The following is a 57,273-nucleotide window of genomic DNA, read 5'->3' as shown; positions in this document are numbered from 1 at the left end:
CCGGGCTCGACCCGTCGGGTGTGCAGTTGTTCGCCCGGCTGCCCGCGCTGTACATCCCGGTCAGCGGCTTCGTGGTGACGCCGGTGCTCGGCTGGTGGCGGCGCGAGTCGCCGGTCGCGGTGGTGGACCCGGCGGAGACCGGCGCGGTGTTCCGGGTGCCGCTGGCGGAGCTGACCGAACCGGCGAACCGGGCCCGGCTGCGCCACCCGTCAGGTTTCACCGGCCCGGCGTTCCAGGTGGCCGGCCGCCTGGTGTGGGGCTTCACGGCGGGAGTGATCGACCGGGTGCTGCACTTCAGCGGCCTGGAGCGGCCCTGGGACGACAGGCGCACCGTCGAACTCTCCGAGGAGGCCGTGGCCCTGTCGCTGCGGCCCCGCTCCTGACCGCCCCTCAGCGTCCGACGCGCAGCGGGGCGAGCGTCGAGATCACGTCTCCGGTGTCGGGGTTCTTGTCCCCGGTGTGCCACTCGTCGGTCGCCGAGCCGACCGCCCACGAGGCCGCCCCGAGCACCAGGTAGATCACCAGCAGCGCCTTCGCGGCCCCGGTCAGCACCAGCGGCCGGGTCGCGGAGTGCTGCGGCTCGGTGTTCGGCGGGTCGCCGAACACGTCCTTGGGGTAGGCGGAGGTGAGCATCATCAGGTAGGCCTGGAACCGCATCCGGTAGCGCAGCACGGCGGCGGTGGCCTCGAACAGCGCCTGTGGCATCCGGCCCATGATCAGCACGATCAGCCAGTGGACGACGGACAGCGTCCACCAGCCGGCCTGCAGCAGGCCCTGGATGATCGCGGCCGGGATGGCCAGCAGCAGCCGGAAGAACACCGCGAGCCGGTTCAGCTCCTCGCCGGGCCGCACCTCGATCCGCACCGGATGCTCGGACGCGTCGAAGCTGAACGGCGGGTAGCGGTCGACCAGCAGCAGCATCGAGGCGTAGACCCTGGTGTCGTACGCCAGGAACCCCGACAGCCACTCCGCGGCGAACCGGGGGAGCCGCCCGGTGAACAGCGCGCCGAACCAGCCGATCACCGCGACCACGAAGGCCACGATCGACAGCAGCCACAGCACGATGAACTGCGGGATCAGCAGCAACAGACGCAGCAGTACGGTGAACCGGTTCTGGCGGGCGGACGGTGGGAGGTCGAGGGCCGGCTGGAATTCGGCGCGGTCCACGACGGGTACGTCCCACCTGGGCTGTTCCATGGCACGACTCCCTGGTCCCTCGTCAGCTGTCCGGATGATCAGACAGTCGCAACCAATCCGGGCGCGTTGCCCGCCGGGCTGACCCGATCGGGCGACCACCGGTGGCCGGTGTCCCCCGCCCGGTGGGACGTGGGAGGGTATCCGGGTGAACGTCCTGGATCTGCTGCTGATCGCCGCCGCACTGGGCTTCGCCGTCTCCGGCTATCGGCAGGGCTTCGTGGTCGGCGTGCTCTCGGTGCTCGGCTTCCTCGGCGGCGGCCTGATCGCAGTCCAGCTGCTCCCGCTGGTACTGCGCCACCTCTCCCCGGGCACCACCGCCTCGGTGGTGGCGGTCGTGGTGGTGATCGTGCTCGCCGCGATCGGCCAGGCGATCACCACCCACTTCGGCTGGAAGCTGCGCGGACGGCTCGGCCGCGGCAAGGTCAAGGCCCTGGACGCGGTCGGCGGCTCCCTGGTGAACGTGCTGTCGATGCTGCTGGTGGCCTGGCTGATCGGCTCGGCGCTGGCGGGCACCTCGCTGCCGACGGTCTCCAAGCAGGTGCGCACCTCCAAGGTGCTCGGCTCGGTGCAGTCGGCGCTGCCGTCCGACGCCCCGAACTGGTTCTCCGACTTCAGCAAGGAACTCGCCCGCAACGGCTTCCCGCAGGTGTTCAACCCGTTCGAACAGGAGCCGATCACCGAGGTGGAGCCGCCCGACCCGGCGCTGGCCGGCAGCGCCGGCGTGCAGAAGGCCAAGGGCTCACTGGTGAAGGTGCTGGGCACCGCCCCCTCCTGCGGCAAGACCTTGGAAGGCTCCGGCTTCGTGTTCGCCCCGCACCGGGTGATGACCAACGCGCACGTGGTCGGCGGCGTCGACGAGCCGACCGTGCAGATCGGCGGCACCGGCCAGCTCTACGACGCCACCGTGGTCCGCTACGACTGGCAGCGCGACATCGCCGTACTGGACGTCCCCCGGCTGAACGCCCCGCCGCTGACCTTCGCCGGCGAGGCGCGGACCAACGACTCGGCGATCGTCGCGGGCTTCCCCGAGAACGGCGCCTTCAACGTCCAGCCCGCCCGCATCCGCGGCCGCATCCAGGCCAACGGCCCGGACATCTACCACCGCGGCCAGGTGGTCCGCGACGTCTACTCGGTCCGCTCGCTGGTCCGCCAGGGCAACAGCGGCGGCCCGCTGCTCACCCCGGACGGCCAGGTGTACGGCGTGGTGTTCGCCAAGTCCCTGGACAGCTCCGACACCGGCTACGTGCTGACCGCCGCCGAGGTGAAGGAGGACGTCATCCAGGGCGCCACTGCCACCGGCAAGGTCGGCACCGAGGGCTGCGCGCTCTGACCGCGCGCCCGCCGCTCGTTCCCTGACGACCCGTCGGCCTGCCTGGTAGCGTCGGCCGAGCTCACCCGAACGGCCCAGCCGGGCCGCCCCGGCGGAGCCCGACGGGAGGTTCGACAGACGTCATGATGGGTCATTCGCACGCGGTCAGCGGCGCCCTGCTGTTCGCGGCCACCGCGCCGTTCGTCCCCCCGCTGATGGGCATGCACCTGACGCCGGCGGACGTGTTGATGGGCACCGTGCTGTGCGCCGGTGCGGCGCTGCTGCCGGACCTCGACCACCACGACGGGACGATCGCCAACTTCCTCGGCCCGGTCTCCAAGGCGCTGTGCCGCTTCGTCGCCTGGGCCTCCGGCGGCCACCGGCACGCCACCCACTCGCTGCTGTTCGTCGCGCTGATGGGCGGCGGAAGCTGGGCCGGCATCACCTTCCTGGGCCGCTGGTTCACCATCGGCCTGACCTTCTTCCTGCTCGCCATGGCGATCAAGGCGCTGCGCCTGCACCCGCCGGGCCACGGGCACGCGCCCTGGATCATCGTGGTCGGCCTGGCCGCGCTCGGTACCTTCGGCATGCTCACCTGGCTGCCCAACGCCCCGGGCTGGCTGCCGTACGCGGTGGCCCTGGGCACCCTGGCGCACCTGCTCGGCGACTGCCTGACCAAGCAGGGCTCGCCGCTGCTGTGGCCGCACAAGGAGCGCTACGAGGTGGTGCTGATCAAGCGCACCGGCAATGACATGGAGACCAAGATCCTGGTCCCGGTGATGTCGGTGGCGACCTTCGGGCTGCTGCTCTGGTCCACCGCGATCTCGCCGAGCGTGCTGGGCTGAGACTCTTCGCAGGCGCGAAACGCAGGCGCCCCTGATTTCGCGCCGCCTGCGTTTCGCGCCTGCCGGCCCTCAGCCCTCCCGGCGCAGCCTCGCGCCGACCCAGCGGGCGCGCCGTCCGATGATCTTCGGAATGCCGAGCCGGTATCCCGCGCTGCGTGGCGTCCGCTCGGTCGGCTCGTAGGGCCAGTCCGGCTGCGGAACGTGCTGCTGCGAGCTGCTGCTGCCACGGCGGCTTCGGCGCGGCTGGGCTTCTCGATCGGGCATCCAGGTCATACCGGAGGGATTCCCTGGGGCCGCCCGGAGTAACCGCTCCGATGCCATGCGGCTGGCGTATGCGTTTGTCATATGAACGCCGTCAACTCCGTGGCAGCGCGCCGGGGTTGGCGCCGGACGCTCAGCCGTCCTTGTGCTGCCGGACCCACCCGATCAGCTCCGCCGTGAACTCCTCCGGCACCTCCTCGTGCGGGAAGTGCCCGACCCCCGGCAGTAGCCGCCACCGGTACGGCGCGGAGACGAACTCGCCCGCCCCCAGCGCGGTGCGCGACAGCAGCACCGGGTCGGCGGCACCCTGCACGTGCAGCACCGGCGCGGTGACCTGCTTCTTCATCCGGCGCGCGAACTGGATGCCGTCCGGCCGGGCCATCGAGCGCATCAGCCAGCGGTACGGCTCGATCGAGCAGTGCGCGGTGCTGGGCACCTGGATCGCCTCGCGGTACGACGTCACCGCCTCCTCGGGCAGCGTGTTCGGCCCCGTCCAGGCCCGCAGGTAGTCGCCGACCAGCGCCCCGTCGTCCGCGACCAGCCGGCGTTCCGGGATCCACGGCCGCTGGAAGCCCAGCACGTGCTCGAACGCGGCGATCTGCCGACGGTCGGTGAGCAGCGCCCGCCGCAGGTGCCGCGGGTGCGCGGCCGACACCACCGTCAGGCTGCGGATCACCGAGGGACGCATCACCGCGGCCACCCAGGCCAGCGTGCCACCGGTGCCGTGGCCCACCAGGTGCGCCTGCCGCTCGCCGAGCGAACGGATCACGCCGGTGACGTCCAGCGCCAGGTTGCCGGGGTCGTAGCCGCGCGGGGTGCGGTCCGAACCGCCCATCCCGCGCAGGTCCAGCGCCACTGCCCGGAAGCCCGCCTCGGCGAGCGCCGTCAACTGGTGCCGCCACGCCCACCAGTACTCGGGCCAGCCGTGCACCAGCAGCACCAGCGGGCCCTCGCCGAGCTCGGCGATGTGGAAACGCGCGCCGTTCGCGGCCAGATCGCGGTGCGTCCACGGCCCCGCCGAGCGCACGCTCCACGGCTCCCCGGCACCCGGCCGGACGGGAACGGAGGCGGGCTCATCCACGGGCTTCTGGTCCAACGACATACCCGCAGCCTGTCATACCCGGGCCCTCCGTACCTGCCCGGCACTCACAGCCGGGCGCAAACCGTTACCGGCCGTCGGTCACTGGATCCGGCCCAGCGCCCGGTCGATCTCCTCCTTGGTGGCCGGCCGCGGCCGGGCGTTCTTCAGCACCTCCGCGGTGGCCTGCGCCCCGGCGATGGTGCGCTCCGGCTTCCGGACCTTCTTGAAGTACCGGATCATCATGAACGCCAGCAGCAGCGCGATCACCACGTACGCGCCACCGACGATGGCGAACGACCAGCCGGTGGTGATGCCCAGCGCCTGCAGGCCCCAGGCGAAGGCGAAGGAGAACATCGGGATCGACGCCAGTGCCACCACACCGGCCACCACCCCGGCCGCGGTGCCGATGCCGCCCCGCACCACGTCCGCCTTGATCTCGGCCTTGGCCAGCGCGATCTCGTCGTGCACCAGGCTGGAGAGCTCGGCGGAGGCGGCGGCGAACAGCTCGCCGACGGTACGCTCACCCTCGTGCGGGATGCGGCCGTTGCCGTTCGGGTTGGTGGCTCCTGCGGCCATCGGCGGTCTCCACTTCGCGGGCTGGGTGCGGCGCGCTGAGGGTGCGTCACGCACGGGTGTCAGCTCAGCATCATGCCCCTACCGGCGAGTCGGGCACCACTCCGGGTCCCCGCCGGACGGCGTGTCACCCCCGCTGTTGGTACACATCGGGGATGCCGTCGCCGTCCGAATCGCGCTCCTCGTCCTCGACCAACTGCCGGTAGTACCGGTTGCGGCGCTTGAGCAGCAGGGTGCCGACCACCGCGCAGGTCAGCGAGCCGACCAGGACGGCCTCCTTGCACAGCTCGGCCAGGTGCGGGTCGTCCACGAACGCCAGGTCGCTGATCAGCAGCGACACCGTGAAACCGATGCCCGCCACGGTGGCCAGCGCGAACATGTCGGACCAGGTCAGCTGCGGGTTCAGGGTGGCCCTGGTGTAGCGGGCGGCCAGCCAGGTGCCGCCGAAGATACCCACCGACTTGCCGACCAGCAGACCGATCACGATGCCCAGCGGCGCCGCCTCGGTGAACACCTCGCCCAGCACCTTCGCGGACACCGGCACCCCCGCCGCGAACAGCGCGAACATCGGCACCGCGAACCCCGCCGACAGCGGACGCACCAGGTGCTCGACGTGTTCGCCGGGGGAGTGCTCCTCGCCCTCCTCGCGGTGGCAGCGCAGGATCAGGCCCATCGCCACACCGGCCACCGTCGCGTGGATGCCGCTCTCGTGCATCAGCGCCCAGATCACCAGGCCCAGCGGCACCATCACCCACCAGCGGCCCAGCCCGTGCCGGTGCAGGAACCAGAACAGCACCAGCCCCGCCAGTGCCGCGCCCAGCGCCCAGAAGGTGATCCCGGCCGAGTAGAAGACCGCGATGATCAGGATCGCGATCAGGTCGTCCACCACCGCCAGGGTCAGCAGGAACGCCCGCAGCGCCGACGGCAGGTGGCTGCCCACCACGGCCAGCACGCCCAGCGCGAACGCGATGTCGGTGGCGGTCGGGATCGCCCAGCCCGCCGGGTGGCCGTCGCCGACCACGTTCACCACCGTGTACAGCACCGCGGGCAGCGCCACACCGCACACCGCCGCCACCACCGGCAGCAGCGCCGCGCTCGGCGTGCGCAGCTCCCCGGCCACGAACTCGCGTTTCAGCTCGATGCCCGCGACGAAGAAGAAGATCGTCAGCAGTCCGTCCTGCACCCAGGCCTCCAGCGGGAGGTTCAGATGCAGCGGCGCGGACGGGCCGAAGGTCAGTTCGCGGACCGTCTCGTAGGCGTGCGGCCAGACGTTCGCCCAGACCAGTGCGACCAGGGCGGCGCCCAGCAGCAGGATCCCGCCGACCGTCTCGGTGCGCAGCGCGTCGGCGAGAAATCGGCGTTCGGGCAGCGGGAGCAGACCGAGGAACTGGCGGCGCTCGTTGGACGGGCTGGCCAAGGGGGGACCTCCTGAGGCGGGCGGCATGCGGACACACGGGTGGTGCAGTGCCGACCAGACTTCCCGGCGCGCCTCAGAACTTTGATGATTCCTTGACATCCTACGGGGCGCGGCAAGGGGTATGTCGTTCTGTCTTACTTTATGAGTATTTGGTCCTCCAGGAACGACAACGGGCCGGGCCCGCCCCGAGATCTCACGGAGCGGGCCCGGCCCAGTGGCTGACGGTGGATCAGACCTGGGTGCCGCCCGGCAGCTGGGACTGGATCAGGTTCATCACCGCGGAGTCGGCCAGCGTGGTGGTGTCGCCCACCTCGCGGCCCTCGGCGATGTCGCGCAGCAGGCGGCGCATGATCTTGCCGGAGCGGGTCTTCGGCAGCTCGGAGACCACCTTGATCTGCTTCGGCTTGGCGATCGGGCCGAGCGTCCTGCCCACGTGGTTGCGCAGCTCCGCGATCAGGTCGGCGCTGTCGCTGGCGCTGCCGCGCAGGATCACGAACGCCACGATCGCCTGGCCGGTGGTGGGGTCGCTGGCGCCGACCACCGCGGACTCGGCCACCGCCGGGTGGCCGACCAGCGCCGACTCGACCTCGGTGGTCGAGATGTTGTGGCCGGACACCAGCATCACGTCGTCCACCCGGCCGAGCAGCCAGATGTCGCCGTCCTCGTCCTTCTTCGCACCGTCACCGGCGAAGTAGCGGCCCTCGAACCGCGACCAGTAGGTGTCGATGTAGCGCTGGTCGTCGCCCCAGATGGTGCGCAGCATGGACGGCCACGGCTCGGTCAGCACCAGGTAGCCGCCGGAGCCGTTGGGCACCTCGCGGGCCTCGTCGTCCACCACGGTGGCGGCGATGCCCGGCAGGGCGCGCTGGGCCGAGCCCGGCTTGGTCTCGGTGACACCCGGCAGCGGGCTGATCATGATCGCGCCGGTCTCGGTCTGCCACCAGGTGTCGACGATGGGGGTCTTGCCCGCGCCGATGTGCTCCCGGTACCAGACCCACGCCTCCGGGTTGATCGGCTCGCCGACCGAACCCAGCACCCGCAGGCTCGACAGGTCGAAGCGGGCCGGGATGTCGTCGCCCCACTTCATGAAGGTGCGGATCGCGGTGGGCGCGGTGTAGAGGATGGTGACGCCGTACTTCTGCACGATCTCCCAGAACCGGCCCTGGTGCGGGGTGTCCGGGGTGCCCTCGTAGATCACCTGGGTGGCGCCGTTGGAGAGCGGGCCGTAGACGATGTACGAGTGGCCGGTGACCCAGCCGATGTCGGCGGTGCACCAGTAGACGTCGGTCTCCGGCTTCAGGTCGAACACCGCGTGGTGGGTGTAGCTCGCCTGGGTCAGGTAGCCGCCGGAGGTGTGCAGGATGCCCTTGGGCTTACCGGTGGTGCCCGAGGTGTACAGGATGAACAGCGGCTGCTCGGCGTCGTGCGCCTCGGGGGTGTGCTCCGCGGACTGGCCGTCGACCAGCTCGTGCCACCAGACGTCGCGGCCCTCGGTCCAGGCCACCTCCTCGCCGGTGCGGCGCACGACCAGGACCTTCTCCACGCCGTCGACCTTGGTCAGCGCCTCATCGATGGCCGGCTTCAGCGCGGACGGCTTGCCGCGGCGGTAGCCGCCGTCGGCGGTGATCACCACCTTGGCGTCGGCGTCCTGGATGCGGGAGGCGACCGCGTCGGCCGAGAAGCCGCCGAAGACCACCGAGTGGGCGGCGCCGATGCGGGCGCAGGCGAGCATCGAGACCACCGCCTCGGGGATCATCGGCAGGTAGACGGCGACCCGGTCGCCCTTGGCCACGCCCAGCTCCAGCAGGGCGTTGGCGGCCTTGGAGACCTCGTCCTTCAGCTGCGCGTAGGTGATGGCCCGGCTGTCGCCCGGCTCACCCTCGAAGTGGATCGCGACCCGGTCGCCGTTGCCGGCCTCCACGTGCCGGTCGACGCAGTTGTACGCCACGTTGAGCTTGCCGTCCGCGAACCACTTGGCGAACGGCGGGTTCGACCAGTCCAGGGTCTCGGTGGGCTCGACCGCCCAGCTCAGCCGGCGGGCCTGCTCGGCCCAGAAGGCCAGCCGGTCCTCGGAGGCCTGGGCGTAGGCGTCGGCGGTGACGTTGGCGGAGGCGGCGAGCTCCGCGGGCGGGGCGAAGCGCCGCTCCTCCTTGAGCAGGTTGGCCAGGCTCTCGTTGCTCAACGCGCACTCCTCATCGAGTCTCAAATACCGGGAACCCCGTGCGGAGGATGGTCCCGTGTGTCCCAGCGCACAGCTCACCAGGCCAAGTGCCGTGTTGACAAGAGGCTCCCGAAAATTGGTGTAGACCTTTGATCGACTGCAGGCCGCGCCCCTGATGGACACCTCCGACAACGCTCGGCCGGTCCTCCCGACGACTTCCCGCCCCCAGGGTCGATCAATCCCGCGCAGCACCTTGACGACCCCCGGCCCCGGTACTCCACTGTCAGTACGCAACCCATCACCGTACGCGACAGTGACGGGGGTTCTGCATGACCGACACCTCACCCCGGCCCGGCGACTTCGCGGTCGTCCGCATGGTCGGCCGCACCGGCCGCCTGATCCGGATCGGACAGTTCCTCAACGGCGACGGATTCTCCGACTACGAGCACGCCTTCGTCTTTGTCGGCGACGGCCTCGTGGTCGAAGCCCAACCCGGCGGAGCGGCGCTCGATCCGCTCAGCGACTACGACGGACAGCCCGTGCTCTGGTCCACCGGCCGCATACCGCTCACCGACGACCAGCGCACCGCCATCACCACCGCTGCCCGCTCCTACCTGGGCACCCCCTACTCCTTCGCCGACTACCTCGCCCTCGCCGCCGCCCGCCTGCACCTTCCCGCGGGCCCGCCGCTGCGCAAGTACGTGGCCTCCACCAAGCACATGATCTGCTCGCAACTCGTCGACCAGTGCTACCAGGACGCCGGCATCCACCTCTTCGACGACCACCGCTGGCCCGGCTACGTCACCCCCGCGGACCTGGCCAACCTGATCAAGCACCGCACCGGCGGTTGACGCACAATCAGGGGCGCTGGAGAAGTCTCCACGCGCCCCTGTCTTCTTCTGTGCGACCGGCAGTTGGCGGCCTGCGGCTGGTGGCCGGGTGGCCTGAATCCAGGTGCCTGCGTCCGGTGGCCGGTGGCCGGTGGCTGCGGGTCTGCGTCCGGCGGCCGGTGGCTGCGGGCCGGGGTTTGCTACGCGGCCAGCTCCGGTTCCGATGTGCGGTCGGCTGCCTGTTCGGTCTCCGCGTGCACCGGCGCGAAGCGGCCGGACTGACTGTCCATCACATAGGCCTGGGCGGTGGCGAGGTCGAAGAACATTCCGACCAGGCGCAGCGACCCGTTCGACACCCGGCGCTCAACGGCCGGGTTGGCCATCAACTGCTCGAGCTGCTGCACCACGTTGGTGATGCACAGCTGCTCGACCACATCCACCGCCGCGCGGCCCTCGAACTCCGCGGGGGCCCGCCGCAGTCGGGCCAGCGATCCGCGGCCGTTGCGCAGCCACCGGGCCAAGGCCGTGGGTGGCCCCGCCTGCTCCGTCACCCCGTCCAGCAGGGCCTTCATCGCGCCGCAGCCGGAGTGCCCGCAGACCGTGATCGAGGCGACCTCCAGCACCTCCACGGCGTACTGGACGGCCGCGGCCACCGAATCGTCGGCCGCGCCCGGCTCGTACGGGGCGGGCACCAGGTTGCCGACATTGCGGACGGTGAAGAGATCGCCCGGGCCGGAGCTGGTGATCATGCTGGTGACCATCCGGGAGTCCGCGCAGGTGAGGAAGAGCTGCGAGGGAGCCTGGCCGTCGCGGGCCAGCCGGGCCAGCTCCTGGCGGACCAGCGGGGCGGTGTGCTGCTGGAAGCCGCGTACGCCGTGCAGCAGCCGGACGTGCGGATCGTCCTCGTTCTGCTCGATGCAGTGATGGCCCACCCAGGGCGTCCAGGCGCTGCAGCGGTGCCCGCCCGGGGCGTCGTCGACCAGGACGGTGCCGTCGGGGTCGAGCACCTCCTGTGCCTGACGGTCGGTCAGCATCGAGACCTGGGCCCCCGTGGCCTGGTGGCCGACGCGCCAGGCGTGCAGTGCCTCGAACGCGGCGTGGTCGAGGAAGGAGCCGTCGTGCCGGACCGTCACCCAGGCGCCGGCAGGGACCCGGGCGAACGCCCGGCTCAGCCTGGGCACGGCCACGAACGTCAGCGGACCGTGGGTGCGGACGGTGCAGGAGCCGTCCGGTTCGGTGATCACCTCGACGTGCGCCCGCGTCAGCCGGTAGAGGGCGAGCAGCACGGCGACCGAGCCGCCGAGGACCACCCCGAGCGGGACGCCGAGCAGCACCACGCCGAGCACGGTGGCCAGGTAGACCGGGAACTCGCGGTGCCGGTGCACCCGGCGGATGTGCGCGAAACTCACCATCTGCACGCCGACCACCAGCACCAGCGCGGCGAGTGCGGCCAGCGGGATCCTGCGCAGCCCGGCGGTCAGTGCCAACGCGGCGACCAGCACCCAGCAGCCGTGCAGCACCGCCGACATCCGGGTAGCCGCCCCGGCCTGCACATTGGCGGTGGAGCGCACCGCGCCGCCGGCCACCGGGAGGCCGCCGAGCAGCCCGGAGAGCAGGTTGGACACGCCCTGGGCGCGCAGTTCGCGGTCCAGGTCGCCGGATCGGCGGGTCATCCGGTCTACGGCGACGGAGGACAGCAGGGACTCGACACCGGCCACGGCGGCGACCGTGAGCACCAGGCCGAGCAGGGCCGCCCAGTGGCCGACCAGCATTCCTGGCGATGGTGGCGCGAAGAACTGGTGGTGCTCCCAGACCGGGAGCTCGACCCGGGCCAGGCGCAGTTCGGCGATCAGCGAGAGCGTGGTGGCGGCGGCGACCGCGACCAGGGCGGCGGGCAGCCGGGCCAGTCCGGTGCCGATCCGGCCGGCCGCGCCCGGCAGCCGGCCGAGCCTCGGCCAGCCGTAGAGCACCGTGAGGGCGAGCAGGCCGACCACCAGCGCGGGTGGGTGCGCGCCGGCCAGCTCGCCGGGCAGCGAGCGCAGGTCGGCGAGGGCCGAACTCTGTGGCGAACCACCGAGGATGACGTGCAGTTGGGCGATCGCGATGGTGAGGCCCACTCCGGCCAGCAGGCCGTGCACCACGGCGGGGGAGACCGCGAGCGCGGCGCGGGCCACCCGCAGCGAGCCGAGCAGCAGTTGCAGCAGACCGGCGGAGACCGTCACCAGGCAGGCGATCTGCCAGCCGTACTGGGCGATCACCCCGGCGGTGACCACGGTGAGTGCGGCCGAGGGCCCGCTGACCTGCAGATGGGTGCCGCCGAGCAGGCCGGCCACCAGCCCGCCGACGGCGGCCGCGACCAGACCCGACGTCAGCGGCGCGCCGGTGGCCAGCGCGATACCGAGCGAGAACGGCACCGCGATCAGGAACACCGCGAGCGAGGCCGGCAGATCGTGCGCCAGCAGCGCGCGCACCCGCTGCCCGGCGGAGGTGCCCCCGGCCGAGGCGGCAGGGGTGCCCGGCGGGGCGTGGTCGGTGGTGTCGGAGGCGATGGGGGCGCTGGAAATGTCGAGGGTCATGTCTCTTCCCGTCTTCTTCCGGGGGAACGAACGCAGTCAGGTCCGGCGGTGGGGTCTCGGTCGGATCGGCTGTCGTGGGTCGCAGCGGGTGTGGCGGGGCGGCCGGGCGATGGGTGGCCGCGCGGGGCCCGGGGCGCGCGGCGAGGCCAGTGGCGACCCGGGTTCAAGACTTGGTAAACCGAGAGTAATGAGACCTTTGCACAGCGTGCGCGTTCGGTGGAAGCGCAAAAAGGGCTTTTCACCACATCGTGTGGTACCCGAACCAAGTGGGAATTCGTCGGAAACGCCCAGGGGCCGGTCCGTCCAGCAGGACGGACCGGCCCCTGGGCGGGTGGTTCAGACCCCGGCGGTCCGGGCCTGTTCGGCGCCCAGCACGTAGCCGGGGTCCACCTGGGTGGCCAGGTCCGCGCCGATCTTGGCGTTGCCCCAGCTCTCCGCGTTGCGCAGGTGGAAGCGGACTGCCTGGGCGCTGTAGCGGCCGCGGTCGCGCAGCTGGTGGGAGGCGTCCGCGGCGGTCCGGAGCCGGCCCAGCACCTCGCGGTTGGCCGGCTCCAGCTCGCGCAGCGGCGGCTCGTCCCCGCGCTCCAGCCGCCGCACCCAGTCGGAGTGCCCGAACGAGGCGTACAGGTCGTCGCCGACCTCGCGGCGCAGGAACTCGAGGTCGTCCGCGCTCTGCACCTTGTTGCCGATGACTCGCAGGTGCACGTCGAAGTCCTGGGCGTACTCCTTGTACTGGCGGTACACCGAGACGCCCTTGCGGGTGGGTTCGGCAACCAGGAAAGTCAGGTCGAAGCGGGTGAACAGGCCGGAGGCGAACGAGTCGGAGCCTGCCGTCATGTCGGTGACCAGATACTCGTCCGGGCCGTCCAGCAGGTGGTTGAGCAGCAGTTCCACCGCGCCGACCTTGGAGTGGTAGCAGGCCACTCCGAGGTCCTCCTCGGTGAATGCGCCGGTCGCCAGCAGCCGCACCGAGCCCTCGTCCAGGGCGACCGGCCGGGCGCAGGCCGCGTACACCGGGTTCTCCTCGACGATCCGCAGCAGCCGGGAGCCGGGGCCCGGCGGGGTGGTCTTGATCATCTCCTCGGCGGAGCGAATCAACGGGTTGGTGCCGCGCAGGTACTCCTTGATCTCCGGCAGGTGCGCGCCGAGCGAGGGCAGTGAGGCGGTCTGAGCATCCGTCAGGCCGAGGGCCTGGCCCAGATGTTGGTTGATGTCGGCATCGACGGCGACCACCGGGCAGCCGGCGGCGGCCAGGTGGCGGATGAACAGTGCGGACAGGGTGGTCTTGCCGCTGCCGCCCTTGCCGACGAAGGCGATCTTCATCTGAGTCTCCGGCTCTGTGGCTCTGTAGTGCTGTAGCTCTGGGGTGCTGTGGCGCTGTGTGCCACGGGCTGTCGTCGGGGTGCGATGGCATCGGGGTGCGATGGCACTGCCGCCACGACGGGCGCTTGTTGGAAATCGTTATCGTCACCGATTGCGGTCATGCTAGCGGTGGTTTGGGGTGTCGCACATGGGGGAAGGGCGGATTGCCACGAAAGGGTGACCCGGGGGTTGCTGCCCAGGAGTTCCGGCGATTCATTACTCTCGGGTAGGTGACCACAGGAACAGACCCGCTCGCCCCGCTGGCCCAGCTGGCCGGGGTCCCCGAGGCCGTCGCCGAGGTGCGCAAGAACGTCGACCGTCTCTACGGACACCGCGTGATGCGGCGCCGGGCGGGCGAGGTGACGTCCGAGTCGGCACTGCGCGGCGCCCGCGCCTCTGCCGCCCTGGAGGGCGCCGACTGGCCGCTGGAGGAGGTCCGCCGCCGCACCGACTTCGGCGCCGACCCCGAGGCCCGGACGGTCGGCGCGGCCCTGCGCCTCTCCGCCGAGACCGGCCAGCTGCTCAGCATCTGGCGCACCTCCCCGCTCCAAGTGCTGGCCCGCCTCCACCTGCTTGCCGTCGGCGACGCCGACCCGTCCGCCGGCCGCCCGCGCCGGGCCGGCGAGAGTGCCGCGCCGCTGTTCCCGCGCGAACTCGCCGCCACCGAAGGCGCCGCACTCGACGGACCGGTCGGCGAACTCCCGCCGCCGCCCCCGGCCGACGAGGCGGCCGCCCGCCTCGACCAGCTCGCCGGGTTGCTGGCCGCCCGCGCCGAACGCCCCACCGGCGGCGCGCCCGCCCTGGTGGTCGCCGCCGTCGTCCACGGTGAACTGCTCGCGCTGCGTCCCTTCGGCAGCTACAACGGCCTGGTCGCCCGGGCCGCCCAGCGGATCGTGCTGACCGCCGAGGGGCTCGACCCGAAGGCGATCTGCCCCGCCGAGGTCGGCCTCGCCGAACTCGGCACCGCCGCCTACCGGCAGGCCCTGCTGGGCTACCTGGAGGGCACCCCCGAGGGCATGGCCCGCTGGCTCACCCACTGCGCCGCCGGGCTCGGCCTCGGTGTCCGCGAGAGTACCGCGGTGTGCGAGGCGATGCAGCGCGGAATGGTCTGACTTTCTGATCAACTGGGCCGAGCGGAGCGGTGCGGCTCGAACGGGAAGGCCCAGCAGCGCAGTTGCGGCGACGTCCGAGACTTCCGGGCGTCGCCGCTGGCACGGAGACCGGGTTACCAGTGCATGCACCGTGCAATGCCCATCAGGCGGGGTCCTGTTGCCCTTCGCCTGGTGCGGCGGCCCGACAGCGGGTCGGCTGCATGTGGGTGCCCAGTTGTCCGTACGTGGGTCCGTGGGGCCTGAACTGCGTTGTCGGAACGACCCCTTTGGGGTCCTGACCGGGTCTCGCGGGCCTAACCCATTTCTACCGCAGATCGGACAAAAGGGGAACCCGAAAAGGGCTACTTTGACGGGTTCCCGTGCGGTTTGTCCGATATGGCGAACCGTCGCCCGACGCAAGGCCGTTCCTCCTCGCGTCGGGTCGTTCCACCTCGCGCAGGATCGTTCCGCCGGTGCGCGGCCGGTGGCGCGGCCTCAGGCCACTGGACGCCGGCGCCGGGCGCCGTACCAGAGCACCCCGGCCGTCAGCGCCGCCGCGCCGACCGCCACCGCGGCCAGCACCGAACGGCTGGGCGCGTGGAACTCCGGGAGTCTGCGCGTCAGTTCGACCGGTCGGCTGAACGCCAGCACCGGCCACTCGCGGGCCACCGCCTCCTTGCGCAGCGCCCGGTCCGGGTTCACCGCTGCCGGGTGGCCGACCGCCTCCAGCATCGGCAGATCGGTCGAGGAGTCGCTGTACGCATAGCAGTTGGCGAGGTCGTAGCCCTCCCGCTCGGCCAGCTCGCGGATCGCGATGGCCTTGTTGTCGGCGTACGCGTAGTACTCGATCTCGCCGGTGTAGCGGCCGTCCTCGACGTGCAGGCGGGTGGCGATCACGTGGTCGGCGCCCAGCAGTTGGCCGATCGGCTCGACCACCTCGGAGCCCGAACTGCTGACGATCACCACGTCCCGACCGGCCGCGTGGTGCTGCTCGATCAGCGAGGCCGCCTCGTCGTAGATGATCGGGTCGATCATGCCGTGCAGCGTCTCCGCGACGATCTCCCGCACCTGCTGGACGTTCCAGCCTCGGGTGAGCGCCGACAGGTAGGCCCGCATTTTCTCCATCTGGTCGTGGTCCGCGCCGCCGACCAGGAAGACGAACTGGGCATAGGCGCTCTTCACCACGGAGCGACGGTTGATCAGGCCGCCCTGGTAGAACGGCCGGCTGAAGGCGAGCGCACTGGACTTGGCGATGATCGTCTTGTCGAGGTCGAAGAAGGCGGCGGTCCGCGGCACGCCGTACCCGGGTCGGGTGGGCGCTGTGGTGTCCGTCACGGGCTCGGTGGAGTCCGGTGCGTCGGAGTCGGCACCGCGGTCGGCGAAGTCGGCGTTCTCGGTGGTGTCCACGGGAACCGAGGATAGAGGGATCGGCAAAACAGGCGGCCATTCGGTGGACCCACGGGCGTGCGGGTTTGTGTTTCTGGGCGGTCGGGTACACCATGGAAGTCACGGATCGTTCGCGCGACCGTGCTAACCCGGTCCGGCTCCTCCCCCCCGAGTCGGGCCGTGGATAGACGACCCCCGCTCTCCCCCCCGGCGGGGGTCGTCGCATGTCCGGGGCCATTTTCCTAGGCAATTGAGCCTCCAGGGAGTGGCGTGACGTGCGGTTCGGAGGGGGTGTTCCGGCGGTTTCCGAGCCGCTGTCGAGGGTTCTTCAGGTTCGCCCATTTGTCACTCTCCGTAGTGGATTGAGCGTCATATTGGTATCCCTGATGCGTCAATTCCGAACTGTTTAGGCCCCCGTCCGAGTGAGCTCGGTTATCCACAGGGGCGGGTTATCCACAGGCATTGCGAACTCGGCTGACGCATTCCGGGCCGTGCCTCACCGTGGTGTCCGCGCCGCCGCGCCGACCCGTCCGGGCCGCCGCGTCCGACGCGCCGTCAGACGATCCCGCACCACGCGGAGGCCCGCCTTGTCCGCATTTCTCACCGATCCGCACGCCACCGGCCCCGAGCCCCCGCCCGGGCCACTGATCATCACCGGCGACGAGACCCTCGCCGAACAGCTCACCCGCCTGTGCGCCGCCGCCGGAGCCGAACCGCGGCTGCTCAGCGGCGCCCCACCGCCCGCCCGGCTGTGGGAGAACGCCCCACTGGTGCTGGTCGGCGACGACCTCGCCGAGCAGTGCGCCGGCCTGCCCCGCCGACCCGGCGTGCTGCTGCTCGGGCTCGACCTCGACGACGGCGAGATCTGGGTCCGCGCCGTCCGGCTCGGCGCGGAGCACGTGCTGTTCCTGCCAGACGCACAGCCCTGGCTGCTCGACCGGATCGCCGACGCCACCGAAGGCGTCGGGCCACCCGCGCTCACGGTCGCCGTGCTCGGTGGACGCGGCGGCGCCGGGGCCTCCACGCTGGCCTGCGCGCTCGCGGTCCGCGCTGCCCGGGCTGGACACCGCACGATACTGATCGACGGAGACCCACTCGGCGGCGGACTCGATGTCCTGCTCGGCGCCGAACAGGCCGGCGGCCTGCGCTGGCCGGACTTGGCCGCCTCGCGCGGCCGGATCAGCGGCGCCGAGCTGGCCAGGGCGCTGCCCGAGCCGCACCGGCTCAGCGCCCTGTCCTGGGACCGCTCCGACACCCTGAGCATCCCCGCCGAAGCCATGTGCAGCGTCCTGGCCGCCGCCCGCAGACGCGGCGGGCTGGTCGTCCTCGACCTGCCCAGACACCTCGACGCGGCGGCCGCCCAGGCGCTCGAACAGTCCGACACCGGGCTGCTCGTGGTCCCCGCCGAACTGCGCGCGCTGGCTGCCGCCGACCGGGTCGCCGCGGCCGTCCGGATACGGCTCGCCGACCTGCGAGCCGTCGTCCGCACCCCCGGGCCGTCCGGCCTCACGGCCGCCGATGTCGCTCGCGGCCTGCACCTGCGCCTGGCCGGGGAACTCGCTCCCGAACCCGGCCTCGCCCTGGACGCCGAACGGGGCGCCCCGCCCGGCCTGCGGGACGGCGGGCCGCTGGCCCGGTTCTGCGGGCAATTCCTGACCGAAGCGATGCCGCCCGTCGTGGCGGCCTGAGGAGAACCCATGGCCAACCGCCTGCACGCCGTCAACACCCACCCCGAGCCCACCGACGGGCACACCAGGGAACCGAGGCCCGCCCGGCAGCCGATCACCCGCACCCACCGGCGCATCCCCGTACCCCGCGCCCGGGCCCTGCACGGTGCCCCGCCGGGGCCCGCCGAGGACGTCGCCCCGGCCGAGGCCGGCCCGCGCACCGGCCCGCCGGTTCGCTATCTGGTCCGCCGACAGCCGCCGGCCGCGCCCGAACGGGACGGGCCGCCGCCCGGCGGCCTGCCCGCGGACGGGGCCGCCGAACTCGTCGATGTCGTCCGGCTCCGGCTCGCCGAGGCGGGCGCCGCACCCACCACGGGCTCGGTCGCCGCCGCCCTGCGCGCCGCCCGGCCGCCGCTCGGCGGGGCCGACGTGCTCAACACCGTCCGCAGCCTGCGCGCCGAGATCGTCGGCGCCGGGCCGCTCGATCCGCTGCTGGCCGAACCCGGCGTCACTGACGTTCTGGTCAACGGACCCGACCAGATCTGGATCGACCGCGGCAAGGGTCTGGAGCGCGCGCCCCAGGTGCGTTTCCCGAACACCGACGCAGTCCGCCGGCTCGCCCACCGGCTGGCCACCGCCGCCGGGCGCCGCCTGGACGACGCCCGGCCCTGGGTGGACGCCCGGCTGTCCGACGGCACCAGGTTGCACGCCGTCCTCCCGCCGATCGCCGCCGACTGCACCCACATTTCGCTGCGCACCTGCCGCAGCACACCCTTCACGCTTGCCGAACTGGTGGCCGCCGGGGCCCTGCCCCCGTCCGGCGCCGACCTGTTGGCCGCCGTGCTCCGGGCCCGGCTGTCGCTGCTGATCTCCGGTGGCACCGGCAGCGGCAAGACCACCCTGCTCGCCGCACTGCTCGGGCTCGTCCCGGTCAACGAACGCATCGTGCTGGCCGAGGACTCCGCCGAACTCCGGCCGGACCATCCGCACGTCGTCCGGCTCCAGTCCCGACCGCCCAACCAGGAGTCGCTGGGTGAACTGACCCTGCGCGACCTGGTCCGACAGGCCCTCCGGATGCGACCCGACCGGCTGGTGGTCGGCGAGGTCCGCGGCGCCGAAGTGGTCGACCTGCTGGCCGCCCTCAACACCGGCCACGAAGGCGGCTGCGGCACCGTCCACGCCAACACGGCGGCCGACGTGCCCGCCCGGCTGGAAGCCCTCGGCTCTCTCGCCGGACTCGACCGGCAGTCGTTGCACAGCCAGCTCCGGGCCGGACTCGACGCCGTCGTCCACCTCGGTCGCGACCGTGCCGACGGCCGCCGCCGGGTCACCGGCCTGCACCTGCTGGTCGCCGACCCGGACGGTTTGACCGGCACCACCGCCGCCGTCCATTTCGATCGCGACGGACGCAGCCGCCCCGGCCCCGGCTGGACCAGGCTGCGGGACCTCTGCGCCGAACGCGGCGTCGAGCTGCCCCCGCACCCCGAGGCGGTCTCCGCACCCGATTCGGCCGAGCAGGACGCCGGTTCGGTTGACGCACCCTCTTGCGAAACCCCGGTGGAGGTGACATGACGCTGCGTCAGATCGAGCTGATGTGGGTGATCGGGCTCTGCGTGATCGGGGTGGCCGCGTGGCGGCTGCTGCGCTCAGAGGTCAGGAGGTCGTGATGGCAGGGGAGTTCGGAGCCCTGGCGGCGATGCCGCCGGCCGACGGCATCGCCGGCGCGGCAGCCGTGCTCGGTGCGGTCGCCGGGCTCGGCGCGGCGCTGTTCGGGGCGGTCTGGCTGACGGCGGCCCGGCACCGGCAGCGCGGTGACGGGCGGCTGCGGCGGATACTGAACGGACATCGGGTACCGGACGGCCGGCTCGCCCGGATCCGGTCCGGGTGGCGGCGACGGCGGCCGCGCTGGCTGGTGCCCGAACTGCTGCTGCTCCCGGCCGGAGCGGCGGTCGGGCAGAACACCGCCTCGGTGCTTCCGTTGATCGGGGCGGCCTGTGCGGTGATTCCGATCCGCAAATGGCGTGCCCGGTACACCGCGGGTCGCGCGGCGCGGCGAAGGGCCGCGGCGGTGATCGACCTGTGTGCCGGCCTGGCGGCCGAACTGCGCAGCGGCGCGACACCTGAGCAGGCCATGCACTCCGTGCTCTCCCGGGCCGTCCCCGACTGGGCCCGTCGGCTCGGCCCCGAGCCGACGGCCCGGCTGGCGGCGGGCCGCTACGGGGCCGACCTGGCCGCAGCCCTCCGGCTGGTGGCCGAACTGCCCGGTGGGGAGGGCGCGGCGGCGGTCGCGGCCTGCTGGCGGGTCAGCACCGAGAGCGGCACGGGGCTGGCGTTCGGCCTGGAGCAGGTCGCGGACGCGCTGCGCGCCGAACGGGCGCTCGCCGAGGAGATCGCGGGCGAACTCGCGGGTCCACGCACCACTGTGATCGTGCTGGCCGCCCTGCCTGTCGTGGGCATGGGACTGGGCGGCGCGCTCGGCGCCCACCCGGCGCAGGTCCTGCTGCACACCCCGGCGGGCCTGCTCAGCCTGCTTGCCGGGGCCGCCCTGGAGGCCGCCGGCATCGTCTGGACCGCCCGGATCGTCCGGGCGGCCGAGGATGCCCCGGCCCAGTCCCGTCCGATCCGAGCCGAAGCCCAGCCCGAGGTTCTGCGCAAGGTTCGGCCCGACCCGGTCCGGGCGGTGGCCTCCGGTTGCGGGATCTCCCGCTCCCGGCAGGACCGGTGGCTTGCCGCCGCACCCTCCCTGGCGGGGGATCAACTGGCGGTCAGGGCGGACCGGTGGGAGTGAACGGATGTGGCGGCCCCCCGGGCCCGGGGCGACCCATCCGGCGGCGTGGGGAAACCGCTCCAACCGCAGGGCGAATGATCCGAGTTCGAGTCGGCGGAGGCATCGATGGAGGTTTCGGTGGAGGTGTTGATGGAGGTCTTGGTGGAGGTGCGGTGGGTGCCATGGTGATCCTGGTGCCGGTGGCCGCCGTGGGCCTGGCCGGCGAGGCGCTGGCAGCGGTGCGTGGGCGGGCGACCCGGCGCAGGGCCGGGCGCTGCGTCCCGGCGCTGGCGTCCGTTCCCGCGAGGGCCGGCCGGGGCGGGGCGGCCGCACGGCGGGCGATCCGCTGGGTGGCGGACGACCGGCCGCTGGCCGTGCTGCTCGGGGTGTCCGCCGCCGTTCTGGTCGGCGGCTGGGCCGGCCCGGCGGTCGGGTTGGTGGCGGGCTGGGCGGGGTGGCGGTTGCTGCCCCGGGTCAGGTCGCCCGGCGAGCGGCGACGGACCGCCGAGCGGGACTGGTTGGTTCGTCAACTGCCGCTGACCGCCGAGCTGCTGGCGGCTTGTCTCGGTTCGAGCGGCTCCCCGGCCGGAGCGGCCTTCGCGGTCGCGGACAGCGTCCCGTCCCCGATGCGGGACCGCCTGTCCGGCGTCGCGGCCCAGCTGGCCCTCGGCGCCTCCCCGGAGCGTTGCTGGGAGCAACTGGCCGCCGACTGCCCGCCGATGGCCCCACTCGCCCGCTGCCTGGCCCGCACCACACTCAGCGGCGCACCACCGGCCACCGCGCTCGCCGGCCTCGCCCAGTCCCAGCGGGCGGCGGCGGCACGAGCGGCGCACGCGAGGGTCCGCCGGGCCGGCGTCCTGGCGACCGCACCGCTCGGGCTCTGCTTCCTGCCCGCATTCGTGCTGATCGGCGTGGTGCCGGTGGTGATGGGCCTGACCAGCATCTTTTCCCAGCGGCTCTGAGTCACGAGCCGCTCGAATTTCCACGCCTACGAAGGGATTTCACCGATGACGACACTGTCCCTGCCGGTCCGACCGGCGCTCGCAGTACGCGTCACCCGCCGGATCGGCGGCTGGCTGCGCCACCGGTACCGAACGATGGCGGAGGGGCCGCCGGACGCCGGGATGAGCACCGCCGAGTACGCGATCGGCACGGTGGCGGCCTGTGCCTTCGCGGCGGTGCTCTACAAGGTGGTGACCAGCGACACGGTCTCCGGCGCGCTGTCGGAGATCCTCGGCCGGGCTCTGCATGCGGCGTGAGCGCCGGGCCGGCCGCACCGGGGCGCCGGACTCGGGGATGGTCACCGCCGAGACGGCGGTGGCCCTGCCTGCCCTGGTGCTGCTCGCGGCGATGCTGATCTGGGGAGTGGCTGCCGCCGGTGCCCAGATCCGCTGTGTGGACGCGGCCCGGGCCGGTGCCCGGGCCGCCGCCCGAGGGGACGGCGATGCGGCAGCGGTTGCCGCGGCAGCCGCTCCGGAGGGTGCGAAGGTTGCCGTCGCGCTGGACGCCACCACCGCCCGGGTCACCGTCGAGGCCCCCTGCCCTGGGCCTGGTCGCCTCGCCGTTCTCCTGTCGGTCCGCCTCACCGCCACCGCGGTGAGCGCCCGCGAGGACGTGCTGACCAACGAAAGCTGAGATTCCGAGAGGAGGTGACCGCCGTGCGAGAGCGACACCGGCGGCCCATTCGGGCCGCCGAGTCCGACTGCGGGTCGGCGACGGTATGGCTGGTCGCGCTGGGCCTGCTGGGCGTGGTGGTGTTCTCGGCCTGCCTGATGGTCGGCCAGGTGGTGGTCGCGCGCCATCGCGCCGAGTCGGCGGCCGATCTGGCCGCGCTGGCCGCAGCCGACCGACTGCTGCTCGACCCGGACGGCGGCTGCGGCCGGGCAGCCGAGCTGACTCGGGCTCAGGAGCGCGCCGAACTCGTCTCCTGCCACGCCCTGCCGGACCAGGACGCGGTGGAGGTGGTCGTCCAGGTCCCGATTCGCGGCCTGCCCGTCCCGCTCGGCCCGGCGCGAGCCCGCTCCCGGGCCGGCCCGCTGTGGGCCCTGGGGCGACAACGCCGGTGAAGCGGACGGACCGTCAATCAGCCGAGCCGGCCCCGTCGTCACCGGAAGCGCCGGGGGCATCGGATGCGTCGGACGCGTCGGAGGTGTCGGTGCTGCCCGGCCGGCTGGGGGCATGGGCGAGAAGGATGGTGAGCAGGCGGATGGCGGCGGCCTTGTCGAGGGGATCGTTGCCGTTTCCGCACTTGGGGGACTGGACGCAGGACGGACACCCGCGATCGCACTCGCACGCGGCGATGGCGTCCCGGGTCGCGGTCAGCCACTCCACGGCGCGGCGGAAGCCGCGTTCGGCGAAGCCCGCGCCGCCGGAGTGGCCGTCGTAGACGAAGACGGTGGGGAGGCCGGTGTCGGGGTGCAGTGGCACGGAGACACCGCCGATGTCCCAGCGGTCGCAGGTGGCGAACAGCGGAAGGAGCCCGATCGAGGCGTGTTCGGCGGCGTGGGCCGCGCCGGGAAGCTGGTCGAACGGGATGGTCGCGTCGAGGAGTTGGTCCTCGGTGACGGACCACCAGACGGCCCGGGTGCGCAGGGTGCGGGGCGGCAGGTCGAGCTTGCTCTCGCCGAGGATCTCGCCGGTGGAGATCTGCTTGCGCAGGTAGCCGACGACCTGGTTGACCACTTCCACCGAGCCGAAGCTGAGCTGGGCCTCGCCCCACTCCTCGGTGGTGTCGGTGGAGAGGATCGAGATCGAGGTGACGTCCCGCGCGGAGGTGGTGTACGGCGGATTCGCGGGGGAGACCAGTGCGACCGAGGACTCCAGGTCGAACTCCCGGACCAGGTAGGTGCGTCCCTGGTGCAGGTGGACGGCGCCGGTGTGCACGGTGGTGTGCGCGGCCTCGGCGTCCACGGTGCCGAGCAGCCGCCCGGTGTCCGCCTCGACGATCTGCACAGGGCTGCCGCCGCTGCCGCGCAGGTCGACGCCGTCCACGGCGCGTTCCCGGCGGGTCCAGTACCAGGAGCCGTCGCTCCGGCGGCGCAGCAGTCCGCGCCGCTCCAGCACCGGGAGCAGCGGCTCGCTGGACGGGCCGAAGAGCTCCAGGTCGGCGTCGGTGAGCGGCAGTTCCGCGGCGGCCGCGCACAGGTGCGGGGCGAGCACGTGCGGGTTGTCGGGGTCGAGGACGGTCGCCTCCACCGGGGTGGCGAACAGTGCGTCGGGGTGGTGGACGAGATAGGTGTCCAGCGGGTCGTCGCGGGCGATCAGCACCGCCAGTGCGCCCTGGCCCTCGCGTCCGGCGCGTCCGGCCTGCTGCCAGAGCGAGGCCCGGGTGCCGGGGTAGCCGGCCAGCAGGACGGCGTCCAGGCCGGAGACGTCCACGCCGAGTTCCAGCGCGGAGGTGGAGGCCAGGCCGAGCAGCCGGCCGGTGTGCAGGTCGCGCTCCAGGGCGCGTCGCTCCTCGGCCAGGTAGCCGCCGCGGTAGGCGGCCACCCGGGCGGCGAGCGGTTGGCCGAGCTGTTCCTGGGCCTGCAGGGCGACCAGTTCGGCGGCCCGGCGGGAGCGGACGAAGACCACCGTCCGGGTGCCGCCGTGGACGAGGTCGGTGAGCAGGTGGCCGGCCTCGGCGGTGGCGGAGCGACGGACGGGCGCGCCGTGCTCGCCGACGTTCTCGGTCAGTGGCGGTTCCCACAGCGCGAACACCAGCGGGCCGCGTGGCGAGCAGTCCTCGGTGACGGCGGTCGCGGGCAGGCCGGTGAGTCGCTGCGCGGTGACGGCCGGCTCGGCGGTGGTGGCGGAGGCCAGCAGGAAGGTCGGCGACGCGCCGTAACGGGCGCACAGCCGTCGCAGCCGGCGCAGTACCTGGGCGACGTGCGAGCCGAACACGCCGCGGTAGGTGTGGCACTCGTCGATCACCACGTACTTCAGCGCCTTCAGGAAGGACGACCAGCGCGGGTGGGCGGGGAGTATGCCCCGGTGCAGCATGTCGGGGTTGGTCAGCACGTACGACGCGTACTGGCGGACCCACTCGCGCTCCTGCGGCGGCGTGTCGCCGTCGTAGAGCGCCACCCGGACCCGGTCGGGGACAAGTTCGGCGGCGCGCCGGCGCTGGTCGGCGGCCAGCGCCTTGGTCGGGGCGAGGTACAACGCGGTGGCGCCGCGTCCGTTGCGGGCCTCGGTGCCGGTCAGCAGGTCGCTCAGCACGGGGGCCAGATAGCCCAGCGACTTGCCCGAGGCAGTACCGGTCGCGATCACCGTGGTCCGCCCGGCCGCGGCCAGGTCCATGGCCTCGGCCTGGTGCGCCCAGGGCAGCAGCACGCCCAGCCGGGCGGCGGACGCGACCACCTCCTGACGAATTCCTTCCGGCCAAGGGGCGTAGCGCGCCTCCCGTGCGGGCAATTGCTCCGTATGGGTGAGGCGATCCGACCTGCCGCGTTCGGTGGAAAGCGTCGCGAGCAGGGCCTCGGGCTGGTGGTGACGGGGCGGCATGAAGACCCAGTGTGTCACCGGCGTGACGGAGAATCGCTGTTAACCATCGTGCGCCCATGGTCGCAAGTGGTTGAATGAAGCCCGTGACGGCCGCATGGCCGAGGGCCGCAGAAACCGAGGCTCCGACCTGCCGGTCTGCCGCGCCCTGGGCCTGCGACCACGTGGTCGCAGCCACGGGGCTGAAGATCGCAATGACGTAGCAAGGCAAGGTGCTGGAGGTTCCGTGGACCTGTCCCTGTCGACCCGTACTGTCGGCGATCGCACGGTCGTCGAGGTTGGCGGCGAGATCGATGTGTACACCGCCCCCAAGCTGCGTGAGCAGCTTGTCGAGCTCGTCAACGACGGCAACTACCACTTGGTCGTGGACATGGAGGGCGTGGACTTCCTCGACTCCACCGGCCTCGGTGTGCTGGTCGGTGGCCTGAAGCGGGTGCGCGCGCACGAGGGCTCGCTGCGCCTGGTGTGCAACCAGGAGCGCATCCTGAAGATCTTCCGGATCACCGGTCTGACCAAGGTGTTCCCGATCCACAACTCGGTGGACGACGCCGTCGCGGCGACCGACTGATCCTTCCGTCGGTCCGCCGTTCCAACCGAATCTTCTCGATCGACCGCCGCCGGTCGGCCGGGCGCTGAGCCCTGCCCGGCCGGCGTGGTCGGTGTTCCCGCCGCCGCCGCGAGGGCCGGAGTGCCCTGCGGCGGGGAGCAACCCCGGAGGGGAGACATGGCAACCGTCGAACTTCGATTCAGCGCACTGCCCGAGCACGTGCGGACCGCCAGGCTGGTGGCCGCCGCGGTGGCCAGACGCGCCGGGGTGGACGAGTCGGTGCTCGACGAGTTGCGGCTCGCGGTGGGCGAGGCCTGCTCCCGCGCGGTGGCGCTGCACCAGCGCAACGGCGTGGACGGCGCGGTCCGGGTCGCGCTGATCGAGCAGGAGAAGCGTTTTCTCATCGAGGTCGCCGACGAGGCCGGCCCGGCGCAGGCCGCCGGTGCTGAAGGCGGCGGCTCGGAGGACGAGGACGCGCTCGGCCTGGCGGTCATCACCGGCCTGGTCGAGGACGTCGAGGTCGGCAACGGCGCCGACGGCGGGGTGATCCGGATGAGCTGGTCGGTCTCCCCGACCGACGCCGACGTGTGAGGCCCCCCTGCTCCCCGCGCACCGGTGGACCGGAGCCGGGCCCAGGCCGCTGAGCTGCCCGGATGCCTCTGGCTGAGGCCTTCCGCGCAGGCCGGGGCGGGCGGCCGTGTAGGTTCGCTGGTCGATGCCCGGGACCGGGTGTCAGCGACCGAAAGGGCCCCGGTGAAGAAGCGACTGGTCACCGTCTCCGCGCTCGGCGCGCTGCTCGCGCTCGCCGCTGTCGGCTGTTCCGCCGACGACTCGGCGAAGAAGCTCGACGGCTGGGCGAAGAACGTCTGTGATGCCGCGAGGGACCCGATCTCGCAGTCCCGGGCGGCGCTTGCCGACACCGGGAACGTCAAGGACGGCGAGTCCCCCGTCGACCTGCAGAAGCGGCTGTCCACCGACCTGGCCGCGCTGGCCACCACCAACCAGCAGCTGGCGGACGCCGTGCAGAAGGCCGGCGCGCCGAAGATCGACAACGGGGCGAAGGTCCAGCAGGACGCCGTCAACGAGCTGAAGCAGGTCGCCCAGGGCTATCTGGACGCGCAGAAGAAGCTGGACGGGCTGACCAACGCCGATCAGGCCAAGTTCGCGGACGGCCTGCGCAGCGTCGGCGACCAGGTGCAGCGCCTGTCCCAGGTCTCCACCGGCGCGCTCGCCACGCTGCAGAGCGGCGACCTCGGCGCCGCGCTCAAGAAGCAGCCCGGCTGCAAGGCGGCCTCCACCGGCGCACCCGCCGCCGATCCGTCCGGCGGCGCCAACCCGTCCGGGGGCGCGTCCCCGGACGCGTCCGCGTCGCCCGGCGGCAACGGGGCCCCGTCCTCCGGGGCACCCGGCCAGGGCTCCGGCTCGCCGTCGCCGAGCAAGAGCTGAGGTCCCGTCGGTCCGTCGCCGGGTGCGGTGGACGGGCCGGGCCGGTGGACGGGGGAGAATGGCGGGGTGACGAACAGCCCCGTTCTTGATACCGGCCGGACGGCGGAACTGCGGGAGGCGCTGCTGAAGGCCTCCTTCACCGCCGATGGATTGCTCGACCTGCTCGGCCCGGCCGCGTACGCGGCGCTGGCCCGCAGCGAGGCCGTCCCGGCGCTGCGGGCGACCCGTGGCGGCTCGCCGCTGGAGACCCTGGTGCGGCTGTTCCTGCTGCAACAGCCGGTGCCGGAGGCCGCCGCCGCGGCCGCCCTGCCCGTCGAGGGCCTACTGGCGGACGGCTGGCTGGTGCGCGACGGCGCAGAGCTGCGCGCCACCGTCGACGTGCGGCCGTACGCCGACGAGGTGGCCGGCCTGCCCAGCGCGGCCGCCTGGGTGGTGTCCGACCTCGGCTGCGCCGTCGGCGGCGCGGGCGGCATCGGCTCCGGGCGGACGGCGGCCGGCATCGAGCGCCGCGACCTGGTGCTCGGGGTGGGCGGCGCGTCCACCACGCTGGCCAACCTGACGGTGCGTCGCCCGGTCCGCGAGGTGCTGGACCTGGGCTCCGGTTCCGGCGTGCAGGCGCTGCACGCGGTCCGGCACGCCCAGCGGGTCACCGCCACCGACCTCAACCCGCGTGCCCTGCACTTCACCCGGCTGACCGCCGCGCTGTCCGGCTTCGACAACGTCACCACCGCCGAGGGCAGCCTGTACGAGCCGATCGGCGAGCGGCGCTTCGACCTGATCGTCTCCAACCCGCCGTTCGTGATCTCCCCGGCGGGCCGGTTCACCTACCGGGACGGCGGGATGGCCGGCGACGAGCTGTGCCGCAGCGTGGTGCGCGGCGCCGCCGACCACCTGGAGCCCGGCGGCTACTGCCAGCTGCTGGCGAACTGGCAGCACGTCAAGAGCGAGGACTGGCGCGACCGGCTGGCCGGCTGGGTGGCCGGCACCGGCCTGGACGCCTGGGTGGTGCAGCGCGAGGTGCAGGACATCGCCCAGTACGCCGAGCTGTGGCTGCGCGACGGTGGCGACCACCGCGGCGACGAGTACCGGGCCCGGTACGAGGAGTGGCTGGACAGCTTCGAGGCGGCCGGCGTGGAGGGCATCGGCTTCGGCTGGATCACCCTGCGGGCGTCCGGCGCGGCCGACCCGGTGGTCCGGATCGAGGAGTGGCCGCACCCGGTGGAGCAGCCGCTCGGCCCGCACATCGAGGAGTGGTTCGCCCGCCAGGACTTCCTGCGCGGCCACGACGACGCCGGGCTGCTGGCCGCCCGCTACCTGCTCGCCGACGAGGTGGTGCAGGAGCAGATCGGCGCGCCCGGCTCCGAGGACCCCGAGCACGTGGTGCTCCGGCACAACCGGGGCATGCGGCGCGCCACCAAGGTGGACACCGTCGGCGCGGGTTTCGTCGGCGTCTGCGACGGCACGCTGGCCGCCGGGGAGATCATCGACGCGATCGCCCAACTGCTCGGCGAGGACGCGGCGCAGTTGCGGGCCCGGGTACCCGAGTCGCTGCGGCTGCTCACCGAGCAGGGGTTCATCGAGCCGGTCCGCTGAGCCGGCCGGAGCCCGGGCCGGGCGGGCTGAGCCGACCGGAGCCGGGCGGGCAGAGCCGGCCGGTGCGCAGGCGGTGACATTGGTCACCCGGAGCCTCGACAGGGCGCGTTCCCGTGGTCGAAGCTCCGGGTGACCTGTGCGGCCCGGCCGCGTTGGACACCATCGGCCCCGGGCGGCCGCCGTGTTCACCCTGGCGTTTCCCGGGTGTGGTCCGTCGGACGCCGAGTGTCCGCCGCCGGTTGTCCACCGGGTGCCAGGGTGCTGTCCACAGGCTGTGGGCAGTGCGGGGGAGGACCGGGTGGAGACGCCGACGACGCTGGTGGGCGGGGCGGTCCTGGCGGTCTTCGGGAGCGCGCTGCTGCTGTGGTGCGCCGTGGAACTGCGCCTTCGCCACCACCTGCGCCGGTACGGCGTGCCCGCCACCGCCCAGGTGGTCGCCGACCCGGACCGGACCGAGGCGATGGACAGCAGCCCGCTGCTCTCCTACCCCGTGGACACCGCCGGCGGGCCCGCCGACGCCGGCCTCGGCACCGTCCACGAGCTGCGCCCCGACCCGCGGGGCCGCCTGGTGCTGGCCCGCCCGCGCGGGCACACCCCGCTGCGCCGCCCGCCGCAGCTGGCAGCCGGCGCGGCCGTTCAGGTCGCATACGACCCGAGGCGGCCGGACCGGGTGGTGCTGGCCGCGCACCAGGAACTGCCCTCGCTGCCCGCCGACCTGTTCTGGGCGCTGCTCGGCACCTCGGCGCTGGCGGGCGGCCTGTCCCTGCTCGCGCTCGCCCTGCGCTGAGCGAACCGGCCCCGCAGGCCCCGCGCCGAGCGAGCCGTCCCCGCAGGCCCCGCGCCGAGCGAACCGCCCGCCGACGCACGGTTGCCCGGAGCGAACCGGCCCCGCCAGGCTCCGCGCCGAGCGAACCGCCCGCCGACGCACGGTTGCCCGTTCCCGTTCGGGACGGCCCGGCCCGATTACGGAGCGCACTGTTCCGCTCTCCTTCCCCCGCCGTCCGGGATGCCGATAAACCCGCCCGGACCGCCCGTGGACGCGCCGGTCCGGGCCCGGTGGAAGGCCTGCTTGCCCCGGAAAGACATGCCCGAAGAGCGGCCATCGGGTTACCGTTCGAGTGGCGTCGGTCGGCCTTGCCGGTGAAAAAGCGGTATCCGTCCGTTTGACAAGGGTGGCCAGGGTACGGTCACACTCCGCTGGTGGGACCGTCGCTGGTGCGACAGCCCAGGAGCTTTGGTTACGACCGGGAGAGAAGAGCGAAGGTGTCCCCGAGCAGCGAGACCGCGCACGGCAAGCGACTCGTCATCGTCGAGTCGCCGGCCAAGGCCAAGACGATCAAGGGCTACCTCGGCCCCGGCTACATCGTCGAGGCCAGCGTCGGTCACATCCGCGATCTGCCCGGCACGGCCGCCGAGGTTCCGGACGAGTACACCGGCGAGGTGCGCCGCCTCGGAGTCGACGTGGACCACGACTTCGCGCCGATCTACGTGGTGAACCCGGACAAGAAGTCCCAGGTCACCAAGCTGAAGTCGCTGCTCAAGGAGTCCGACGAGCTCTTCCTGGCCACCGATGAGGACCGCGAGGGCGAGGCGATCGCCTGGCACCTGCAGGAGGTGCTGAAGCCCAAGGTGCCGGTGCACCGGATGGTCTTCCATGAGATCACCAAGGACGCCATCCAGGAGGCCGTGCGCAACCCGCGCCACCTGAACAAGCGCCTGGTCGACGCGCAGGAGACCCGCCGCATCCTGGACCGCCTCTACGGCTACGAGGTCTCCCCGGTGCTGTGGAAGAAGGTCATGCCGAAGCTGTCGGCGGGCCGGGTCCAGTCGGTCGCCACCCGCCTGGTGGTCGAGCGCGAGCGCGAGCGGATCGCCTTCACCTCCGCCTCCTACTGGGACTTGGTCGGCACCTTCGCCACCGGCCGCACCGCCGCCGACGCGGCCAACCCCGAGAGCTTCGGCGCCCGGCTGGTCACCGTGGACGGCAAGCGGGTGGCCACCGGCCGCGACTTCGGCACCGACGGTCGCCTGAAGAACGCCGCGAACACCCTGCACCTGGACGAGCAGGCCGCCCGCACGCTGGCCGCCGCGCTGGAGCAGACCGCGTTCAGCGTCCGCAGCGTCGAGTCCAAGCCGTACCGCCGCTCCCCGTACGCGCCGTTCCGCACCACCACGCTGCAGCAGGAGGCCAGCCGGAAGCTGGGCTTCGGCGCCAAGCGGACCATGCAGGTCGCGCAGAAGCTGTACGAGAACGGCTTCATCACCTATATGCGTACCGACTCGACCACGCTGTCGGAGACCGCGGTCGTCGCGGCCCGCGCGCAGGTCACCCAGCTGTACGGGGCCGACTACCTGCCGTCCGCGCCGCGCACCTACGCCTCCAAGGTGAAGAACGCGCAGGAGGCGCACGAGGCGATCCGCCCGTCCGGCGACCGGTTCCGCACGCCCGCCGAGACCGGGCTGGCCGGCGACGACTTCCGGCTGTACGAGCTGATCTGGATGCGCACCGTCGCCTCCCAGATGAAGGACGCGGTCGGCCAGTCCGTCACCGTCAAGGTCGGTGGCCGTTCCGCCGACGGCCGGGACGCCGAGTTCTCCGCCTCCGGCAAGATCATCACCTTCCACGGCTTCCTGAAGGCCTACGTCGAGGGCGCCGACGACCCGAACGCCGAGCTGGACGACCGCGAGCGCCGGCTGCCGCAGGTGGCCGAGGGCGACCCGCTGGCCGCCGAGCGGCTCACCCCGGAGGGTCACGCCACCAAGCCGCCGGCCCGGTACACCGAGGCCTCGCTGGTCAAGGAGCTGGAAGACCGCGAGATCGGCCGCCCGTCCACCTACGCGTCGATCATCGACACGATCATCAACCGGAAGTACGTCTTCAAGAAGGGCACCGCCCTGGTGCCGTCCTTCCTCTCCTTCGCCGTGGTCAACCTGCTGGAGAAGCACTTCGGCCGGCTGGTCGACTACGACTTCACCGCGAAGATGGAGGACGACCTCGACCGGATCGCGGCCGGCCAGGCCGAGTCCGTGCCGTGGCTCAAGCGCTTCTACTTCGGTGAGGGCGAGGCCGACGGATCGGCCGCCGCCGGCGCGGGCAACGGTGACGGCGACCACCTCGGCGGCCTGAAGGAACTGGTCACCGACCTCGGCGCGATCGACGCCCGGGAGATCAGCTCCTTCCCGATCGGCGACGGCATCGTGCTCCGGGTCGGCCGCTTCGGCCCGTACGTGACGCGCCCGGCCGCCGTCGAGGGCGAGCCCGAGCAGCGCGCCGACGTCCCCGACGAGCTGCCGCCGGACGAGCTGACCGTCGAGCTCGCCGAGGAACTGTTCGCCAAGCCCAGCGGCGAGCGCGAACTCGGCACCGACCCGATCAGCGGCAACCCGCTGGTCGCCAAGGCCGGCCGCTACGGCCCGTACGTCACCGAGGTGCTCCCCGAGGGCACCCCGAAGACCGGCAAGAACGCCGTCAAGCCGCGCACCGCCTCGCTGTTCAAGTCCATGGACCTGGACACCGTCACGCTCGATGACGCGCTGCGCCTGCTCTCGCTGCCCCGGGTGGTCGGCACCGACCCCGAGGGCAACGAGATCACCGCGCAGAACGGCCGCTACGGCCCGTACCTCAAGCGCGGCACCGACTCGCGGTCGCTGACCAGCGAGGACCAGCTGCTCAGCATCACCCTGGACGAGGCGCTGGCGATCTACGCCCAGCCCAAGCAGCGCGGCCGGGCCGCCGCGGCCGCCCCGCTGAAGGAGCTCGGCAACGACCCGGTCAGCGAGAAGCCCGTGGTGGTCAAGGACGGCCGGTTCGGGCCGTACGTCACCGACGGGGAGACCAACGCGACGCTCCGCAAGGACGACGAGGTGGAGACCATCACCCCGGAGCGGGCGTTCGAGCTGCTCGCCGAGAAGCGCGCCCGCGGACCGGTGAAGAAGGCCGCCAAGAAGGCCCCGGCGAAGAAGACCGCCACGGCCGCCAAGAAGACCACGGCGACCAAGACCGCAGCGACCAAGACCGCAGCGACCAAGACCGCCGCGGCCAAGAAGACGGCGGCGAAGAAGACCACCGCGGCGAAGACCACCGCGGCGAAGACCACCGCGGCCAAGAAAACGGCGGCGAAGACCGCGGCGAAGAAGTCCGCCACCGCGGAGAACACATCCGAGGAGAGCTGACGGACGCTGCGTAACGGGCCTGTTCGAATCCGGGCGGGCCCGTTAAGGTCAGGCCCGCGCACTCGCTACGCTGACGGTATGACGAGCGAGGAGCCGCCCCCCACCGCACGCGCCGCCGCCCGCGGCCTCCCCGAGGTCGCCCCCGCCGGGACGCCCGGCGAACGGGCCCGCGCGTTGCTCCGGCTGCGGCCCTACCGGAAGCTGTGGACCACCCAGCTGGTCGGCGGCACCGCCGACCGGCTGTCCGTTCTGGTGCTCGTCCCGCTCACCGTGGTCGCCGCCGTGCTCGGCGGGCAGTTCGGGCACGGCTACCGCTCGCTCGCGCTGGCCGTCGCCGCCCTGTTCGCGGCCCGGCTGCTCGCCTCCGGCCTGTTCGGGGCGGCCCTGCTCGGCCCGGTGCACGCCCTGGTCGGCGGCCGGATCGACCGGCGCTGGAGCCTGCTCGGCGCGGATCTGTTCCGCGCCCTGCTGATCGGCCTCGCCCCCTGGTGGGTGATCTGGTCGCCCGGCTCCGCCACCTGGGCGCTGCTCGGCTCGGTGTTCCTGGCCGGCGCCGCCGAACGGGTCTGGACCATCGGCAAGGACGCCGCCGTCCCCGGGCTGCTGGCCGTCCCCGAACAGGCGGGCCCGCCGGCCGCCGCCTCGCTGGACGCCGTCCGCACCCTCGACCTGCGCACCGGCTGGGCGTCGCTGCCGCTGGCCGCCACCGGACTGATCGGCTTCACGCTGCTCAACAACGTGCTCGCCGCAGTGGGCCTGCACTGGCTGCGCGACCACCAGCTCACCGCCGCCGCACTCGGCACCGCCGCGCTGTTCGCCGTCAACGCCGCACTGCTGTACTTCCAGGAGCTGCCCGCCGGGGCCACCGCCGCGCCGCGCTCCCCGCTGCAGGGTCTGCGCGCGCCCACGGACGCCACGCCCGGCCCGTCCCTGAAGAAGGGCCGCACCGGCTCCGCCCCGTACTTCACCTTCTCGATCGCCGCCGCCTACGCCTCGATGGCGGGCGTCGCCGCGCTCGGGCTGCTCACCGCCACCGAGCACCTGGCCGGCCCGATCGGCTACGGCCTGGTGGTGCTCGCCGCCGCCGGCGCGCCCGCCATCGGCATCCGGCTCAGCCGCGCCACCCTGCCCGGCCTGTCCCGCCGCCGGCTGCTCGCCCTCGGCCTGGTCACCGCCGGCGTGGCGCTGATCCTCGCCGGGCTGGTCCTCGACTTCGTCCTGGTGCTGCTGTTCACCATGCTGGCCGGCCTCGCCGCCGGCGTGGTCATCGCCACCGGGCGCGGACTGCTCGCCCAGGAGATCGAGGAGATCCGCCTCGGCAAGGTCACCGAGCACCTGTACGCCGTGCTGCGGGTGGTCGTCGCCGTCGCCCTGATCGGCATGCCGCTGCTGGCCGCCGCCTACGGCGAGGTCTCGCTCGGCCAGGTCCGCGCCGGCAGCTTCACCTTCATCCACGGCGGCGCCGCGCTCGCCGTGTCCACTGCCGGACTGCTCACCCTGGTGCTCGCCGCCGTCGTCCTGCTGAAGACCGACGACCAGCGCGGCGTGGTCCCGTTCGGCCGGGAGCTCGTCCAGGCCGTCCGCGGTGGTGCCGGGGCCGCACCGCACCGGGTGGCCGGCAAGGGCTACTTCATCGCCCTGGAGGGCGGCGACGGCGCCGGCAAGTCCACCCAGGCGCAGGCGCTCGCCGAATGGATCCGCGCCAAGGGCCACGAGGTCGTCGTCACCCGCGAACCCGGCGGCTCCCCGATCGGGCAGCGGCTGCGCGCCCTCGTCCTGGACGTCGGCAACACCGGCCTGTCGCACCGCGCCGAAGCGCTGATCTACGCCGCCGACCGGGCCGAGCACGTCGAGAACGTGATCCGGCCGGCCCTGGAGCGCGGAGCCGTCGTCATCACCGACCGCTACATGGACTCCTCCATCGCCTACCAGGGCGCGGGCCGCGACCTGGCGGCCACCGAGGTCGCCCGGATCTCCCGCTGGGCCACCGGCGGGCTGGTGCCCGATCTGACCGTCGTGCTCGACGTCGACCCGACCGCCGCGCGGGATCGTTTCACCGAGGCGCTCGACCGGCTGGAGTCCGAGCCCACCGAGTTCCACCAGCGGGTCCGCTCCGGGTTCCTCGCGCTGGCCGCCGCCGACCCGGCCCGCTACCTGGTCGTCGACGGCAGCCAGGCGCCCGCCGTTGTCACCACCGCCATCCGGCACCGGCTCGACCGCGAGCTGCCGCTCTCCGACCAGGAGAAGCTCGCCAAGGCCGAGCAGGAACGCAAGGCCCGCGAGGAGGCCGCCCGCAAGGCCGCCGAGGCCGAAGCCGCCCGCAAGGCCGCCGAGGAGGCCGAGCGCAAGCGGCTCGCGCTGCTGGAGGAACTGCGCGCCGAGCAGGCCGAGAAGGACCGGCTGGCCGCGGAGGAGGCCGCCCGCGTCAAGGCGGAGCAGGAACGCAAGGCCGCCGAGGAAGCCCGCCTCGCCGCCGAGGCGGAAGCCGCCCGCAAGGCCGCGGCGGAGGCCGAGCGGCAGGCAGCCGAGCAGGCCCGCCTCGCCGCCGAGGCCGCCGCTGCCCGCAAGGCCGCCGCCGAGGAGGCCGCCCGGGTCGAACTCCAGCGCCAGCGCGACCTGCAGCGGGAGGAGCAGCGGCGGCGCGCCGAAGAGGCGCTGCAGCGGGCGGAGGAGGCCCGGAAGGCCGCCGAGGCCGAGGCGGACCGGACCGCGGTGCTCCCCAGGATCGAGGAGCCGGCCGCCGAGTCCGACAGCGAGACCACCCGGGAGCTGCCGAAGCCGGTGATCGACGAGACGGCCGTGCTGCCGAAGGTCGAGGACGCCGAGACCGCGGTGCTGCCCAAGGCCGAGCCTGCGCCCAAGCCCAAGCCGGCGCCCGGGGCTCCGAAGCCCACGCCTGGGACGCAGAAGCCCGAGGCCGCCGCGCCGAAGCCCGAGGCCAAGCGGGTGCCGCCCGGGCTGTTCCGCGACGAGGACGACTCCTCCCGCACCCGCGAGCTGCGGCCCCGGCCGGACTGGGCGGAGGAGACCCCGCTCGACGACCTGCCCAGCCTGACCGACAGCCTGCTCGGCTCCCGCGAGGAGTGGGCCCGCTGGGAGGCCGAGGCCCCCGAGGCGGCGCAGGACGAGCAGCCGAAGCGGGGCTGGCGCCGCCGCAAGGACTGACAGTCGACGGCAGGACCAATCGCGGGGAGCCGCACGGCGCAGGACCGGCCGCGCGGCTCCCCGCGCCCGTCCGCTGCGCCGACTGTGTCTCCGTGCGGCGTTAGGCTCGTCGGGTCGGTGACGGCGAGGAGGAGCGCGGCGTGAGTGTGTGGGACGACCTGGTCGGACAGGACCGGGTGGTCGAACAGTTGCAGGCGGCCGCGCGGGCGGCCCGGGCCTCCGTACTGGCGGGCCGGGGCGAGGCCCCCGAGGGCAACGCCTCGCTGATGACGCACGCCTGGCTGTTCACCGGCCCGCCCGGCGCGGGGCAGGTGACGGCGGCCCGGGCCTTCGCGGCGGCGCTTCAGTGCACCAGCCCCGACCTGGACCTGGGCGGGACGCCCGGCTGCGGGTTCTGCGACGGCTGCCACACCGTGCTCTCCGGCAGCCACGCCGACGTCAAGCAGGTGCGCACCGACGGCCTGTCGATCGGCGTCGGCGACATGCGCGACCTGGTGCTGCGGGCATCGAGCTACCCGACCGGCGGCCGCTGGTCGGTGATCCTGGTGGACGCCGCGCACCGCCTCACCGAAGCGGCCGCGAACGCGCTGCTGAAGGGCGTCGAGGAGCCGTCGCCGCGGACGGTGTGGCTGCTGTGCGCGCCGTCCGTGCAGGACGTGCTGCCGACCATCCGCTCGCGCTGCCGGCTGCTGGTGCTGCGCACGCCCCCCGCGGAGGCCGTCGCCGACATGCTGGTCCGGCGCGACGGGGTGGAGCCCGAGGCGGCCCGGCTGGCCGCGCTGGCCGGGCAGGGCGACATCGACCGGTCCCGGCGGCTCGCGGTGGACGAGCAGGCCCGGGCCCGCCGCGCCGAGGTGCTGCGGATCCCGCTGGAGGTCGCGGACCTGGGCGGCTGCCTGGCCGCCGCGCAGCGGCTGGTCGACACCGCGAAGGCGGACGCCGAGGCGCTGGCCGAGACCCAGGACGCCAAGGAGACCGACGACCTGCGGGCCGCCTACGGCGCGGCCGAGGGCAGCCGGGCGCCGCGCGGCATGGCGGGCGCGGTGAAGGAACTGGAGAAGCGGCAGAAGAGCCGGGCGACCCGGACCCGCCGGGAGACGCTGAACGTGGCGCTGGGTGACCTGCTGGGCTTCTACCGGGACGTGCTGGCGGTCCAGCTGGGCGCGGGCGGGCCGCTGGCCAACGAGGACCAGCGGCCGGCCGTGCAGCGGGTGGCCGGCGAGGGCGCCGCCGAGAACACGCTGCGGCGGATCGAGGCGGTGCTGGCCTGCCGTCGGGCGCTGGAGCGGAACGTGGACCCGCTGCTGGCGGTCGAGGCGATGACGGTGGCGCTGCGGGCGGGCTGAGCGCTTGCTGTGACCGTGGGCTGAAGGCTTGAGGCGTCGTTGCCGTTAGCTCGTTCGAGTGAACGTGGGGAGACGCCCGTACCGCCCGGCGGTCCGCAGGCGCGCGGTCTTGCACCCTGTGCACTGGCCACGCGCCCGCGTCCGGCCGGTCCTTCCCCGAGGTGGTGCGTCCCCATGCCCCGATCGCTCCTCGTCCTGTTGTTGCTGGTGGCCGTGGTGGCGGGCGGTTGGCTGGCCCGGTCGGCGGTGTCGCGCTGGCGGGACCTGCGGGCCGCGCAGACGTACGAGCTGGCGGCGGAGGCGCGTCCGGTGCTGGTCCGGGCCGGGGCGGCGGTGCTGTGCCTGATGTGCGTGAGCGCGCTCGGGGTGGCGGCGCTGCTGGGGGCGGGCTTCGGTCGGGTGGCGGTACGGCAGGCGGGGGCGGTGGTCGGCGCGGAGCGGCCCGTCCCGGCGGCGCCCCCGGAGTCCGCTGCCGCGTCGTCGGCGGCGTTGTTCAGCAATGTGAGCCGGCCGGCGGGCGGCGAGTTGCTGCAGGGCGAGGTGCCCGGTCCGGACGGGCGGCCGCGCGCGGTGCGGGTGTGGCTGCCCGCCGAGTACCGGCAGGAGCCCGCGGCGAGGTTCCCGGTGATCGTGGTGCACTCCGGGACGGCCGGGCGGACCGCCGACGAGGACATGCCGGGCGTGTTCGACGGCGTGGCGTCGGCCGTCGAGCTGGGCAGGGCCCGCCCGTTCGTGCTGGTCGTCCCCGAGGCCCCGAGCGGCACCGGCCACCCCTGCGACCTGGTGACCGCTGCCCCGCAGGCGGTCGCGGACGACGAGGCGCTGCGCGCGGCCGTCGGCGCGGTCTTCCGCACCCGGCCGGCCGGCCCCGACAGCTGGGCCGTGCTGGGCGTGGACGACGGCGCCCCCTGCGCGGCCGCGGCCGGGCTGACCCGCCCCGACCTGTACGGGGCGGCCGCCGCGGTGTCCGGCCAGTACGACGGGCGGGCGCTGGCGAGTGCCGCGGGCGAGGCGCCGGCCGGGTCCTCGTCGGCGCGGCTGCTGCTGGCCGCGGCCAAGCGGGACACGGACGGGCTGGAGTCCGCCCGGGCGGTGCAGCAGGCGCTGCGGGAGGCCGGGGCGCGGGCGGAGGTGCGGATCTCCGACATCGTCCAGGACTTCTCGGCGGACCGGGAGCGGATGCGGCTGGTGCGGGTCGCGGTGCAGTACCTGGCGGAGCAGCTGCCGAAGCCCTGAGCGGCGCGCTCGATCCTGAGCGGCGCGCTCGGGCCTGAGCGGCGCGCCTGGTACTGAGCGGCGCGCTCGATGGTGTGACGATCGGATTTTGGGCAGGGTGGCCGCGCGAGGTGGCGGGCGGGTGGAGTCCCGGGTGCGGCGTTCGCGGCCGCTAGGCTCGGCCTTCCGGCGACGGCCGGGACGGTCGGCTTGCGGGTCGGCCCGCTTCCAGGGAGAGGACCCACGTTCATGAGAGTCGCCCGGCCCCGCCGGCTCCTGCCCGCCGCCGCGCTGGCCGCCGCCGCGTCCCTGCTGCTGGCGGGCTGCACCTCGGGCCACCCGGCGCCCACGGCGGGCGGCCCGCCCAGCCAGTCCGCCGCGGCTCCCGCGAACGGCGCCACCCCGCTGGAGCCGCTGCCCACCGACCTGCCGCCCGGCCTCGCGCCCTACTACGCGCAGCAGCTGAGCTGGAAGCCGTGCACCACGGACTTCGAGTGCGCCACCTTCAAGGTGCCGCTGGACTACGCCCACCCCGGCGACGGCCACGACGTGGAACTGTCCGCGATCCGCAAGCCCGCCACCGACAAGGCGCACCGGCTGGGCTCGCTGCTGCTCAACCCGGGCGGCCCCGGCGGCTCGGCGATCGAATACGTGCAGGCCGTCGCCTCGCGCTACGACCCCGGGGTGCGCGCGAGCTACGACCTGGTCGGCTTCGACCCGCGCGGCGTCGGCAAGTCCGCACCGGTGACCTGCCTGGCCGATGACCGGATGGACGCCTACGCCGCCGCCGACATCACCCCCGACGACCAGTCCGAGATCGACGCCCTGGTGGCCGTCGACAAGGAGTTCGCGGCGGGCTGCTCGGCTCGCGCCGGTGAGCTGCTCGCCCACGTCTCCACCGTCGAGGCGGCCCGGGACATGGACATGCTGCGGGCGCTGGTCGGCGACCAGAAGCTCCACTACGTCGGCAAGTCGTACGGCACCTTCCTCGGCGCGACGTACGCGGGCCTGTTCCCGGGCAAGGTCGGCAAGGTGGTGCTGGACGGCGCGATGGACCCGTCGCTGGACGCCCGGGCCGGCAACCTCACCCAGGCCGGCGGCTTCGAAACCGCGTGGACGGCCTTCGCCAAGGACTGCGTCAAGCGCGACGACTGCCCGGTCGGCCGCACCGAGCAGGAGGCCGGCGACAAGCTCGCCGCCCTGTTCAAGAAGCTCGACGCGCAGCCGATGCCCACCGACACCAACCGGCCGCTCACCGAGGCCCAGGCGCTCACCGGCGTCGCCGAGGCGATGTACACCGAGGCCCTGTGGCCGCACCTGCGCGCCGCTCTGGCCACCGCCCAGGCGGGCAACGGCAGCGGGCTGCTGCGGCTCGCCGACGAGTACTACAGCCGCTCCGAGGACGGCACGTACGAAAACCTGATGTACGCCAACATGGCCGTCAACTGCCTCGACCTGCCGGCCTCGTTCGCCGACCCGGCGGCGGTCACCGCCGCACTCCCGGACTTCGAGAAGGCCGCGCCGCACTTCGGCCGCGACATGGCCTGGATGGCGCTCAGCTGCGCGTACTGGCCGGCCAAGCCCACCGGCGCCCCGCACACCGTCCGCGCGGCCGGCGCCGACCCGATCGTCGTGGTCGGCACCACCCGCGACCCCGCCACCCCCTACGCCTGGGCCAAGTCCCTGGCCGGGCAGCTGGAGTCCGGGCGGCTGCTCAGCTACGACGGCGACGGCCACACCGCGTACGGGCGGCACAACACCTGCGTCGACGACGCGGTGAACCGGTACCTGCTCGGCGGGGCGGCGCCCGACAACGGGAAGGTCTGCAAGGACTGACGCCCGCCATGGTCCGGATGACGGGACCATCTGTCAGGAGTGTTTGTGCGTGAAGGGGCTGGCGCTAGCATGGCGCAGCCCCTTCGGCGTTCCTGCCTCCCGGACCCCTTGGAGACCGCAGTGCTCGGAGTCCACGACCTGACCACCTACATCCTTGGCGCACTGGTCATCGTCCTGCTGCCCGGACCCAACTCCCTCTACGTGCTCTCCGTCGCCGCCCGCAAGGGCATCCGCACCGGCTACCGCGCCGCCTGCGGCGTCTTCCTCGGCGACCTCATCCTGATCAGCCTCACCTCCCTCGGTGCGGCCTCCCTGCTCCGGGCCAACCCCGCCGTCTTCGCCGTCGTCAAGTTCGGCGGCGCGGCCTACCTGCTGTGGATCGGCCTCGGCATGCTGCGCGCCGCCCGGCAGATGTGGCGCGAGCGGACGGTCGTCGCCACCGCCTCCTCCTCCGCCCCCGCCGACGAGGACACCGAGCGGCCGTTCCGCCGCGCGCTGGTGATAAGCCTGCTCAACCCCAAGGCGATCCTCTTCCTGCTCTCCTTCTTCACCCAGTTCGTCGACACCACCTACGGCGCCCCCGCCCTCTCCTTCGCCCTGCTCGGCACCGTCCTGCAGGCCTTCTCCTTCCTCTACCTCTCCCTCCTGATCTTCGCCGGCACCTCCCTCGCCAACGCCTTCCGCCGCCGCAAGCGCCTCTCCGCCGGCCTCACCTCCTCCGTCGCCGTCCTCTTCGCCGGCTTCGCCGCAAAGCTCGCCATCTCCTCCGCCTGACCCGTCGCCCCACCACCGCGTACGGACCACCCCCAGAAACTGTGTAGACTGACCCGCGTTGCCAATGCGACCCTGGGCCCACCAGCCCGGTCTCTCCGGGCAGCGGTGCCGCCTTAGCTCAGTTGGCCAGAGCAACGCACTCGTAATGCGTAGGTCGCGGGTTCGAATCCCGCAGGCGGCTCAGTGAAGGCCCAGGTCAGATAGCCTCTGACCTGGGTCTTTTGCCTTCCTGTGATCTTGACGTCGGGCGTGCGTGAGCGGAAATCGCTTCATGATCGCTTCCGGTGGACACTCGGTGGACATTCGTGCGGCGAGCGTGCACGCCGGTGGACACGGACCTGACCCCGGCCGCGCCGGAGCCGCGCGGCGGCATGTAGCAACCCGACAAGCGGACCGTGGCCAGTCCACGAGCCCCAGTTACCGGATCGGACCCCGCGGACGGGGCAGGGCGGCGGCGCGCTTCTCCTGAGCGATGCGCTGTTGGTCCCGCTGCCAGGCGTCCGCCTGGGCCTCTGGGGTGACGGGGCCGCTGAACGTGACGGCCGGCTCTGCGTCAATCGGCGCCAGGGAGTACCTGGCGGGTGGCCGGCTGGACCGTGCTGGCAGGCTCAGGCGGGCGACGCCGACCGGGAGTTCGGAGCGAATCGATCCGTGCCAGCGGAGCCACAACGCGGGGTGTCCGCGAAGGGCCTCGTCGCGGAGCTTGTCCACTGCTGTGCTGTCGTCCGTGCGATCGATCTCCACGGCGACCGGAGGACCGTCGTCGCGGAGTAGGCGCAGGTCCAGATAAGCCGACCAGGGAGGAGACCAGTAGGTGCGGCAGCCCCCGTTGCGCTGGCGAGGCGGGTCGATGTAGCGCATCGGGGCCTCCCACCTCGGTCTCCAACCGGACGACACCGCCCACTCCGTTACCGCGCGGGTGATGCGCCGGGTTGCCTGCTCCCCGGTCAGGCCGGTGAAGGCGAAACGAGTCAGGGACAGGTATGTGTGCAGGGCGGCGGCGAGCATCTCGGACTCGCCAGCTGCCGCTGGTTCGATGGCCACCCGCTGATTCTCGGCGCTCGCACTGACAAATCCGTGCCGAACTTCACAGCGGCACAACGGGTTTAGCCGAGACCACGTGTCGGGGTCGCTTGTGGCGGTGCTGTCGGGGCCGCACATACGGTCCTCGGCCCGCTGGATCGAACGCCAGGGGCTCGGTCGACCAGTTCGTGCCGTGCGCTGCGCCGTGCAAATGAAAATAGCGCGGCCGGGTGAGGACTCAGCGCCGTAGAGTTCACACTACGAGTGAGAAGTGAACGGTGGCATACGCGGCGAAGCCGGACTTCGAGCAGAACCTGGCGGATTTCGGGTCCGCGAGGTTCGCTCAGCTTCGGCCTGGTCAGCGCCAGGTTCTCGCGGCGTACGCAGAGCAGCACCTCGACACCACGGACCTGGCCATCGAGATGCCCACCGGCGAGGGCAAGACTCTGCTGGCGCTGCTGATCGCCGATCACGCCCTCACGCGCGGTGGTCTGTGGCCTACCTGACCGGCACTCGCCAACTCGCCGAGCGGGTCGAAGAGGAAGCCGAAGCGCTGGGACTGGATGCCGTCTGCTTTGCGTCGAAGGACTACGGCGGCGCCAAGCTCGACGACTACCACCAGGCCCGAGCCGTCGGTGTGATGAACTATTGGGTCTACTTCAATAGCAAGCCCGTCCCGCAGCCCGCCGACCTGGTCATCTTCGACGACGCCCACCATCGGGGGAGAAGCCGGACCACCGGTGCCAGCGGCCCGGCCAGCGTCGTTTGAAACGGTCGGCGTGTGATCGTGTAAGCTGACGCCCAGACTTCAGAGCTTGGCGCCGGTCTAGAACCTGTGCCGAACTTTCGGTGGTCATAGCGAGAGGGAAACGCCCGGTCACATTTCGAACCCGGAAGCTAAGCCTTTCAGCGCCGATGGTACTGCAGAGGGGACTCTGTGGGAGAGTAGGACGCCGCCGAATTCCTATTCAGTCCGCCCGGCACTCGAACGAGTGCCGGGCGGACTGCTTTGCATGACGCACTATCAGGCTACGCTTTCAGCTCGCCGACTCGCTCCATTCGAGTAGGCCCTTCTCCTCGTTTGCGAACCATGCGAACGAGCCGCTGGCGAGCCGGGGGAGGCACTTCTTTGCTTCGGATCCAGTGCGCGACTCAAATGCCGTAAGAAAGCGGCACTTCTCGGGAGGAAGGCCAGCCTCGGTTGCCCAGGCCAGGATGTCGGCTTTTCGTTTGTCATGCACTGGACCATCTGTGGCAACTACCTCGACGAACCAGAATTCACCACGAGCCGGGTCAGTGTCGGCAATGACGCAGTCAGGAAGAAGGATCTTGGGGTCCATCTCCATGCCGAGCTGTGCAAGCACCTCGGCGTCCGCAATGTCGACTTTCTTGCCGGACTGCGAGATGAAGAGAACGCTGGGCTCCGAGAGATACCGCTTCGCGAAACTCTCGATGACGCCCTTGAGAATCTCGTTACTCTTCCCCTTGAGGAGGTCTCGGGTGCCGGCGCCTGGCATCTTCACGGGGATGCTGGTGCTGTATTGGGACTTCTTCCGATTGAAGAGGGCTCGTGTCAGCCCGGCCATGGATAGGTTCTTGTTCTGCCACTCGATGATTGCATCGTCGAGGGCTTGCCCCTCAAGGGCTGGGTCGAGGAGCGCGGCGAACTCGGTAGTGAATGTGTACCGCGGGGATGAGGCTGTCGTATCCACCCCGGGCGTCTCTATTACGGCGCCGTTTTCACCAAGGATGCTAAGCGTGTCATCTCGAATCGACTCGCGGGTGTTTGCCTTATACCAGCTCTTCCCGCGCTCGAATCCCTCGGATTCGCAGTACTGGTCTACCGAGTCCTCTTTCTTGAGGGCGGCATGGTAGTAGCCAAGGCGCTGAGTATCTTCCCGCCGTTCTGCCACCGCGTCGCTCATCCAAACGACGGTCGATGGCCGAATGGGGTTCTTTCCGTTGATGGCACCGACATACATCATGACGAAGGCAGTCGCGGAGGCCGCAGGATTCGCCGTGTGCGTGCTGCCCGTCAGTGATGAGGGGACGATTTTCTCAAGGCGCTCCTGGTAGTCCTTCCTCGTGGGGAGGAGGGAAGGCAGGGGCGGCGGCGTGGCGTCGGGACTGGTCACGAAGGCAGACCATATACGCCCTCGATAGCTACATGCAGGTCTTCAGCCGAAAGTCCCGACCACCCCTGGAGCACGGACGCGCTTGGAAGTGGAAGTGCGTTCAGTTCGTAGGCCGAGACAGCGACGGAGCCCGTGAGGCACCGATAGAGGCGGTCAACAGCTTCGGAGTCGAGGAGCGCGGTCAGCAAGGCTGGGGTCAACGGGCTGTCGTCCTGGCTCGCCGTCAGTACGTTTACGTGGTTCTCGACGGCCACTCGGCCGCCCCAGCGAGCCAGGGCCTCCTGATCCAAGGCAGCAGCTAGCAGCCGACGTGGCTGTTCAGGGGCAGTCGTTCGCTGGACCAAGACGGCGGGGCGGTCCAGCACGAGGACGGCCTCGTCCTTCGGCCGGAGGGCCACGTAACGGAGATCATCACGATTGGGGTCCTGGTGCAGTTCACCGCCGTCCAGGTCACCAGCCCAGACGATCTTGATTGACGTGGCCTTGGGCTTGCTCGATAGCTGATCCTTGTGTCGGTTCCAGACCAGCGGGCCAGTTGAGACAGTCCAGTGATAGTCCGCCAAGCGGTGCGGCATCGTCTGCGCTGCCTTGATGAGGGAGTGGTCCTTGGGATCGCGAGGCAGAAGCCACGGTCCGTCGCCCTGCTCCGGGAGCCGTCCCTTGCCGACGCTCTCCCGTGTAATGGAGCCGTTGACGGTCAGGCGCTCGCATGTGGCTTCGTTCCTCGCACTGTTCCGCTGGAACGTGGCGAGCACGGTCTCCTGAAGGACGCCCGTGGAGAACACGCCGGTTCGATCCGTGACATGCGTCAGGTGCGTCAGCGGAGCCGTGGTGGACAGGTAGGAGCGAAGACGCTGGAAGTACGACCCGCCGAGCCAGCCGGCGGGGACCAGGGCGGACATCACACCGCCCGGAGCTAGGCATTCTGCGGCGGCAGCCATGAAGAGGCCGTAGCGGTTCGCATGCCCGTAAAGGACGTGACTCCACCTCTTGCGGTCCGCATCGGTGAGGCGGACGCGGCCATACGGGGGGTTGAGGATGCATACCTGCACGGAGCGCGGCGGCGGCGTCAGCCCGTCCCCGACTCCGATCAGCGCGGGCAGGGTGCTCCGCCGAGCTGCTGGGAGTTGCGCCCAGGCGGGAAGGAGCTCGGCTGCCAGGATGGCGTTGCCAAGCCAGACGGCAGCGGCGTCCAGGTCACGACCGCCTATTGCGGAAGTGACCTCGCGGAGGACTTCGGCAGGAGATCGGTCTGCCTGCGCGGCCAGCCAGTCACGGAGAGCTGGTAGCAGCAGCATCCCCGCTCCGCTCGCAGGATCCCAAACGAGACCAGCGGGCGTCTCGCCCAGGGTCGTGACGGCCTGGTCATAAAGCGCCGTGGCCAGTGCCGGCGGGGTGTAATGCCGCCCATCGGCGGTCCGGACAGAGCTGTCGAGAGCCGTGACGTAGGCGTTGGCAAGGGTCTCCGGCGAAGCGTCGAGGAGGTCTTCCCGCGGGGCGATACCGATCAAGAGACTCTGGTCGAAGCCGGATTGCTCGACTGCCTCTTCGAGTCGTAGCGCACGGGTCGCTCTGAGCCGTACGGCTGCCGCGCGTCGTTCCCACCAGGCCGGCACGGTGGCGAGAACCTGCAGCGCCTTCGGGGACAGGTCTTTGGTGCCGTTCGCTTCCATCACTGCGCGTTGGGCACGATTCGTCCTGGCCGCCGGAACCGGTGCTGCCTCGACGTCAGTCACCTGAGAGATCCTCCCGCTGTTATTGCTTGATCGTTGCTGCTCGGCTCGGCCTGCCGAGCTGCTCAGGTGTCCAGCCACAGGCCGCCGACCCGCCGTTTCTCCGGAGCGACCCGTTTCGGTACCTTGCGAGGATGCCACATCCGCCTCTTCGGGATGAGATGGTCTGCGCCTTCGCATGTCTGCGTCGACGGACCAGTGGGTTGGAAGAGAAGTGAGCAGCGTCCACCCTGTCTGGTGGATGGACGCCGCTGGGCGGTGACCAGGCGCCGCTATGCCGACTGCTCGTCGCTCGCTGGCTCAGCGGCCTTCCGCGGAGGCGCGAGCCTCGGGAGACGTAGATCACCGTTGTCGGAGACCACCGCCAGCGTCGGGCGGCGGCTGTGGGGGACAAGCTTGGCGACCTTCTCGGCTGCGTCCTTCGCCAGATCGTCGAGGACGGTCTGGTAAGTGTCGCGGGTGATCCGGGTGTCCGAGTGGCCGAGGGTCTCGGAGACGACCTTGATGTCGACCCCGGCGGTGAGCATGAGCGTGGCCGCTACGTGGCGAAGGTCGTGCAGGCGGATCGGGGGAAGGCCGGCGGCTTCGACGAGGCGCTCGAACAGGTCGGACATCTTGCCCGGGTGGATGATCGAGCCGTCCTCGTTGGTGAAGACGCGGCCGGTGTTCTGCCAGGCGTCGCCCCACTCCAGCTTCTCCTGCTGCTGACGCTCCCACTGGAGGTCGAGGAGCTGGTCGGTCTCGTCGTCGAGCGCGAGCCAACGGACGCCGGAGCTGGTCTTTGGGGCGCCTTCGTAGACGTCCCAGCCGTCCTGGATGAGCTGGGTCGCGATGGCGATGGCCTTCGCGGCCTTGTTGCGGTCCTCCCAGCGGAGGCCGCAGGTCTCGCCGCGTCGGGTGCCTCGGAAGGCGATGGTTCGGTAGTAGAGGTAGAAGCGGTGCTCGGCGATGAAGTCGAGGAATTCGGCGGTCTGGTCGGGGGTCCAGACCATGACCGGGCTCGGCTTCTCGCCCGTCTCCTTCCACCGGGCGATTCGCTCGGCGGTCCAGACGAGGGCCTTCGGCTTGGTGCCCGGCAGCAGCTCGACGTGCGCTGCCGGGTTGAAAGGCGGCATCTCCTGCTGGGCGATGGCCACGTTGATCGCCGCGCGCAGGGTGTCCCGAATGTGGGGTTGGGTGTTGAGACTGGTGGGGCGTCGGAACGGGGGCATCTGGTCGAGCTGGGCCTTCAACCACTTGCGGCGGGCCCGGTTCTCCGCGCCCTTCCACGGGGTGGCATCCAGCTCGGCCTTGACCGCGCGGCGCTGCTCGTTCTGTTCCTGGATCTCGATGTTCTGCTCGTTGATGTCGTCGAACATCTTGCTGACGTGGTGGACGCGGAGCTTGTCGAGCCGCAGGTGGCCGAGATGAGGCTTGAGGTGGTTGCGGATATCGCAGTCGTAGCGCTTCCAGCCGCCCCGGCTGAGCCGCTTGCGGCCGTCGAGCCAGGTGTCGAGCCACTCGGCCACGGTGATCTTGGTGTTGAGAGGCTGGCCCGTGGTGATCCGGCGACGGACCTCGTCGTAGTCCGGGACTGGCGTCTTCTCCTTGAGGCAGTTCTCCAGGAGGTCGCTCAGCTGGAGCTTGGCCCAGGCATCGTCTTCCTCGGGTATCGCGAGTAGGGTACGGACCTTGTCCAGTTCTTCCTGTGCCTTGGTGGAGCTCTCGAAGCCGCCCCGGCGGAAGCGGCGACGGCGGCCATCTTGGTCGGGCTCCAGCTCCTGGAAGACCGTCCAGACGCCGTGGCGGCGGGACGACTTGAGCTTGGGGCAGGCGGCCCCGTACTCCTTGCCGGTACCGGGATCAACGCACCGGCACCGGCGGGAGATTGTGCCCTTTTTCACTCTCTGTCCTCTGTGTGTACCTTCGCCCCGGGCTGGTCGACGACTGCCAGGTCGCCGGGGAGTGCGGGCGGGACGAGCCCCCGCTCACGCATCCGCTCCCGGAAGGAGGCCAGCTCCTTGCGGTCGGCGTCCGCGTACTCCTCATAACCGGCGGCCAGCTCCAGAAGGGCGGCCTTGCGATCCGGGGCCGGTGTCGTACTGGCCGTCCGGCGTCGGTCTGTCGCCAATGCGGCGGACGCTCTTGCGGCGGCGACGAGGTCGGCGTGCACCCGGAAGGTGTCCAGCACCTCACGGGCGCTTCCCGGCGGCGCCGGGTCTGTGGTCGGCGTCTCCCCGGTGAAGCCGGCGAGCGCGTCCCAGGTGGAGACCTTCCGGCCCGGCAGTGACTCGACCGACTCGCTCGTGCCGAGGGGGAACAGCAAGGTGATCGCCGGCACGCCGAGCACGTCCGCCAGCACCAGGAAGTCCGTGAGTGTGATGCTCGTCCGGCGGCCCGATTCCAGGTTCTTGATCGTCTGGTCGGTGATATCCGGCAGGCCGCGGTCGGCGCAGCCCTCTGCGACGGCCGCCATCGTGAGGCCGGCCGCCTTACGCGCGTCGCGCATGGAGCGCACGACCTGGGCGGTGAACGCCGCTGGCCAGGAGCTTGAGGTCATGAGTGCACTTTACGATCAGCAAAAGTGCTGCCGCAACTCCGTGATACAACTTTCGCGTCATGAGGGCACGAACATCAACTAGGAGAGCGTCATGACCGCACCTTCCTCTGCTGGCATGACCGCTGACGAGCTGCTCGCACTTCCAGTGGCCATCGACCTGGATACGGCGAACCGGGCGCTTGGGATTGGTCGCTCCACCGGATACGGACTGGCGAAGGCCGGCGACTACCCGGTCACGGTGTTGCGGCTGGGCAGTGCATATCGGGTGGTGACGTCTGATCTGCTGAAGCTGCTCGGGCTGGAGCGCCGAGAACATGCGGTGCCCAGGAGCAGCCAGGCTCCTACAGAGAAGAGCGGCGGCGGTGGCTCCTCCACAGTGACCGTAGAGCTCTGCGCTTGAGGGGGACGCGGTGCGAGCAACGGGGAGTGGCGGGTTGTGGTCGATCCTTTTGGCCGTCGGCCTCATGGCTGGCTTGGGGCTCTGGATGGTCTTCGCGACGGCAGCGGCGGGGTGGATCGACAGGATCGGGGGAGGTTGAGAACTGCCACACCGCCAGCATGGTTGGGGGCGGCGGTTTCTTCCCGGACGCATCGGTGGGTGACATTGCGGGCCCGTGGTGCTGGTTGGGGCGTTGGCGACCGAGGGCATCGTCCTGCGCGAAGGTTCACGGTGGGGGTGCTCCTCGGCGACCGGGACAGTCGGGTGGCCGGCCAGCTGCCGGGGCATAGTGGACGTCAATCGGACGGGTCAGCTCGGGGTGCCGTCCCCGCCCGGGCGGGGACGGCGCTTTGTGTGCCGAATCCGGGATGGCGGCGCGCGGGGAGGCGCCAATCCGGGGCACGAAATCGAGGTGAAAGAGCGTCGATCTCGTTCACTCTTTCGGCGGTATCGGCGCCCCGAATGAGCCCTTCTCTCGGGCGTATTGGCTGCGCCAAATGGGTCAATCTTTTGGCGGCTGTGCAGGCATCCTTCGCTCCAGCAGACTGGTCGCGGAGCGGCGCCGCCCATCACTCAGTCAGTGAGAGAGGGTGCTCTGTGGGAAGCATGGAACGGCGGCGGTTCGCATCGCCGAGGGGAAGCTGGACGCCGGAGTTGGTCATCGAGCTGATGCGCGCGGTGCTGATGGCCGGCGTGATGGTCGCGATCGTCGCGTGGCATCCGCAGCTTGATGGAAGCTCGGTTCCGTTGCTTGGCAGTGGGTTTGCCGCGATCGCGCTTCCAGCACGCCGGGTTGGGCGCCGGTAGGACGTGCAACGGCCCGTCACCGGCGGGAGGTGGCGGGCCGGGTGAGGGCGGCCAGCGCGTTGCGGACGGTGTGCTGGAGGGTGTCGGCGACGGGCAGCCACGGCAGCAGGCGGTTCAGCTGGGCGCGGTTGGCCTGCTGCTCGGCGTCGACTGGGTCGCAGCCGACGACCACGGTGGGGCCACCGCGCGCGCCGAACAGGTGGGCCTCGTGCAGGTCCTGGATGCGGCCGGTGCCGATCGGGTTCCAGACCAGGACGACATCGACGCGCCGGATGTTGCGGTCCTGCCAACCGAGGGGCCGCCACGCCTCGTACTGGCTCACGTCGGGATTGAGGGAGGGGCGGGGGTTGAGCACGGTGCCTGCCCAGCCCTCGTGGTCCAGCAGCCGGAGCGCTTCGAGCTGCCAGTCGGGGCAGCCGACCGTCCGGCCGTACAAGAAGATCGACTGGCTCGGGCCGGGGTCGAACGGCGCAGGGGCCTCGATGTAGCGCAGAGTGCGGGCTGTGTCCGGCTCGGCGGTGCCGGACTGTCGGTGCAGTTCGGCCGGGCGAGCGGCGGCGGCCGCAGGGTGTGGGGCGTTCACGCCGTCCTCACCGTGGGGCCTCGTCCGTCGGGCGGGTAGGGCCCGCGGGCCGGAATGGCCTCGTCGGGCACGGCGCCGATGGCGAGCGCGATGGCGCGGGCGTGGTTGGGGGTGAGAGCGCCCAGGGCCCGGATAGCGAAGCGTCGGCGGTGTATGACCGTTCCGACTGTCCGGCCGAAACGGCGGGCGACATCGGTCAGTTCGCTGCCGATGGTGGCGATGAGGAAGTCGAGGTCGGCCGGCTTGGGGGCGGTTGGCGGGCTGACGGCGGTGCGCAGTGCCAGGGCCGGGTCGAGGTAGCCGTCGACGATCGCCCGGGTGATTAGGTGCGCGGCGTTCACGCACCCCCGGATCCTGACGGAGCGGAAGGTGGTGTTGCTGATGAAGTGCCGCGGGTACCGGGACAGTTCGGTTATCTGGGCGTAGGTCCGGCCGATCATCAACTGCACGAACACGCCCTCGGCGTACGGCTGTAGCGGCACGGGATGCTGCGGCGGGCCGATCAACCGGCCGGCCACCGTGGGCAGCAGGCCCGGCACCGGCGTCAGGAACTGCGCCGCTTGTTCGGGCAGTACCGCCGTCACGTACGGCAGGTCGGGGGCGTGCTGGTGCTGTCCGGCGGGCAGGACCTCGGTCCACAGGTCGTGGAGACCGTGGCGCCCGTACTCGGCCCGCACCCGCCCATGGCGGTGCTCTCCGCGCAGCGCCACCGGCAGGCCGGCCTCACGCGCGCACACCAGGAGCCTGACCAGCGGCGGCAGCCGGTCGGGCGCGATGGCGGGGGCGGCGCTCAGCAGCGCCTCGGCGTCCACGACGACACCGGGATGGGTGGCCAGAAGGCGTTTGTACAGGCGGTCGGACTCGTAGGGCGAGGCCTCGACGGGAGGGAGTGTGGTGGTCATCGGCGAGGTGGTGTTCCGTTGTCTGCGGTGTCGGTGGTGCGGCCCGGACCCGGACGGCCGCCATCGGGGTGGTGCGGGGTGGTGAGGCTGGCTGCCGCCCTGCGGCGCATCAGCCAGTCGAAGCCCGCCGCCGCCGCGAGGGCGGGAGCGGCGGCCAGGGCGAGCCAGGCCGGCTGGGCGCGATCGCGGTGTTCGGCCAGGAACAGCAGCGCGGCCCCGGTGGGCAGGCCGAGCAGGAAACACAGCACGGCGGAGCCCGTCCGCGCCGCAACGCGACGGCCGCTCACCGGGCCGCTCTCCTCAGCCCGGGGGCTCGGACCAGCGGTTCGTCCGGCCAGTCGGGGTCGATGTCGCTCAGCAGGACGAGTCCGGCCAGGACCCCGACGACGACAGCCTGCTGCTGGCACCGGACATCCAGATCGGTGAGCAGGGTCTTGCAGTAGGCGCGGATCGTGGTCGAGGCGATGCCGAAGCCGTCGGCCAGATCGCGCGTGGTCTTCCCACCCGCCCAGCCGCGGAGGATCTGAAGCCGCCGCCGGGGCACGGCAGTCGTGACCTCCAGTGCCCCACTGGGCGCCACGGGCTCGGTGGCGATCCGCTGGGCGACGGCCCAGGCCGTCAGGTGCATCGGGGTACGGGTGTCGGTCGTGACGAGGAGGGAGTCGATCGCGCCGCGCACTTCGTGCGGCTTGAGTCGCGCCTCGGGGTCGGCGGCGATCTGCTCGAAGGACGCGCAGCCTGCTACCAGGGTGATCAACCGTCCGTCCTGGACGGTCAGTTGGGGTATGGGGTCGGCGGTCATGGCTTGCTGGTGTTCTGCGCGTCGGGCTCTCCGGCGAGGTGGTCCAGCAGGCGCGGGCCGAGATCGGCGGCCCGCGCGGGGCCGACGAGCAGCACCAGGTCGCCGGGGGCGGCGAGCGCGGAGGTTTGCCGCTCCGCGCTCAGCGCCTCGGGGCCGGTGCTCAGGCGGTGCACGGCGCCAGCTCCGAGGACCGCTTCGGCGGACCGGTGAAGGTCATCCAGTGGGTCGTAGGTGTCGAGGATCGGCAGCGGTGTGTGGACGGGCAGTAGCAGGGCACGACTACAACTGCTGAGAGCGGCGCCGAGTTCGGCAGCATGGGCGGTCGTTCGCGCGTGGCCGTCCGGCTCTAGGACGACGGTGAGCGAGCCCTCGGTCAGGTCCCGGGCGGCCTCCACATCCAGCAGGACCTCGCGAGGGTGCCGGGCGCGGGAGGCGGCCACGGTGACGCCCGCCGCCTGGCCGAGCACGGTGAGGGAGCGCTGCACGCCGCGGAAGGCGGTGGCTCGCTCGATGACGGTGTGCGGGTCCTCGCCGAGCACCAGGGCCGTCGCGATGGCCGAGCACACCGCCAGGGCGTGGTGGCGGCCGGCCAGGAGCGAGAGCGTGAAGGAGTGGCCCGTGTCCTGGTACCGCAGGACGACGCGGTAGTCCGTGCCGGTCCACGTAAGGTGCGTGATCGAGACCGTGGCATCGTGGTCGAGGCCGACGGTGACCACACACGGACCGGGCCGGTCGGTCAGGCGCTCGCGCAGGTTCGCGACGCCGGTCTCCCAGGTCGGCAGGACGGCGACGGCGCAGCGGCGTGCGAGGCGCTCTGTGGCGTCGAGCGCGGCGAGGTTGTCGGTGTAGTGCGGGGCGTTGACGCCGACGGAGGTGATCAGCGCGGCGGCGAACTCCGGCTGCGGTGCGGTGCGTTCGAAGTGCGGGGTGGGGAACTGCTGCCAGGCGTGCGGCGGTTGGGCCTCGTGTGTCGTGTTGTCCGGGGACCAGTCCGTGACAAGGCGGTGTCCGGCAGCATGCCCGGCAGCGGCACCGTGCGCTGGGGCGTTCAGGATCCAGCTGGTGTTTCCGTCGTCGAGGACCGCCGCGAGCGCGGCGGCCGCGGTGGCGGTGCTGTGGCTGCCTGACACCGCCACCACGCCGGATCCGGCCTGGACGGCGATCATCTGCAGAGTGACGGACCGCGCCAGGATCGGCGTCCGCAGCGCCCGGGCGCTGTCCAGCTCGGGATGCCCGACGACGGCCCCCGACCACACCACCGCCGTGCGGTCGGTGCTCACGTGCGCGGCGTCGTAGCCGACATGCACCCGGACGCCGGCCGCTTCGAGGACGGCCACGACGGGGTTGTCCCGGTCGGCCTCGGAGACGCTGCCGGTGACACGAGCCCCAGCCTCGGTCAGGTACAGGGCCAGCCCCTCCATACCGGACTCGGCCACGTTGACCATGTGCGGAGCCCCCAACAGGGCGGGCAGCTCGGGACGCGACGCGGTGTCGGCGGCGGTGCCGGGGCCGGAGGCGGTGTCCATGTGGTTCTCCAACAGGTAAGCAGCGTGCGGGGATTGGGCCGGGCCGGGGACGGTGAGCGAGGACGGAACCCGCCACCGGCCTGGGGCTCGGGGCCGGTGAGACGTGATCCGGGTCGGCGCAGCGACCCGGAGCATCCGGGCATCAGGACTGGCTAAAGCCCCGGGAGACCTCGCCGGTGGTCACCAGCGGTGCGTGGTGGGCGAGTTCGAGGCGGGCGACGGCCGCCAGATGGGCGACCTCAGCAGCGCCGAAAAGCGCGGTGGGCAGCGGGCTGGATTCGAACTCCCTCACCGCTTCGCCGAGATCACAGGGAAGACGGCGCGCCTTGGCGTCGAGGTACGAGTCGCCGATCGCAGGCTGAAGCGGGGCGAGGTCGTTGACGATGCCGTGGCGGATCCCGCCGAGTGCGGCGGCCACCGCGAGGTGGGGGTTGGCGTCCGCGCCGGCCACCCGCACCTCCAGGTGCCGGCCGCTGCCGTGTCCGACCACCCGTACCGCGCAGGACCGGTTGTCCCCGCCCCACGTCGTGCGGACCGGCGCGAAGCCGTGCTCGACCGCGAACCGGCGGTAGGAGTTGACCGCCGGCGCCCACATCGGCCCGGTCACCGGCAGCACGTCCAACAGCCCGGCGACCGCCTGCAGCCCGGTTTCGGACAGCAGCTCCTCGTGGCGGTCCGGCGCGAACACTGCGGCGCCACCATGCAGCCCGTGCAGCGAGAGGTGCAGGTGCAGACCGGAACCGGTGCTGGCGATCGGCGACGCCATGAACAGCGCGGACATGCCGTGCCGCTCCGCCACCACCCGCGCCGCCTGCTTGAACAGCAGGTGCTGCTCGCATGCTTCCTCGACCGGCCCGTACGGGAACGTCACCTCCACCTGTCCCGGCGCGCCCTCAAGTTTCACCGACTCCACCGGGCTGCCGGCTGCGGCCAGCGTCTGCCGCAGCTCGCGCAGGAACGCGGAGACGGGTGAGGGCACGTCGAGCGAGTAGTCGAGGTTGCCGGTCATGGCTGGCCGAAGCTTCCACCCGCTGCGCTCGGCGTCACGCTCGCTTCCTTCGACGAGGACGAACTCGATCTCCAGACCGACCATCGGCGTGAAGCCCAACCCGGCAAGATGCGTCAGCTGCTCGCCGAGGATCGTCACCGGGGACAACTGGTGGGGCCAGCCGCCGGCTTGCACCGGCCTTGCCCACACCAGCGCCGTCGTCGGTGCCCACGGCAGCAGCCGGGCACGCCCCAGCTCCAGCACCAATTCGACGTCCCCAAAGCCGGACTCCCAGGACCACGCACCCGCCCGAGCGGGCGTCATGCCCAGATCGGTGCCCAGCAGGTACCCGCACATCTCACTGGACACCAGCCCGCGCGCCAACCGGGCCCGCAGCACCGCTGCGTCGAACAGCTTGCCCTTCATCCGGCCCTGAAGGTCCACCAGCGCCACCACGACCGACTCGACTCCGCCGCCGTCGATCAGATCGATCAGCCGACCGGTCGACCGCAGCTCCACCGCGCCAGCGCGCCCACGGCCGCCGCGCCTGCGCCCGCTCACACAACCTCCTCGGTCAGTTCGATCAGCTCGGCGGACTGCTGGACCGGCGGGGCGTACGCGTCCCTGGCCCGCGCCCACCACCAGCCGGCCGCGATCAGCAACACCGCCACCAGCGCCGCTGGGGCGTAGTTGAAGGTGTCGACCGTCACCGGGTAGGTCTGCGGCAGGCACACCAGGACGCTCACCACAGCGACCCAGACCACCGCGATCCACCCGATCACCGGCCCCCGCCGGCCCAGGTTCCAAGGCCCGGGACGGAACCTGCGGCCCCTGCGCAGCCGCAGGTAGATCGGGATGGCGTACGCCGGGGTCATGCCGACCACATTCACTGCGGTGACCGCCCCGTACGCGGTCGCGCTGTACAGCGACGGCAGCGCGAGCACGCCCGCGGCACCGACCGACAGCCACACGCCGGCCACCGGAGTCCCGGTGCGCTCCGACACCCGGTACCACCACGACGAGAACGGCAGCCCGCCGTCCCTGGCGAACGCGAACACCATCCGACTGGCCGCCGCGGTCTCCGCATTGCCGCAGAAAAGCTGCGCGACGATGACCACCACGAGCAGCAGCACCGCCCCGTTCGGGCCGAGGGCATCGAGGAAGATCTGCGCCGGCGGTACGCCGGTGCTGCTGTGGAGCACCCCGTCGTAGTCGCCGATCGCGAACAACATGCCGCCCAGCAGCACCGCGCCGGCGATCCAGCTCACCCAGATCGCGCGGACGATCCCGCGGGGCGCCGACACCGACGCCTGGGTGGTCTCCTCGCTCATGTGAGCCGAAGCGTCGTAGCCCGAGAAGGTGTACTGGGCCAGCAGCAAGCCGACCGCGCTCACATAGAACGGGTTGCTCCACCCGGTGTTGTTGACGAAGTGGGTCATCACCCAGGTGACATCCTGGTGGTGGACGGGGGCGATGGCGAGCGCCCCGACGATCAACACGACGCCGCCGATGTGCCACCACACCGAGATCGAGTTGAGCACGGACACCAGCCGCACCCCGCGCAGGTTTAGCACCGCGTGGAGCAACAGGATCAGGCTGAAGACCATGAACAGGCCCAGCGGGGTCGGCTCGTAGCCGAACCGCATGTTCAGTACGGCGCCGACGAAGCTGGCCGCCCCGTAGTCAATGCCGCAGATCCCCCCGACCAGTCCCAACAAGTTGAACCAGCCGACCATGAACGCCCAACGCGGGCCGCCCAGCGCACCGGCCATGTGAATCAGCGCGCCGGAAGTCGGGTAGGCGGAGGTCACCTCCGCGAGCGCCAGGCCCACGAACAGCACCACTGCCCCGACGCCGATCCATCCCCAGAACATCACCGCCGGACCACCGGAGTTCAGCCCGAAAGCGAACATCGTCATGCAGCCGGACAAGATGCTGATCACGGAGAACGAGCTGCCGAAGTTTCCGAACTGGCCCATCCGGCGAGGCAGCTTGGGCTCGTAACCGAGCCGTCTGAGCTGCTCCTCGTCGGTCTCGTGCGGCGGTGCGGCGTGGGCGGGCATGAAGACCTCCGGTGAAGAGACGAAACAACGATGAGCGGGCACGGGAGCGAGGCGATCAGGCCAACGCGGTGGCGCGGCCGGCAAAGGCCTGCTGGCAGGCGGTCAGCAACACGGCCTCACCGTTCTGGGGTGAGTCCGCGACGTGGTTCCACGGGACGCGGGAGGCGAACGGGCCAAGGGCCTTGAACACATCGACGGCGGGGGGCATCTGCGCCGATGCCCACAGGGCGTGCGCGAGGTGGCTGAGGTCTGTGACCGTCCACGTCCCCGGTTCGGACTGTTGCCAACTCACGTAGGCGCGCCAGGCGTTCGAGCGGTTCGGTTCTCGCTGCCACTGCCGGCGCGTGATCGCGTCATGACGCCGCACCTGTCGGTACTGGTCAACCGACACGTACAGCGGCAGGGCCGTGATCGGCGACCCGTTCGGCACCGCGGCAGTGACACTGTGGACGAAGTCCACGGCCGCGCTGCGGCGGTTCACCAACTGCCAGTACCGATACATGCGGTGGTATCCCTCGCGGTTGCCGGGGTCGCGAAGCAGCACCTGGTCGAGCAGCCCCCACGGTCCCGCCGGCAGCATTGGGTCCGTCGCCGGCTGGCGGTGCTCGGGGAGGGACTGGCCGTGGTCGAGCG

General features: G+C 71.9%; 49 protein-coding genes, 1 tRNA gene, 1 rRNA gene and 1 pseudogene (2 of these 52 only partly in view). 29 read left to right on the top strand and 23 right to left on the bottom strand.

Annotation, left to right across the window (positions count from 1 at the left end; translation table 11 throughout):
* Positions 1–383: the 3' portion of an NUDIX hydrolase gene (locus ACZ6R9_RS03120; protein ID WP_380487965.1), read on the top strand. 313 nt of this gene lie to the left of the window's left edge; only the last 383 of its 696 coding nucleotides appear in the window; its start codon lies beyond the left edge, outside the window; the stop codon is at positions 381–383.
* Positions 384–390: 7 nt separating this feature from the next.
* Here the strand turns inward: ACZ6R9_RS03120 and ACZ6R9_RS03115 are convergent, their stop codons facing one another.
* The gene (locus tag ACZ6R9_RS03115; RefSeq protein WP_465536186.1) at positions 391–1,197 is read right to left on the bottom strand and encodes a DUF4389 domain-containing protein; all 807 of its coding nucleotides are present in this window, start codon (positions 1,195–1,197) and stop codon (positions 391–393) included.
* A 145-nt stretch (positions 1,198–1,342) separates the two neighbouring features.
* Here ACZ6R9_RS03115 and ACZ6R9_RS03110 point away from each other — a divergent pair, with 145 nt between their 5' ends.
* Positions 1,343–2,527 carry a MarP family serine protease gene (locus ACZ6R9_RS03110; RefSeq protein ID WP_380487969.1) on the top strand — a complete coding sequence of 395 codons (1,185 nt, stop codon included), beginning with the start codon at positions 1,343–1,345 and terminating at the stop codon, positions 2,525–2,527.
* A gap of 125 nt (positions 2,528–2,652) precedes the next feature.
* Positions 2,653–3,351, top strand: a complete 699-nt coding sequence (locus tag ACZ6R9_RS03105; protein WP_380487971.1) for a metal-dependent hydrolase — start codon at positions 2,653–2,655, stop codon at positions 3,349–3,351.
* Between the two features lie 69 nt (positions 3,352–3,420).
* On the opposite strand, the gene ACZ6R9_RS03100 is transcribed toward ACZ6R9_RS03105, so the two are convergent.
* From ACZ6R9_RS03100 to acs, 5 genes are all read right to left on the bottom strand, one after another.
* Positions 3,421–3,615 carry a hypothetical protein gene (locus tag ACZ6R9_RS03100; RefSeq protein WP_380487972.1) on the bottom strand — a complete coding sequence of 65 codons (195 nt, stop codon included), beginning with the start codon at positions 3,613–3,615 and terminating at the stop codon, positions 3,421–3,423.
* Between the two features lie 130 nt (positions 3,616–3,745).
* Complete coding sequence (locus ACZ6R9_RS03095) at positions 3,746–4,693, bottom strand: alpha/beta fold hydrolase (protein ID WP_380487989.1); 948 nt, start codon at positions 4,691–4,693, stop codon at positions 3,746–3,748.
* Positions 4,694–4,792: 99 nt separating this feature from the next.
* On the bottom strand, positions 4,793–5,269 hold the full coding sequence (locus ACZ6R9_RS03090) for a phage holin family protein (protein ID WP_380487974.1): 477 nt from the start codon (positions 5,267–5,269) through the stop codon (positions 4,793–4,795).
* Positions 5,270–5,393: 124 nt separating this feature from the next.
* Positions 5,394–6,710 carry a Na+/H+ antiporter NhaA gene (gene nhaA, locus ACZ6R9_RS03085; protein WP_380487976.1) on the bottom strand — a complete coding sequence of 439 codons (1,317 nt, stop codon included), beginning with the start codon at positions 6,708–6,710 and terminating at the stop codon, positions 5,394–5,396.
* Between the two features lie 202 nt (positions 6,711–6,912).
* Complete coding sequence (gene acs, locus ACZ6R9_RS03080; protein WP_380487978.1) at positions 6,913–8,865, bottom strand: acetate--CoA ligase; 1,953 nt, start codon at positions 8,863–8,865, stop codon at positions 6,913–6,915.
* Between the two features lie 308 nt (positions 8,866–9,173).
* Here acs and ACZ6R9_RS03075 point away from each other — a divergent pair, with 308 nt between their 5' ends.
* Positions 9,174–9,695, top strand: a complete 522-nt coding sequence (locus tag ACZ6R9_RS03075) for a C40 family peptidase (RefSeq protein WP_465536181.1) — start codon at positions 9,174–9,176, stop codon at positions 9,693–9,695.
* A 179-nt stretch (positions 9,696–9,874) separates the two neighbouring features.
* On the opposite strand, the gene ACZ6R9_RS03070 is transcribed toward ACZ6R9_RS03075, so the two are convergent.
* Positions 9,875–12,250 carry a SulP family inorganic anion transporter gene (locus ACZ6R9_RS03070; protein WP_465536179.1) on the bottom strand — a complete coding sequence of 792 codons (2,376 nt, stop codon included), beginning with the start codon at positions 12,248–12,250 and terminating at the stop codon, positions 9,875–9,877.
* 336 nt (positions 12,251–12,586) lie between these two features.
* Positions 12,587–13,573, bottom strand: a complete 987-nt coding sequence (locus ACZ6R9_RS03065) for an ATP-binding protein (RefSeq protein ID WP_380488387.1) — start codon at positions 13,571–13,573, stop codon at positions 12,587–12,589.
* 269 nt (positions 13,574–13,842) lie between these two features.
* Here ACZ6R9_RS03065 and ACZ6R9_RS03060 point away from each other — a divergent pair, with 269 nt between their 5' ends.
* Positions 13,843–14,724, top strand: a complete 882-nt coding sequence (locus ACZ6R9_RS03060) for a Fic family protein (RefSeq protein WP_380488386.1) — start codon at positions 13,843–13,845, stop codon at positions 14,722–14,724.
* A 474-nt stretch (positions 14,725–15,198) separates the two neighbouring features.
* Here ACZ6R9_RS03060 and ACZ6R9_RS03055 read toward each other — a convergent pair whose 3' ends face one another.
* The gene (locus ACZ6R9_RS03055) at positions 15,199–16,038 is read right to left on the bottom strand and encodes an HAD family hydrolase (RefSeq protein WP_465536796.1); all 840 of its coding nucleotides are present in this window, start codon (positions 16,036–16,038) and stop codon (positions 15,199–15,201) included.
* A 638-nt stretch (positions 16,039–16,676) separates the two neighbouring features.
* Here ACZ6R9_RS03055 and ssd point away from each other — a divergent pair.
* From ssd to ACZ6R9_RS03020, 7 genes are all read left to right on the top strand, one after another.
* Positions 16,677–17,777 carry a septum site-determining protein Ssd gene (gene ssd / locus ACZ6R9_RS03050; RefSeq protein ID WP_380488385.1) on the top strand — a complete coding sequence of 367 codons (1,101 nt, stop codon included), beginning with the start codon at positions 16,677–16,679 and terminating at the stop codon, positions 17,775–17,777.
* A 9-nt stretch (positions 17,778–17,786) separates the two neighbouring features.
* Positions 17,787–19,328 carry a TadA family conjugal transfer-associated ATPase gene (locus ACZ6R9_RS03045; RefSeq protein ID WP_465536176.1) on the top strand — a complete coding sequence of 514 codons (1,542 nt, stop codon included), beginning with the start codon at positions 17,787–17,789 and terminating at the stop codon, positions 19,326–19,328.
* 94 nt (positions 19,329–19,422) lie between these two features.
* On the top strand, positions 19,423–20,544 hold the full coding sequence (locus ACZ6R9_RS03040) for a type II secretion system F family protein (protein ID WP_465536174.1): 1,122 nt from the start codon (positions 19,423–19,425) through the stop codon (positions 20,542–20,544).
* Between the two features lie 161 nt (positions 20,545–20,705).
* Complete coding sequence (locus tag ACZ6R9_RS03035; RefSeq protein ID WP_465536794.1) at positions 20,706–21,485, top strand: type II secretion system F family protein; 780 nt, start codon at positions 20,706–20,708, stop codon at positions 21,483–21,485.
* Positions 21,486–21,530: 45 nt separating this feature from the next.
* On the top strand, positions 21,531–21,782 hold the full coding sequence (locus ACZ6R9_RS03030) for a DUF4244 domain-containing protein (protein ID WP_465536172.1): 252 nt from the start codon (positions 21,531–21,533) through the stop codon (positions 21,780–21,782).
* Positions 21,772–22,158 carry a TadE family type IV pilus minor pilin gene (locus ACZ6R9_RS03025; RefSeq protein WP_465536170.1) on the top strand — a complete coding sequence of 129 codons (387 nt, stop codon included), beginning with the start codon at positions 21,772–21,774 and terminating at the stop codon, positions 22,156–22,158. The genes ACZ6R9_RS03030 and ACZ6R9_RS03025 overlap by 11 nt, the downstream gene beginning before the upstream one ends.
* Before the next feature lie 23 nt (positions 22,159–22,181).
* Complete coding sequence (locus ACZ6R9_RS03020) at positions 22,182–22,589, top strand: Rv3654c family TadE-like protein (RefSeq protein ID WP_465536168.1); 408 nt, start codon at positions 22,182–22,184, stop codon at positions 22,587–22,589.
* Positions 22,590–22,602: 13 nt separating this feature from the next.
* On the opposite strand, the gene ACZ6R9_RS03015 is transcribed toward ACZ6R9_RS03020, so the two are convergent.
* Entirely contained in the window at positions 22,603–25,008 is a 2,406-nt protein-coding gene (locus ACZ6R9_RS03015) for a DEAD/DEAH box helicase (RefSeq protein ID WP_465536166.1), read from the bottom strand.
* A 223-nt stretch (positions 25,009–25,231) separates the two neighbouring features.
* On the opposite strand from ACZ6R9_RS03015, the gene bldG reads away from it, so the two are divergent.
* The 12 genes from bldG (at position 25,232) to ACZ6R9_RS02955 (ending at position 41,281) form a co-directional block, all read left to right on the top strand.
* On the top strand, positions 25,232–25,573 hold the full coding sequence (bldG, locus tag ACZ6R9_RS03010) for an anti-sigma factor antagonist BldG (protein ID WP_073807489.1): 342 nt from the start codon (positions 25,232–25,234) through the stop codon (positions 25,571–25,573).
* A 156-nt stretch (positions 25,574–25,729) separates the two neighbouring features.
* Positions 25,730–26,143 carry an ATP-binding protein gene (locus ACZ6R9_RS03005; protein WP_380488379.1) on the top strand — a complete coding sequence of 138 codons (414 nt, stop codon included), beginning with the start codon at positions 25,730–25,732 and terminating at the stop codon, positions 26,141–26,143.
* A gap of 162 nt (positions 26,144–26,305) precedes the next feature.
* The gene (locus tag ACZ6R9_RS03000) at positions 26,306–26,998 is read left to right on the top strand and encodes a small secreted protein (protein ID WP_465536163.1); all 693 of its coding nucleotides are present in this window, start codon (positions 26,306–26,308) and stop codon (positions 26,996–26,998) included.
* Positions 26,999–27,064: 66 nt separating this feature from the next.
* On the top strand, positions 27,065–28,591 hold the full coding sequence (locus ACZ6R9_RS02995; protein WP_465536161.1) for a DUF7059 domain-containing protein: 1,527 nt from the start codon (positions 27,065–27,067) through the stop codon (positions 28,589–28,591).
* A gap of 298 nt (positions 28,592–28,889) precedes the next feature.
* Entirely contained in the window at positions 28,890–29,378 is a 489-nt protein-coding gene (locus tag ACZ6R9_RS02990) for a hypothetical protein (RefSeq protein WP_465536159.1), read from the top strand.
* A gap of 476 nt (positions 29,379–29,854) precedes the next feature.
* The gene (topA, locus tag ACZ6R9_RS02985; RefSeq protein WP_465536157.1) at positions 29,855–32,764 is read left to right on the top strand and encodes a type I DNA topoisomerase; all 2,910 of its coding nucleotides are present in this window, start codon (positions 29,855–29,857) and stop codon (positions 32,762–32,764) included.
* 78 nt (positions 32,765–32,842) lie between these two features.
* Positions 32,843–35,929 carry a dTMP kinase gene (gene tmk / locus ACZ6R9_RS02980; protein WP_465536155.1) on the top strand — a complete coding sequence of 1,029 codons (3,087 nt, stop codon included), beginning with the start codon at positions 32,843–32,845 and terminating at the stop codon, positions 35,927–35,929.
* Between the two features lie 140 nt (positions 35,930–36,069).
* Positions 36,070–37,275, top strand: coding sequence for a DNA polymerase III subunit delta' (locus ACZ6R9_RS02975; protein ID WP_380488373.1), 1,206 nt, complete (start codon positions 36,070–36,072; stop codon positions 37,273–37,275).
* 174 nt (positions 37,276–37,449) lie between these two features.
* Complete coding sequence (locus ACZ6R9_RS02970) at positions 37,450–38,511, top strand: alpha/beta hydrolase (protein ID WP_465536153.1); 1,062 nt, start codon at positions 37,450–37,452, stop codon at positions 38,509–38,511.
* A 228-nt stretch (positions 38,512–38,739) separates the two neighbouring features.
* Positions 38,740–40,326 (top strand): alpha/beta hydrolase, encoded by a 1,587-nt coding sequence (locus tag ACZ6R9_RS02965; protein ID WP_380488371.1) that lies wholly within the window; start codon positions 38,740–38,742, stop codon positions 40,324–40,326.
* A 120-nt stretch (positions 40,327–40,446) separates the two neighbouring features.
* On the top strand, positions 40,447–41,100 hold the full coding sequence (leuE, locus tag ACZ6R9_RS02960; protein ID WP_465536792.1) for a leucine efflux protein LeuE: 654 nt from the start codon (positions 40,447–40,449) through the stop codon (positions 41,098–41,100).
* A 107-nt stretch (positions 41,101–41,207) separates the two neighbouring features.
* A tRNA-Thr gene (locus ACZ6R9_RS02955) sits at positions 41,208–41,281 on the top strand.
* Between the two features lie 236 nt (positions 41,282–41,517).
* Here ACZ6R9_RS02955 and ACZ6R9_RS02950 read toward each other — a convergent pair.
* Positions 41,518–42,144 carry a hypothetical protein gene (locus ACZ6R9_RS02950; protein ID WP_465536151.1) on the bottom strand — a complete coding sequence of 209 codons (627 nt, stop codon included), beginning with the start codon at positions 42,142–42,144 and terminating at the stop codon, positions 41,518–41,520.
* Between the two features lie 257 nt (positions 42,145–42,401).
* Between ACZ6R9_RS02950 and ACZ6R9_RS02945 the strand changes: the two genes are divergently transcribed.
* The 3 genes from ACZ6R9_RS02945 to rrf all read left to right on the top strand — a co-directional run bounded on the left by ACZ6R9_RS02945 (position 42,402) and on the right by rrf (position 43,085).
* Positions 42,402–42,629, top strand: coding sequence for a DEAD/DEAH box helicase family protein (locus tag ACZ6R9_RS02945; RefSeq protein WP_465536149.1), 228 nt, complete (start codon positions 42,402–42,404; stop codon positions 42,627–42,629).
* Positions 42,617–42,892, top strand: coding sequence for a hypothetical protein (locus ACZ6R9_RS02940; protein ID WP_465536147.1), 276 nt, complete (start codon positions 42,617–42,619; stop codon positions 42,890–42,892). Before ACZ6R9_RS02945 ends, ACZ6R9_RS02940 begins: the two co-directional genes overlap by 13 nt.
* 76 nt (positions 42,893–42,968) lie before the next feature.
* Positions 42,969–43,085: ribosomal RNA gene (rrf, locus tag ACZ6R9_RS02935) — 5S ribosomal RNA — on the top strand.
* 75 nt (positions 43,086–43,160) lie between these two features.
* On the opposite strand, the gene ACZ6R9_RS02930 is transcribed toward rrf, so the two are convergent.
* From ACZ6R9_RS02930 to ACZ6R9_RS02915, 4 genes are all read right to left on the bottom strand, one after another.
* Entirely contained in the window at positions 43,161–44,258 is a 1,098-nt protein-coding gene (locus ACZ6R9_RS02930; RefSeq protein WP_465536145.1) for a BsuBI/PstI family type II restriction endonuclease, read from the bottom strand.
* A complete protein-coding gene (locus ACZ6R9_RS02925) occupies positions 44,255–45,994 on the bottom strand; it encodes an Eco57I restriction-modification methylase domain-containing protein (protein WP_465536143.1) in 1,740 nt (579 codons plus the stop codon). The genes ACZ6R9_RS02930 and ACZ6R9_RS02925 overlap by 4 nt, the downstream gene beginning before the upstream one ends.
* Before the next feature lie 269 nt (positions 45,995–46,263).
* The gene (locus ACZ6R9_RS02920; RefSeq protein ID WP_465536141.1) at positions 46,264–47,874 is read right to left on the bottom strand and encodes a tyrosine-type recombinase/integrase; all 1,611 of its coding nucleotides are present in this window, start codon (positions 47,872–47,874) and stop codon (positions 46,264–46,266) included.
* Positions 47,871–48,530 carry a helix-turn-helix transcriptional regulator gene (locus ACZ6R9_RS02915; protein WP_465536139.1) on the bottom strand — a complete coding sequence of 220 codons (660 nt, stop codon included), beginning with the start codon at positions 48,528–48,530 and terminating at the stop codon, positions 47,871–47,873. Before ACZ6R9_RS02915 ends, ACZ6R9_RS02920 begins: the two co-directional genes overlap by 4 nt.
* A 91-nt stretch (positions 48,531–48,621) precedes the next feature.
* On the opposite strand from ACZ6R9_RS02915, the pseudogene ACZ6R9_RS02910 reads away from it, so the two are divergent.
* Positions 48,622–48,831, top strand: a pseudogene (locus tag ACZ6R9_RS02910) (hypothetical protein); the annotation flags it as partial.
* Positions 48,832–49,623: 792 nt separating this feature from the next.
* On the top strand, positions 49,624–49,776 hold the full coding sequence (locus ACZ6R9_RS02905) for a hypothetical protein (protein ID WP_465536137.1): 153 nt from the start codon (positions 49,624–49,626) through the stop codon (positions 49,774–49,776).
* Positions 49,777–49,792: 16 nt separating this feature from the next.
* On the opposite strand, the gene ACZ6R9_RS02900 is transcribed toward ACZ6R9_RS02905, so the two are convergent.
* The 8 genes from ACZ6R9_RS02900 to ACZ6R9_RS02865 form a co-directional block, all read right to left on the bottom strand.
* Positions 49,793–50,359 carry a hypothetical protein gene (locus ACZ6R9_RS02900; RefSeq protein ID WP_465536135.1) on the bottom strand — a complete coding sequence of 189 codons (567 nt, stop codon included), beginning with the start codon at positions 50,357–50,359 and terminating at the stop codon, positions 49,793–49,795.
* Positions 50,356–51,261: a hypothetical protein gene (locus ACZ6R9_RS02895; RefSeq protein ID WP_465536133.1), complete on the bottom strand. Its 906-nt coding sequence runs from the start codon at positions 51,259–51,261 to the stop codon at positions 50,356–50,358. Before ACZ6R9_RS02895 ends, ACZ6R9_RS02900 begins: the two co-directional genes overlap by 4 nt.
* Positions 51,258–51,548 carry a hypothetical protein gene (locus tag ACZ6R9_RS02890; protein WP_465536131.1) on the bottom strand — a complete coding sequence of 97 codons (291 nt, stop codon included), beginning with the start codon at positions 51,546–51,548 and terminating at the stop codon, positions 51,258–51,260. Before ACZ6R9_RS02890 ends, ACZ6R9_RS02895 begins: the two co-directional genes overlap by 4 nt.
* Positions 51,545–52,063 carry a LuxR C-terminal-related transcriptional regulator gene (locus ACZ6R9_RS02885; protein ID WP_465536129.1) on the bottom strand — a complete coding sequence of 173 codons (519 nt, stop codon included), beginning with the start codon at positions 52,061–52,063 and terminating at the stop codon, positions 51,545–51,547. The genes ACZ6R9_RS02890 and ACZ6R9_RS02885 overlap by 4 nt, the downstream gene beginning before the upstream one ends.
* Positions 52,060–53,589, bottom strand: a complete 1,530-nt coding sequence (locus ACZ6R9_RS02880; RefSeq protein WP_465536127.1) for a Mur ligase domain-containing protein — start codon at positions 53,587–53,589, stop codon at positions 52,060–52,062. The genes ACZ6R9_RS02885 and ACZ6R9_RS02880 overlap by 4 nt, the downstream gene beginning before the upstream one ends.
* A gap of 142 nt (positions 53,590–53,731) precedes the next feature.
* Entirely contained in the window at positions 53,732–55,096 is a 1,365-nt protein-coding gene (locus ACZ6R9_RS02875) for a type I glutamate--ammonia ligase (protein WP_465536125.1), read from the bottom strand.
* Between the two features lie 38 nt (positions 55,097–55,134).
* Complete coding sequence (locus ACZ6R9_RS02870; protein ID WP_465536123.1) at positions 55,135–56,640, bottom strand: amino acid permease; 1,506 nt, start codon at positions 56,638–56,640, stop codon at positions 55,135–55,137.
* Between the two features lie 55 nt (positions 56,641–56,695).
* Positions 56,696–57,273: the 3' portion of a hypothetical protein gene (locus tag ACZ6R9_RS02865; RefSeq protein ID WP_465536121.1), read on the bottom strand. The gene runs 400 nt beyond the window's last position; 578 of the gene's 978 nt are visible here — the last part of the coding sequence; the start codon falls outside the window, past its right edge; its stop codon occupies positions 56,696–56,698.

The organism is Kitasatospora sp. NPDC048662, from assembly GCF_055587065.1.
This window is presented reverse-complemented; position numbering and strand designations above follow the sequence as displayed.

What these genes read in the sequence shown, in the direction of transcription:
- ACZ6R9_RS03115 (WP_465536186.1), bottom strand. Translation starts at nt 1,197, where the DNA reads ATGGAACAGCCCAGGTGGGACGTACCCGTCGTGGACCGCGCCGAATTC.
- ACZ6R9_RS03105 (WP_380487971.1), top strand. Translation starts at nt 2,653, where the DNA reads ATGGGTCATTCGCACGCGGTCAGCGGCGCCCTGCTGTTCGCGGCCACC.
- ACZ6R9_RS03100 (WP_380487972.1), bottom strand. Translation starts at nt 3,615, where the DNA reads ATGCCCGATCGAGAAGCCCAGCCGCGCCGAAGCCGCCGTGGCAGCAGC.
- ACZ6R9_RS03090 (WP_380487974.1), bottom strand. Translation starts at nt 5,269, where the DNA reads ATGGCCGCAGGAGCCACCAACCCGAACGGCAACGGCCGCATCCCGCAC.
- nhaA (WP_380487976.1), bottom strand. Translation starts at nt 6,710, where the DNA reads ATGCCGCCCGCCTCAGGAGGTCCCCCCTTGGCCAGCCCGTCCAACGAG.
- ACZ6R9_RS03075 (WP_465536181.1), top strand. Translation starts at nt 9,174, where the DNA reads ATGACCGACACCTCACCCCGGCCCGGCGACTTCGCGGTCGTCCGCATG.
- ACZ6R9_RS03070 (WP_465536179.1), bottom strand. Translation starts at nt 12,250, where the DNA reads ATGACCCTCGACATTTCCAGCGCCCCCATCGCCTCCGACACCACCGAC.
- ACZ6R9_RS03065 (WP_380488387.1), bottom strand. Translation starts at nt 13,573, where the DNA reads ATGAAGATCGCCTTCGTCGGCAAGGGCGGCAGCGGCAAGACCACCCTG.
- ACZ6R9_RS03045 (WP_465536176.1), top strand. Translation starts at nt 17,787, where the DNA reads ATGGCCAACCGCCTGCACGCCGTCAACACCCACCCCGAGCCCACCGAC.
- ACZ6R9_RS03040 (WP_465536174.1), top strand. Translation starts at nt 19,423, where the DNA reads ATGGCAGGGGAGTTCGGAGCCCTGGCGGCGATGCCGCCGGCCGACGGC.
- ACZ6R9_RS03035 (WP_465536794.1), top strand. Translation starts at nt 20,706, where the DNA reads ATGGTGATCCTGGTGCCGGTGGCCGCCGTGGGCCTGGCCGGCGAGGCG.
- ACZ6R9_RS03030 (WP_465536172.1), top strand. Translation starts at nt 21,531, where the DNA reads ATGACGACACTGTCCCTGCCGGTCCGACCGGCGCTCGCAGTACGCGTC.
- ACZ6R9_RS03025 (WP_465536170.1), top strand. Translation starts at nt 21,772, where the DNA reads ATGCGGCGTGAGCGCCGGGCCGGCCGCACCGGGGCGCCGGACTCGGGG.
- ACZ6R9_RS03015 (WP_465536166.1), bottom strand. Translation starts at nt 25,008, where the DNA reads ATGCCGCCCCGTCACCACCAGCCCGAGGCCCTGCTCGCGACGCTTTCC.
- ACZ6R9_RS03005 (WP_380488379.1), top strand. Translation starts at nt 25,730, where the DNA reads ATGGCAACCGTCGAACTTCGATTCAGCGCACTGCCCGAGCACGTGCGG.
- tmk (WP_465536155.1), top strand. Translation starts at nt 32,843, where the DNA reads ATGACGAGCGAGGAGCCGCCCCCCACCGCACGCGCCGCCGCCCGCGGC.
- ACZ6R9_RS02970 (WP_465536153.1), top strand. Translation starts at nt 37,450, where the DNA reads ATGCCCCGATCGCTCCTCGTCCTGTTGTTGCTGGTGGCCGTGGTGGCG.
- ACZ6R9_RS02965 (WP_380488371.1), top strand. Translation starts at nt 38,740, where the DNA reads ATGAGAGTCGCCCGGCCCCGCCGGCTCCTGCCCGCCGCCGCGCTGGCC.
- ACZ6R9_RS02915 (WP_465536139.1), bottom strand. Translation starts at nt 48,530, where the DNA reads ATGACCTCAAGCTCCTGGCCAGCGGCGTTCACCGCCCAGGTCGTGCGC.
- ACZ6R9_RS02895 (WP_465536133.1), bottom strand. Translation starts at nt 51,261, where the DNA reads ATGACCACCACACTCCCTCCCGTCGAGGCCTCGCCCTACGAGTCCGAC.
- ACZ6R9_RS02885 (WP_465536129.1), bottom strand. Translation starts at nt 52,063, where the DNA reads ATGACCGCCGACCCCATACCCCAACTGACCGTCCAGGACGGACGGTTG.
- ACZ6R9_RS02880 (WP_465536127.1), bottom strand. Translation starts at nt 53,589, where the DNA reads ATGGACACCGCCTCCGGCCCCGGCACCGCCGCCGACACCGCGTCGCGT.
- ACZ6R9_RS02870 (WP_465536123.1), bottom strand. Translation starts at nt 56,640, where the DNA reads ATGCCCGCCCACGCCGCACCGCCGCACGAGACCGACGAGGAGCAGCTC.